The 41,672-nt window shown below is 36.9% G+C and carries 20 protein-coding genes and 2 tRNA genes; 14 read left to right on the forward strand and 8 right to left on the reverse strand.

The genetic code is table 11. The features are described 5' to 3' along the window. Positions 1–264: 264 nt before the first annotated feature. Positions 265–609 (reverse strand): hypothetical protein, encoded by a 345-nt coding sequence (locus PVV59_RS06455; protein ID WP_273755349.1) that lies wholly within the window; start codon positions 607–609, stop codon positions 265–267. 568 nt (positions 610–1,177) lie between these two features. Here PVV59_RS06455 and PVV59_RS06460 point away from each other — a divergent pair. The 4 genes from PVV59_RS06460 to PVV59_RS06475 all read left to right on the forward strand — a co-directional run bounded on the left by PVV59_RS06460 (position 1,178) and on the right by PVV59_RS06475 (position 7,118). Beyond that, positions 1,178–1,354 carry a hypothetical protein gene (locus tag PVV59_RS06460; RefSeq protein WP_273755350.1) on the forward strand — a complete coding sequence of 59 codons (177 nt, stop codon included), beginning with the start codon at positions 1,178–1,180 and terminating at the stop codon, positions 1,352–1,354. Positions 1,355–4,338: 2,984 nt separating this feature from the next. After that, positions 4,339–5,082 (forward strand): creatininase family protein, encoded by a 744-nt coding sequence (locus PVV59_RS06465; RefSeq protein ID WP_273755351.1) that lies wholly within the window; start codon positions 4,339–4,341, stop codon positions 5,080–5,082. Between the two features lie 21 nt (positions 5,083–5,103). Next, on the forward strand, positions 5,104–6,135 hold the full coding sequence (locus tag PVV59_RS06470) for a GTP-binding protein (RefSeq protein ID WP_273755352.1): 1,032 nt from the start codon (positions 5,104–5,106) through the stop codon (positions 6,133–6,135). An 11-nt stretch (positions 6,136–6,146) separates the two neighbouring features. Beyond that, the gene (locus tag PVV59_RS06475; RefSeq protein ID WP_273755353.1) at positions 6,147–7,118 is read left to right on the forward strand and encodes a WD40 repeat domain-containing protein; all 972 of its coding nucleotides are present in this window, start codon (positions 6,147–6,149) and stop codon (positions 7,116–7,118) included. 1,426 nt (positions 7,119–8,544) lie between these two features. Here the strand turns inward: PVV59_RS06475 and PVV59_RS06480 are convergent. From PVV59_RS06480 to PVV59_RS06505, 6 genes are all read right to left on the reverse strand, one after another. Beyond that, positions 8,545–11,868: an autotransporter outer membrane beta-barrel domain-containing protein gene (locus PVV59_RS06480; protein WP_273755354.1), complete on the reverse strand. Its 3,324-nt coding sequence runs from the start codon at positions 11,866–11,868 to the stop codon at positions 8,545–8,547. Positions 11,869–12,617: 749 nt separating this feature from the next. After that, positions 12,618–12,761, reverse strand: coding sequence for a hypothetical protein (locus tag PVV59_RS06485; RefSeq protein ID WP_273755355.1), 144 nt, complete (start codon positions 12,759–12,761; stop codon positions 12,618–12,620). Between the two features lie 712 nt (positions 12,762–13,473). Beyond that, positions 13,474–17,034, reverse strand: a complete 3,561-nt coding sequence (locus tag PVV59_RS06490; RefSeq protein WP_273755356.1) for an autotransporter outer membrane beta-barrel domain-containing protein — start codon at positions 17,032–17,034, stop codon at positions 13,474–13,476. A 919-nt stretch (positions 17,035–17,953) separates the two neighbouring features. Further along, on the reverse strand, positions 17,954–20,734 hold the full coding sequence (locus tag PVV59_RS06495) for an autotransporter outer membrane beta-barrel domain-containing protein (protein ID WP_273755357.1): 2,781 nt from the start codon (positions 20,732–20,734) through the stop codon (positions 17,954–17,956). A gap of 1,158 nt (positions 20,735–21,892) precedes the next feature. Further along, positions 21,893–25,192, reverse strand: a complete 3,300-nt coding sequence (locus PVV59_RS06500; protein WP_273755358.1) for an autotransporter outer membrane beta-barrel domain-containing protein — start codon at positions 25,190–25,192, stop codon at positions 21,893–21,895. Between the two features lie 678 nt (positions 25,193–25,870). Next, complete coding sequence (locus PVV59_RS06505; protein ID WP_273755359.1) at positions 25,871–32,611, reverse strand: autotransporter outer membrane beta-barrel domain-containing protein; 6,741 nt, start codon at positions 32,609–32,611, stop codon at positions 25,871–25,873. Between the two features lie 198 nt (positions 32,612–32,809). Here PVV59_RS06505 and PVV59_RS06510 point away from each other — a divergent pair, with 198 nt between their 5' ends. The 5 genes from PVV59_RS06510 to PVV59_RS06530 all read left to right on the forward strand — a co-directional run bounded on the left by PVV59_RS06510 (position 32,810) and on the right by PVV59_RS06530 (position 36,664). Further along, complete coding sequence (locus PVV59_RS06510; RefSeq protein WP_273755360.1) at positions 32,810–33,760, forward strand: siderophore ABC transporter substrate-binding protein; 951 nt, start codon at positions 32,810–32,812, stop codon at positions 33,758–33,760. A 91-nt stretch (positions 33,761–33,851) separates the two neighbouring features. Further along, on the forward strand, positions 33,852–34,808 hold the full coding sequence (locus tag PVV59_RS06515) for an iron chelate uptake ABC transporter family permease subunit (protein ID WP_273755361.1): 957 nt from the start codon (positions 33,852–33,854) through the stop codon (positions 34,806–34,808). A gap of 67 nt (positions 34,809–34,875) precedes the next feature. Continuing rightward, on the forward strand, positions 34,876–35,751 hold the full coding sequence (locus PVV59_RS06520; protein ID WP_404978358.1) for an iron chelate uptake ABC transporter family permease subunit: 876 nt from the start codon (positions 34,876–34,878) through the stop codon (positions 35,749–35,751). Beyond that, positions 35,748–36,506, forward strand: coding sequence for an ABC transporter ATP-binding protein (locus PVV59_RS06525; protein ID WP_273755363.1), 759 nt, complete (start codon positions 35,748–35,750; stop codon positions 36,504–36,506). The genes PVV59_RS06520 and PVV59_RS06525 overlap by 4 nt, the downstream gene beginning before the upstream one ends. Before the next feature lie 87 nt (positions 36,507–36,593). Next, a tRNA-Gln gene (locus tag PVV59_RS06530) sits at positions 36,594–36,664 on the forward strand. Positions 36,665–36,822: 158 nt separating this feature from the next. Here the strand turns inward: PVV59_RS06530 and PVV59_RS06535 are convergent. After that, positions 36,823–37,428 carry a hypothetical protein gene (locus PVV59_RS06535; protein WP_273755364.1) on the reverse strand — a complete coding sequence of 202 codons (606 nt, stop codon included), beginning with the start codon at positions 37,426–37,428 and terminating at the stop codon, positions 36,823–36,825. 198 nt (positions 37,429–37,626) lie between these two features. Between PVV59_RS06535 and PVV59_RS06540 the strand changes: the two genes are divergently transcribed. From PVV59_RS06540 to PVV59_RS06560, 5 genes are all read left to right on the forward strand, one after another. Then, positions 37,627–38,577, forward strand: coding sequence for a siderophore ABC transporter substrate-binding protein (locus PVV59_RS06540; protein ID WP_273755360.1), 951 nt, complete (start codon positions 37,627–37,629; stop codon positions 38,575–38,577). 91 nt (positions 38,578–38,668) lie between these two features. After that, positions 38,669–39,625 carry an iron chelate uptake ABC transporter family permease subunit gene (locus PVV59_RS06545; protein WP_273755361.1) on the forward strand — a complete coding sequence of 319 codons (957 nt, stop codon included), beginning with the start codon at positions 38,669–38,671 and terminating at the stop codon, positions 39,623–39,625. Positions 39,626–39,692: 67 nt separating this feature from the next. Then, positions 39,693–40,568 (forward strand): iron chelate uptake ABC transporter family permease subunit, encoded by an 876-nt coding sequence (locus PVV59_RS06550; RefSeq protein ID WP_404978358.1) that lies wholly within the window; start codon positions 39,693–39,695, stop codon positions 40,566–40,568. After that, on the forward strand, positions 40,565–41,323 hold the full coding sequence (locus tag PVV59_RS06555; RefSeq protein WP_273755363.1) for an ABC transporter ATP-binding protein: 759 nt from the start codon (positions 40,565–40,567) through the stop codon (positions 41,321–41,323). The genes PVV59_RS06550 and PVV59_RS06555 overlap by 4 nt, the downstream gene beginning before the upstream one ends. A gap of 87 nt (positions 41,324–41,410) precedes the next feature. Beyond that, a tRNA-Gln gene (locus PVV59_RS06560) sits at positions 41,411–41,481 on the forward strand. The last annotated feature ends 191 nt before the right edge of the window (positions 41,482–41,672 follow it).

Genomic DNA, 41,672 nt, shown 5'->3' on the forward strand with positions numbered 1-41,672 from the left:
TATATACATAAAACAAATTTATACGTATAAAGTAAGAATTTAATTAAGATAATACTTTTGATAAAACCATTATAAATTGCAAAAAAAAGCCTTCAAAGATCTTTATACTTATTTTCAAATAAAAAAACATTAACGAAATGATTTTTAATTTTTACTGATATATAAAAAACATTTCGCAGTCCTTTTAAAAAGGAAAAACATCCATTAAAAGGCTTTTAACTTTAATAATGCGGACAAAAATACATTTATTATTAGCAAATATTATTAGAAAAATAATCTAAAAATAGCTAGAAAAGCACCCATGAAATCCCCAACGGATAAAGAAGAAAAAACTGCTTTAATACCTATCCTCCTCCAAAAAGCTGCATCTGAAATTGCAGAAACTTTTTCAACTTTCCCAAAAGACAATCCATCCTGTCCTTCAACATCATGGATAACAGCCCTATCTACCGCTTCAACAACAACAATTTTTTCTAGTGTAGTAACAATTCCCACTTCTTGAAATTGATTTTGTACAAAACTTGCATTCCCCTCCACAGTTTGTACAAAAAAAAGCATAAATAGTGTAAAAATAATTGAACACACACGACTTTCAAATATTTTAAACATAATTTTCTTTGCTCCTCTTTTTATTTACTAAAAAAGTAAAATAATATTTTTATACATAAAAAATAAACTTATATATAAGTTTATTAATATAAGTAATAATAAAATATTTCATTGAAGCGTATATCATATTATATAATATATGTAAATAAATAAAATTTACACATTTTAAGTATAAATTATTATATAATATAAATTATACAAATAGATTTAATTGCAAAAAGTTTTAAAAATTATAATGTTTAAATAATTAATATAAAAATTATATGTTTATATTATTATAACAATATAAATAAATTTCATCATAATTAAAAACATCGATATAAAATAAATATATAATTATGAAGTAAGAATTTAAATAAGACGAATTTTTGACAAAACCATTATAAATTACAAAAAGAAGCTACAAAATCCTTATCTTTATTTTCAAATAAAAAAACATTTCGCAGTCCTTTTAAAAAGGAAAAACATCCATTAAAAGGCTTTTAACTTTAATAATGCGGACAAAAATACATTTATTATTAGCAAATATTATTAGAAAAATAATCTAAAAATAGCTAGAAAAGCACCCATGAAATCCCCAACGGATAAAGAAGAAAAAACTGCTTTAATACCTATCCTCCTCCAAAAAGCTGCATCTGAAATTGCAGAAACTTTTTCAACTTTCCCAAAAGTAAATACATTTTGTCCTTCAACATCATGGATAACAGCCGTATCTCCTGCTTCAATAACAACATTTGTTTTTTAGTGTAGTAACAATTCCCATTTCTTGAAATTGATTTTTTACAAAACTCGCATTCCCTTCTATAATTTGTACAAAAAAAAGAATAAATAATGTAAAAGTAAATGAACATACGCGATTTTTAAATATTCTAAACATAACTTTATTTTCTCCTCTTTTTCTTCACCAAAAAAAGTAAAATAATACTTATATATAAAAACAAATGATACATTATATGTAGTTCATAATATAATACATTATGTATTACATGTAAAGAGATAAAAACAATGTAATTTAAATTTTAAAAATAATAACAACAATACTAAAAAGTTTCTGAATGGTCTATTTAAGAAATTTTATTTAAAAATCAAATGACTGTAAAACATAACGAATACAATTGATAAATACCTCATATTACGAAAAAATTTACCAAAATAAAATGTATCGCTAATATCTATACTATTATTATTACCTAAAACTTTAAAAATATTTATAAATATTAGAGGTAAATTATGCTTCTTATAATAGAATTATTTATCATTGATAATATGAAAACATTCCATTATTTTTATCACTCTAATTTAAAATAATAAAAATTTATCAACTTTCATAGCAAAATAAATATCAAAAAAACAAATTTAAAAGATTATAAAATAAAAACTGTCAATATAATAATACTTGCATATTATTGAGCTAAGAAAAAGATGAAGTGCTTCTCAAAAAATCTTTTATTATATTCCTCATTGATATGGAACAGTTTTTTTCTTGGTAATGCGGAAAAATAAAATCACGAATAGATAAAAAAAGCGATCTAAAATAAATATATCTCCAGAAATAAACTTTAAAAGTCTGTCCTATTTTTGACAAAACAGTTATAAAGTGTAAAAGAGTCATCAAGATCTCTATGGTTAAACAGAAAAAACATTAACAAAATGATCTTTAACTTTTATTAATATATAAAAACATCCCATAGTATCTTCAAAAAAGTTGTTCAGCCCCCCTATCTCATACAGCGTAATGCATTGAAAATTTTAATTTTCAAAATTAACAAAACGCACTTATAAAACAAATCAACTTATCAGATTTATAAAAACATTATAAGCAACACAAAAGTGCTAGAAAACTACTTAAAACCAAATACTAAGATAGTCATAAAAAATGAGAGCACCTCCCAAAATGCTAAAAAACAACTCTCTTGCCTAACTTTCATAAAAATTAGCTGATTTTCTTCTTCAATAGAATAAATCACAGCCATATCTATATTTCGATCTACTATATTTTTCTCTTGATTAGTAAAAAATAATTCCCTTTGAAAGAAATATTTAGCAATATTTATATGACTTTCTGCACATTGTGTAAAAAAAATAAATGCTATAAATATAGAGCAATAAAAATTATTTTTTAATATTTTAAACATTATTTTATATTACCATATTTTTCTTTAAATAAAAATTAAATTAATAATAAAAACTGTAAAAGTAAAACATATTTCTTAAAAAAAACTATTTTATACATATAATAATACATATACTATATTTAATACAAGTGTCATTAACACCTGAATAAAAAAGTTGTGTAAATATTTTAAGGAAAAGTGATAAAGTAACCTGTGAAAAATCGGGGTTTAAAAAGGACTAGCTGCAAGATAAACAAATTAAAAAGATAATCGTCAAAAACCGATATTGATCAACCAATTTATCAACAGCTCATCTTAAAAGCAAAAGACTGATTTATAATCATGATTCATTGTTTTGCATGTTGAATGAAAGACCACCTGACGATTATAAGTTTTCCTTAATTTTAACGCTGTTTATATTGAACCAATCAAATTTATTTGCTTACAAATCACAAACGAAAGTAATGTGTAAGGCGAAAGTGGTAAAAAAGAAAAAATACACTTATAAGGTACTTTAAGCACCAAGTGCTGTTGCAAAAATCGGAAGATAACAAAGTATATGCAGTGCCCCCTTTTTACTTAAAAGGTTTAAAAATGATCATATAAAATTGTTTTGCTATTATAGGGATTTACCGTTATACTCTTCGATATGCAGCGTTACAAAATAGGCTTGAATACTTGCTTTTTCTTTAAAACAAACAGCTTGCAACGCAATGGGATTTTGCTTATCCTGATTTTAATGGTACTTCTTCTTTATCATCTGATCGCTCATCAAGTTATAAACGCATCAAGCTCTCTGTAATTTCGCACCGCTGCGCATCGAAGGGTATAACGGTAAATTCATTAAGCATCACCATCTTGACACTTCATAAAAGAACAAACCGGCACCATCACACACTTTACCAGCCGCCTGATATTGTGAAAAAAGATCTTAGCACTTGAGATAGTTAATCAGAAGCTTACCTGTATAGTTTCACGCCTCACAGCTAATCTACTTGTGATGTACAAAAAAACATGGTTTTATTCACTCAAAATGGAACAGATTTGGAATAAAAAAAGTCTTATAATTTTTTGAGACTCACACATTCAACATGAAAAAATAAATACTCTTTATAAATCAATATAGTGTCATTATGTGATTTCATCTTATGTAAATTCTTCTCATTACATTAATTTTTTCTTCATAAACACTAAAATCTATTAAAACATTATTCAAAGTAAAATAAATTTACAAACATTTCTATTCGTTTTGTAAGACATCTCTATAAACTTGAATTCAGAATGCGAGAATCCTGATTAAAACCAAAAACTATGCCATCCTAGCCTTCACACCAACATAAATGCTTTGGTTATCCTTTCTCCATTGGCAAAAAGAATTAATAAAAAATTCTTACAAAAGTTATTGATCTTTAGAAGGAATAGCGCATATTCCATCAAAACTGTGTTAGCTTCTCTCAATAAAATCTTCACTATTTTTAATAAAGCTCTCATTTTTAGAGTATCCCTATGGAATGTAAAAATACACCTATTTGCGTTTTTCTTATAGATAGATTAAATAGTGACAGAACCTTTTGATCACTTTATCTATATAAACTCCTCTGTTGGGCAATAATTTATGGTATCTAACACGCCTTTTCTCGCTCTTTTACCTTTAGGCGCACACGAATATCACGGAGAGCACCTTCCCTTTGAAACCGACTGGATTATCGCTGAAGCTTTTGCAAAAGCCCTCACGTTAGAAACAAAAGAACAATTTCATATCACCCTTTTACCGGTTGAGAAAATTGGCTATTCTATAGAACACATGGATGTTACAGGAACACAAACCCTGACCTTTTCTGATGCGATTAAGCGCTGGATAAAGATTGGTGAAGACTGCTATCACAAAGGGATCAACCGTCTTCTTCTTCTCAATGCTCACGGAGGCAACTCACCTTTAATAAGCATTGTTATCACCGAATTACGAAGGCGCTTTTCAATGCTTGCTGTAGCGACAAGCTGGAGCCGTTTTGGTTTACCACAAGGTCTGATAGATCCTTCTCAACAGCCTCTTGATATCCATGGTGGTTTTATAGAAACCTCTCTCATGCTTTATTTAGCTCCAGAAAAAGTTCATATGGAAAAGGCAAAAAATTTTCATAATAAACAAGCGGATATGATTGCCAATTATCGCTATTTACGTGCTTATGGTCCTCATGCCTTTGGCTGGACAATGCGTGATCTCAACACGCAAGGTGCAGCAGGAAACGCAAGCAAAGCAACACCTCAAGCCGGTAAAGCTATCTTTTCTCATGTTCTATCTCAGCTTCATGATTTACTTGATGATATCAAGCGGTTTAATATAAATACATGGCAGTAAAGAACAATAAAAGGTCTCTCCATGGAAAAGATACCCCTAACAAAACTTCCTGTTACGGTTCTTACAGGCTATCTTGGTGCAGGAAAAACTACTCTTCTCAACCGCATCCTTAGTGAAAATCATGGCAAACGTTATGCTGTCATTGTCAATGAATTTGGTGAAATTGGGATTGATAATGACTTAATCATTGAATCAGATGAAGAAATTTATGAAATGAATAACGGCTGTGTTTGCTGCACTGTACGTGGCGATCTCATTCGTATTCTAGAAAGTCTGATGCAACGTTCTCATCGATTTGATGCGATTATTATAGAAACAACAGGACTTGCTGATCCCGTTCCTGTTGCACAAACCTTTTTCATGGATGATACAGTCCATGAAAAAACAACGCTTGACAGTGTCATAGCGGTCGTTGATGCAAAGCATTTTCCCATTCAACTGAAAAACAGTCGTGAAGTTGAAGAGCAAATTGCCTTCGCAGACATCGTTCTTTTAAATAAGATTGATCTCGTTACGGCACAAGAACGTGCCCATGCAGAATCGCTTATTCTTGCTATTAATCCTCGCGCTATACTCTATACAACACAGCGTACCAATATTCCTCTTGATAAACTTCTCAATCGTGGTTTCTTTGATCTCCAACGGACTCTAGACCATGAGCCTCATTTTCTTGATCACGAGCATAAAGACCAACCTGAAGATCATGTGTGTGGTCCCAATTGCCATCATGATCATCATCATCACACATCTACCATTCATGATATTACCGTCACTTCTGTAAGTTTAAAAACAGGTACCCTACAACCAGAAAAGTTTTTTCCTTGGATCCAACAGCTTACGCAGCAACAAGGACCTGATATCTTGCGTCTTAAAGGCATTATTGCCTTTCAAGGAGATGATGATCGTTATGTCATTCAAGGCATTCATATGCTTCTTGAGGGACAACATCAACGCCCATGGCGTGAAGATGAAAAACGAGAAAGCCGCCTTGTTTTTATCGGACGCTCTCTTGATGGCGAAAAATTAAAAACTGATTTTGAAAATTGCGCATAAAATGAGTGACAATGCCAAACATTATCCATTATGATCTCAAAAGTTACTGCCTTTCCTGTGGTTTTATAGGCAATAAACCAGCCTTTGTTTCCGTGGAAGGTTTGATTGTTTTTTTAACCCCAACCCCACAAATCTTTGAAGTTCATAAAGGAATAATTTCAAGTCATTTTTCCCATGACAATACTGCAATCATTACAGGGGGAGAAGATGGAAAAGTCTGTCAAACAACAGCTAATGGACACACAGAACTGCTTAGTCTAAAAGAACGCAAATGGATAAATAACGTTGCTTTTGGTCCCCAAAAAGCTTTTGCCTTTTCCTCTGCTCGTCTTGCATTTGTGCATGTTAGAAAAGAGCAACAAGGGCTCCCACATGAGCGCAGTGTAGAGGGTCTGGCTTTTGCCCCAAAAGGTTTACGGCTTGCCGTTGCCCATTACAATGGCGTTACGCTTCATTGGCTCTCAACACAAACATCTCCCACAACATTGGTATGGAAAGGCGCTCATTGTGGTGTGACCTTTTCACCAGACAACCGCTATGTCATTTCCACGATGCAAGAAAACGCCTTACACGGCTGGCGTCTTACCGATCATCAACATTTACGGATGAGTGGCTACCCAAGTAAAGTCAAAAGCTGGTCTTGGAGTGCAAAAGGAAAATGGCTCGCAACATCAGGTGCTTGTGCTGCAATTGTTTGGCCCTTTCATACAAAAGAGGGCCCCATGGGAAAAACACCCTTAGAACTTGGAACACGAGCAAATGCACTTGTTAGCACCGTTTCATGCCATCCAAGCAAAGAAATTGTCGCCATAGGTTTCAATGATGGAATGATTTTAGCGGCACATTTTCGTGATGGAAAAGAAGTCCTTCTAAGAAGGGATGGGAAAAGCGCTATCTCAGCACTCAATTGGGATCAAACAGGACACAATCTCACCTTCGGCAGTGAAAATGGTGAATGTGGTATGATCAATATCACTGATTAAGCCAAGCACCAACAAGTACAACTATCCCTGATTGAAATACCCACGCAATCCTTTAGAAATCTGAACCCCTACCCATCTATAGAACTCACAGAAATTCCAAACACCCTCCCCAAATCCCCAAAGTCTTTATAATCATGAAGCCTTCCATCTTCCTCTCTCCCCCCTTTAAACAAGACAAGACCTTAAACAAGTTTTTGACCTTTTAAACATTGTTTTCTCCATACAAGAATATCATCTATAAGACCGCCCCCATCCCTTATAAAGCCAACTTTCTCTATAATAATTTATGCCATAGGCTGCACGCTACCATAAAGGCACATTTCTTAAAACTTCAGCAAAACATAGCTTCTATTATCACCCAAAAAGCTTTTTTATTCCTACGATTAAAAGAAGAGGACTCAAAACTATTTTTCTCAATAAAAATTTTTTGACCGCTACTCCATACCTCAAAAAATAAAATTCCTTACCAATTCTGATCAACAATGCAGCTTCTTATCTAGACATATCAAATCGGTTTAATAAAGGGGTGTTCACTGTTTTACATGTCGAGTGAAACCCCTTAAAGTCATAAAATTCTTTCATTTCAAATCTATTTATATTAAAGTGACCAAAACCATTTGCTTGCACATTACAAACAGGGGAAATCCCGTATCCATACAAAACATTCAAGAAAAGATTAAACATGCCTCTTATGTAGTCTTTCAAATGCTAAAGTCAGTGCAATATTGAAAGCCTAGAAAATAGAATAATGATGCCCACTTATTATAATCTATATCTTATCAAAGTTGCTCTTGGCATCTATTATTTTCAAAAAAGAAAAAATACCCTTAAAAACACAATTAAGTATCCTTTATTTTATGGTAATTTAATCTCAAATTCTCTCAGTATTTTCTAAAAATAAAAGTATTTATCTAAAATCTCCAAGCAAACATCTTAAAAAATATGCATATTGACGAATATAAACGTGAATACAGTTTATATTTTTTTCTCTCAAATAAAATTCAAAACAATATATAAAGATCACAAAATCTCAACGTTTGATCTAAAAAACGAATAAAGAAACAGACAAAATAATCCTAAAAAAATCTTAAGAAAAACGCTAAAAAACAGTCCTAATCCTACTATATATTAATACAGACAACCATCAATACTGCCTCTTTTGAAAGATTACGCAACAAAGCTTTCAGTATAAAAGATTTTCATCACATTCATAATGAAATCTTTCCTCATATCACAATATTAAAACTTGTAAAAAAATTTCTCATTACACAGAAGAAAGCATCTTGAGTAACTTCAATCATCAATCAAAGAAATCATTTTTATACTTTAAAAAATAACCATATTGGTGAGGGAGTATAAATTATAAGAAATTAAAAAGGCAGAAAATTTTTCTGCCTTTCCTATAAAAATGCACAATGGAACTCTTTTAAAAACGGTGACGCAATCCAGCAGAAAAACTCGCACCAGAAAAGCCAACTTTTTTAAGCCGATGCTGATAAGTGACATCCCCATAAAGCGAAAATTTTGAAGAAAGACGTGCATTAAACCCAAGTCCTGCTTCCAAAGAAGAACCAAAAGAACCTAACTGGAAATCATCTTTAAAAGAAACAAATTTCTTATCTTCAAAATTATGCAAATAAGAAAACTTACTATAAAAAGAAACCTCTCGTCCCTCTTCCACAACACCAAGCGTCTTGCTTAAACGCCCACCAACACGCCCCATCCATTGATGAAATTTTCCCAAATCAACATCAATATGATCAGCATCATATGCCTGATTAAACTGAAGATGCTGATAAATAACCTGAACCTGTGGATCAAAAACAACACCTTTACACCCTATTACAAACGTTTTGCCACTCGTTAAAGATCCACTAAACTGTTTCCCCTTTAACGCCATAACCTTGCCTCGTGCAAGGGTCAAAATATCTCCCTTAAAAAGACCATAGGATAACACACCATCGATATACAAACCTGTATCATGCTGTAGACTTCCATAAGCCCCAACAGACCATTTATCCAATGTGTTTTTTTTACTTTGTTCAACCTCCTGAGGATGTAGAGAAAGTTTTCCATAGTTTCCCAAAGCCCCAAAGAATGTACGGGTATATAAACTTTCCATCTCGTTTAACAAAACACCTGCTTGAAAGGCATTATAATCCAGCTCAGCACTATAGCCATATTCAAAATCAGATAAATTGGAAGTATAATGATGGCTTGCCCCATAAGCATGCAGAAAAAAGGCTGTATTTTTATTCTTTTCAGAAAAATAATAAAAAGCACCCCGCATTGTCTCTAACATCTTATTTTGCGGTGTCATCTCCATCAACCCCACTTGGAATAAAGCATTTGGCAAAAGGAGATACGTTGGCAGTTGAGGAACAACAGCTCTAATTCCTTGTTCAGCCTGCCCATTAAATGGGACAGAAAGATGAGATGAAGGCTCAACAGGAGCAGAAGGTTTAGAAGGCTTTGGTTCAAGGGGTAGAGAAGGAGAATCTGTAGATGAAGGAACGACCGGAACAGATGGCTTAGATGGCATAACCTCATCACTAGAAGTCTCAACGGGAACAGAAGGCATAGGCACAGTAGAAGGATCCTCTGGAGCCGTTGGTACAGAAGGAGGCTGAGGTGAAATGGGTTTAAAAGGAGTAAGTGTAGAATCCGTAGGAGAAAATGTTTCAGATGGGTTAGATCCTTCAGGCAAAGAAGGTGTAGAAGGTATAAGTGGAGGCTCAACAGTAGGTGGTTGTTCAGGCGAAATAGTCTCTGTTGGTCGCTCAGAAGGGGTCTTTTCTTCCTCAGATTGAGGAGGAATAACCGTAGGCGTCGGTTTAGAAGCAGATTCAGAAGAATCTAACTCAGAACCAATATAAACACTTTCGAGACGAAAGTCCCAAAAATCTCCTTTCCCTGCAACCAATCTATTTTGGGGATCCGCATTTCCAGCAGAAGAATTTGGACCATAGCCACGAAGTTTATATTGATAAGGAAAACCATTTACCGTCGTATAACTATTGAGTAACTTAAAAGAATTTTCCTCTGCCATCCCTGCAACTTGAATAAGTGAAACACTTTGACTTCCTTCACTGCCTGCTTCTTTATCTGAAGTTTTTTGAAACTTTTCCATCCCAATGAGGGTGGTTCCCACAACATCCCCATAGATCAAAATGCGATCCGTTTGTTGAGAATTAAATGAACCATCACTATGCATAAATGTGCTCATCTTAATCTGAGAATTACCTTCCGCACTGTATACTTTATTGGACACGTCATTCATACCAGCTGTTTTATTGCTATTGTCTAATGTATGAATATCGTCTCCATTGTTTATTTTGTTTCCAATATACAATGTGTGATAATCTTGAGAGACATATTTCTCAAAAACAACGGTACTATCCAAAAGGCTCAAAGTAGAAAGTGATGAAACCGTAAAGTCTTGTGAGCCTTGATATTTACTCTTAGTAAGATACCATGTTGAACTATTTTTTAACTGCAAATCAATACGAGACCTACCTTCAATGCGTGCTCCTCCTGTAAGAGTCGAAGAATAGGCTTGAACACGAAGAGAAGAATTATTTTCAGCTTTTAACAATAAATCACCAGAAATCTTTGTATTTTCCGATAATTCAAGGATAGCTTCAGCCCCATAACCAGCATCTCCCGTACCATAAACGGCAATCCCCTCTGGAACTAAAAAATTTGTCTTTGATAACTGAACAGAGGCTTTTTCCAGAGCAACACCCTGCGCTCTCAGAGCACTCATATTACCCCATATATCATTAGAATCTGATCCATAGAAATACAGACCATAAGCGCCCTTCCCCTGAATAGAAATATTGGATTTTTCAATCTTAATATTCGTCTTCTTAAATGCATCAGCTAAATTAAATGCTCGCAACAACCTACCTTTATTATTCACATTCCCTGAAGAAATTTTAACCAAAAAACCATGCATATCACTCAGTTCCATAGAACTATTATTCAATTGAACAAAGCCACCTTGAGAGATATCAAAAGCTTCTGGTAATTTATTGACACTTTTCTCACCAACAATAACAGTTTTTTGTTCTCCTTTTCCCTTAATGACAGAACTATCGAAACTATACTCTCCCCCAAAAAGTGATGAAAACGGGCCCTTCCCATTAAAAATAACGCTACTCCCTGATAGTCTAATCTTTGAACCCAAACTGCTAATCAGAGCAATCTCTCCTATACCATTCAATTCTTTCGATGTCGTTTCTCTTGGTGTCGTTTCAATCTTGACACGCACTAAAGCAATATCTGTTCCTTTACCCAATGCAGAAATAGCATGAGAAACTCCTGTAATAGTGCCATCTGTCATGCGAATAACCGCACTTTCAGCATGAAGGGCTGGTATATTCTTAAAATTTGAATCTTTTAGATTAAGACGAGCTCCCTCTTTTGCTAATGCACCATAGCCATATAATTCATCTGCGCTATCACCTGTAACAGTTATCTGAGATGCATCAACAACTGTACCTGCTTTTTCCACATATAGAGCTGAAATAGGAGTAGTGTCAGAAATATATTCTTGAGAATATTTTAAATGATAAGTTTTATTTTCAATCGTATGTTTTTTACCATCATTGCATTTATAAAACTGAGCATTTGGATCACAGCGATTTCCTAAATGAGGAGAATTTGCATGAACACTCACGATTGGCAAAAAAGAAACAATAGCCGTTGTGATAAATAAAAATCTATAATCCCTTAATACATTAACCATAATTCTATTCCCAATTTTTCTTTTTCCCCCCTTCCTGACTTAAAAATAAAAAATACGCGCAATAACACTCACTTAAACAAATGAATAGTGAGAAGTATACAACTTAGATATTCATTTTATACTTAACACAACACTCTGTAGCTTATATAAAATTCAGATTATATTTCATGGACGCTTAAAAATGACAGCGCAACCCGTCTGAAAAAATCATCCCTGAAAAAGCTACTTTTCTAAAATGATGCAGATAAGTGACATCTCCACACAATACAAAGTTTGAAGACAACTGCATATTCAACTCCGCTCCAATTTCTAAAAAAGAACCCAAAGCTCCTCATTAGAATTCATCTCCAAACTGAACACATTGTTTTTTTCTAAAACTATTGGCAAAATGAAACTTTTCATTGAAAGAAACAACTTTTCCCTCTTCAAAAAGCCACAAGCGTCTTGCTTAAACGCCCACACACCAAGCATCAGACACAGATCAAGTTTTCCCCTTTCAATATCAAAACCATCAATATCTAATGTCTTATCAAAGCACACATTTTGATAAACGATCTGAAACTACGGATCAAAAATACGCCCCTTATATCCGCTCATAAATGACTTTCCAGCAATTAATGAAGCCCTCCAAAGCTGTTTACTTCAATGTTGTTGTCTTACCTCTTGCTTGCATGAGAACACCCCTTTTAAATATCCCATAGAGAAAAAGGCTACCGATATAAATAGCTGTGCCATTAGAAACACTAAAGTTAGTCTTTTGAACTGAATTTCTCCAATCCAGCCAATGCCTCTGATTCTATATATTCTTCTTGTGAGGGACGTTCTTTTAAAGTCCTCTCTCGAATTTCACGACCATGAAAAGAAATACTTGAATTCTCAAAAACAACCTCCATGCTCTCCATCACGAGACCATCAATATTTGAAACATTAATCTTACCATCCTTAATAAAAAGAAAATCGCCTTGGCTTTAGTCCCCAAACAGCCTGATTGAAACCATGATCATAGACGCTTATACTTTTATCATTAACCGTGTTCTCACCACTTCCAGTAACGAAAACCTTATCCGAAGCAATCTTCATTTTTTCTCATGCAAATCTTCTTAAAAAATTGTAGCAGTGTTTTTTTAACGCCAAAACCCCACCAATCTCTAACTTCCTTTTTCTCTACCTTAATACTTACCTAACCAAACTTTTTTGCCTTCAAAACACCAGAAAAACTGCTATCAGTATCAGCAGCATCTGAACGAATATCACTCACACCACAACCCACGCTCTTCAAAAGCATCACATCAATAATACTTTAAAAGAAAACGACACGTTCCTGTTCCTTTACATTGTAAACAAAGAATAGAACAGACGCCATAAGAGAACATAAAGATACATGAGGTTTTAATGCTTCCATCACGATTAGTTCTAAACTTCTCTTACTTCATCTTCATTAAAAATCGAAAAAAAAGACCTAGTTCATCGATAGATTATTACCATTATGTTTTTTAACATAATTCTTTTTGGATTATACGTAAAGTTAAAAATCAGAAAAAAACACAATAAGGTCATTTTTTGTGTCTATAGTTTTCACAAAAGATGCATTAAAGAAAAATAAAATTAAAAATGATAGCTTAGTCCACCAGAGAAATGCATTCCAGAAAAGCCAGATTTGGTAAATTTATGCTTATAAATCAGGTCACTATGAAAAGTGATTTTTGTGGATAATTGCGAATAAACACCAAATCCAGCTTCTAAAGAAGAACCAAAAGAATCAAGTTGGAAAGCATCTTTAAAATACACAAATTGTTTATCATCAAAATTACGAACGAAATGAAACGTACCATATAATGAGAGAACCTGTGCATCTTTCATCAATGTCAGTGTTTTGGTTAAATGCCCGCCAATACGCATCCCCCAATGATCTGGTCTTCGCATATCAATATTAAGGTTATCAATATCACGCGTATTATGAAACTGAAGATTTTGATAAACAAATTGAACCTGTGGTTCAAAAATAAAACATCGACAGCTTATCATAAATGTTTTACCAGCGGTTAAGGAAAAACTTAAGGGCTTGCCTCTCAATGCAGCCGTTTTACCTCGCTCACGCGTAAGAACATTGCCATTAAACAAACCATAAGAGAAGAGACCATCTATATAAAGTCCCGTATTATGCTGCATACTCCCATATGCTGTGATTGTCCATTTATCAAATATACTTTCTTGATGTTGTTTCACCTCTCGAGGACGCAAAGAAAGTTTGCCATAATTTCCCATAATGCCAAAAGATGTCGTACTATATACATTTTCGATTTTCTTGAGTAAAACACCTGCCTCTAGTGCATTATAATCAAGGTCGCCTCCATATCCATATTCCAGTGCAGACAAATTGGAAGCATAACGATGATGTCCCCCGTAACCACGCAAAAATAAAGCTGGATTTTCATTAGTTTTCAACAATCGACGAGAAAAAGTTCGCAGTGTTTGCAACTGCTTATTTTGATAACTGATATCCACCAATCCAGCATGAAATAAGGTATTTGGCACAAGAACATAAGTCAAAACCTGTGGAACAATAGTCCTCACATTTGGCCAAAAGTGAGAAGAAAGCTCAAAAATAGGGGGAGTAACAGAAGGCGGGACAGATGAGCCAGACGCAGGTGGAGAAACAACAGAAGGAGTGCGAGCAACAGAGGGCGGGACAGATGAGCCAGATGCAGGGGGAGAAACAACAGAAGAAGTAGGAGCGACAGAGGGCGGGACAGATGAGCCAAACGCAGGTGGAGAAACAACAGAAGAAGTGCGAGCGACAGAGGGCGGGACAGATGAGCCAGACGCAGGGGGAGAAACAACAGAAGGAGTGCGAGTGACAGAGGGCGGGACAGATGAGCCAGATGCAGGGGGAGAAACAACAGAAGAAGTAGGAGCGACAGAGGGCGGGACAGATGAGCCAGATGCAGGGGGAGAAACAACAAAAGGAGTGCGAGCAACAGAGGGCGGGATAGATGAACCAGATGCAGGGGGAGAAACAACAGAAGGAGTGCGAGCGACAGAAGGCGGGATAGATGAACCAGATGCAGGGGGAGAAACAACAAAAGGAGTGCGAGCGACAGAGGGCGGGACAGATGAACCAGATGTTGGCACAACTGGATGAGATGGAGTCATAACTGGAATAACAGGTGCAAGAGAGGAAGGAGGAGAAACAGGAGGAGGACTTGGAATATCCAGCACAAAAACATCAGAAGCATCAGATATAGTTTTAAGATGGGAATCCCTATCAGGAGAATCTATAGAAGAAGAAAGACCTGGCTCCTGAGGCTTTTGCTGAGAATTAGGATCAATAGCCTCCTCTTCACCTCTAGTTATATTAGGATGAGTTTTAGGGAAAGAAGGATCCTCATCAGAAACAGGAGGGTCAATGAAATCAAGAACAGGAAAAACTTCAGTGGGATCAAAAGAGGAAGAATCAACCATTTTACTTTCAAGGCGAAAATCCCAAAATGTTCCAGTGTTTTTAAGCACCCTTTGATTGGAATCTGCCGTCCCTAAAGCAGAGCTTGGACCATAACTTTTAAGATGATACTGATAGGGGGAGTCTTCAAGTGTAACATACCCCCCCTTTAACTGAAAAGAATCTTCAGCGGCTTGTCCATAAACCTGAATAATGGAAATTCCCTGATCATTACCACCCTCTCCTGTCAATGCCCCTGGGCTTCCAGGAACCTTATAAACATCAACTGTTGTTTTTCCTTCAAGATCACCATTGATTAAAAGACGATCAGTTTTCTGATCTTCAAGCCTTCCTCCTTTATCTAAATAGGTATTAAGATAAAGATATGCGTCACCGTACGCTTTATAAACAGTCCCTAATCCTTTTCCGATGAGAAGTGTCTGATAACCATCTGTTGTTTTGGATTTGAGTTCCTCAAAAATAAGAGAACTATCCGTAAGTTCGACCGATGAAATAGAAGAATAATTTCCTAACCTAGAACCAGACACATCAGAGCTTTGTAATTGTCCATATTTTGGTCGCGATAAAATCCACTTTGAACCATTTTTTAACACTATCTCAGCTGTAGAACTTTCATCAACATATGCGCTTCCTTGTAAGGTAGAAGCATCAGCTTCAATCTTGATATTGGAATGTTCAACTGCTTTCAGAAGTGAATCGCCAGAAACTTTTGAATTTTGTAGGAGTTTAACAGAACTTTCAAATTCGTGGCTATAAAGAGCCGTACTTTCTGGGGCCATAAAAGTTGTCTGAGTCAACTGGATTGTCCCTTTTCCAGGTATGATTGTTTTTTTATCATTCAAGACAGCTTGCCAAAAAAAGTGCATACCATGAAATGCTTGTCCTCTTACAAAAACATTGGAATGTTTGATATGAGCAGCATTATGATTATTCCCTTGCAAGACAAGGCCATGAGCATTGTTAACATGAACATTTCCCTTCTGAAAATGAATCATACCTTTTCCTTGAAGCATACTAAAAGCAGAACTTTCATGGTGATTGTCTGTATTTGTTGCCTGTTTTCCCTTTCCTGTTATAGAAACACCCTCTAAATTAAATTCTCCCCCTCCTCCTGTTTGAACGGCAATACCATCCGCAAAGTCAATTTTTCCTCCTTTCATATAGACTTTTGCCCCATTATGACTTAAAAGAGCTATTGCACCAGCAGATGTCTTAATCTCTGTCTTGGTCAAAGAAACAAGCGACTGCTCACTCGAAGCACTGATCCCCATTCTGGTTGCTTTGATCACCCCGTTTTGCATATCAAAAGCGCCATCCTCTTCAATATCGGCTCCTATCGACACATTATTTAACATGGAATTAAATAGAGCAACGCCTCCCCCTTTTGAAGCTTTTACACCTGTTGTCCAAGTGTCTTTTTCAGAGTGTCCATCAGCATTCAAAACACTGTTAATGATTATAGCTTCTCCCTCAATGAGTGTATTTTCTCCTGATGCCTCTAAAGCTGCCTTAGAACTTTCACCCGTGAGTTGATAAGTTTTCCTAGAAATTTCATGTGTTTGACCATCATTACAATGATAAAATGAGGCACTTTCATTACATGAATATTGCTTTTTCTGAGAGGAAACTTCACCGGCATCAGCATTGTGTACAAAGAAAAAAATAACCGTTGTAAAACGACATAAAGAGAGATGATTTTTGAACATAATTTTCTACAAACTTTCTTCCCCTTCTCTAAAAATAAAAAAACACGCGTTCTATTTAATAACGTTAGTTACGCGTGATAGTTAAAATACGTTTTGTGTTTTATATATCCACTATGCATTTTATGTAAAGCCATAATTTAAAAATATCACAATTTTAAATTGTATTATTCACAAAGAGCTCGTAAAAATAGAATGAAATCCCCCGCATCCCAAAGCAGTAATCTCAAGAAAATTTGTAAATTGATAAAAAAGGAGATGACATATTGCCTCATAACTTTATGTTTATCGCGTTCTCTAAGAAAATCACAATCATCATATAAAATAGCCCCAAACAGCATATAGATATGTTGCCAATCACATGCTTGTTTTAAAAACACATCTCTCAACACACCGAAGCTCATTTTGCGATAGCGCCCATGAAGAGTATAATATTAAATTCATTAAACATCCCGTTTTTACACTTATGAATAAGTAAACCGAGACCCCCTACTTTATCAATCCTAAAATGTTATAACAGCCCTTGGCTCCTTAAGACAGCTCAGAAGAGACATTTTAACTTCTCTCTTATCCAGTTTTTATTCACACGGCTCTCCCCACTTGTAATGTGTAAACGAATGATTTTTATCGATTCAACATAGAACAGATTTAAAATAAGAGAATCCCACGATATTTTGTGTTTCTCATTCAATAAAAAAACAATCAATTATTATAGATCAGTATCTTGCATAGAAGAAAACAGCATAAAAAGCAAAAATTGAGCCCCATAAAGCCTTATCTCGTTTCTAAAAAGAAACAAATTTTTTCATGCAAAAAAACATTCTTTTAAAAAGCTTATCTTCAAAGTTGCAAACAAAATAATAATAAAAAAACCACAAGCGATACTTGTGGTTTTTTTTAATTAATCCCAAAGGCAATCATTCTAAAAACGATAGCGTAATCCACCAGAAAAACTAATTCCAGAAAAACCACCTTTGCTCAACTTATGCTGATAAACCAAATCACCATGAAGTGCGATTTTTTGAGACAAGTGAGCATTAAGCCCCAATCCTGCCTCTAGAGAAGAACCAAAAGCGCCCAATTGGAAAGAATCTTTAAAACGCACAGATCTTTCTTTACCAAAATCATGAGCAAAATGAATCTTACCATAGAAAGAAACATCACGATCCTTTTCAGGCGCAGCAAGTGTCTTCATCAAACGTCCACCAACACGCACCACCCACTGATCAAGCTTATCCATATCAATATTAAAATGATCAATATCACGCGCCTCATTAAACTGAAGATATTGATAGATAACTTGCGCTTGTGGATCAAAAACAACACCTTCATATCCTGTGGCAATTTTCTGACCACTTATCAAGGAAACACTTAATGGATTCCCCTTCAATGTTGCTGTCTTACCCCGTACAGTTGTCACAACATCACCCTTAAACAAACCATAAGATACAAGACCATCGACATAAAATCCTGTATCATGCTGCAGACTACTATAAACTGTAGCAGTCCATTTATCAAATGTACTTTTTTGACTTTGTTCAACATCCAAAGGTTGCAGAGAAAGTTTTCCGTACGATCCCATAACCCCAAAGGATACGGCACTCTCAACATTTTCAATTTTTTGTAACAAAATACCCGCCTCTAGGGCATAGTACCCTAGATCGCCTCCATAACCATATTCGAACGCAGACAAATCTGAAGTATAACGATAACTCCCTCCATAACCACGCAAAAATGAAGCAGGTTTTTCACGAATTTCCAACATTTCACGAAGATGAACACGCTGTACCTCCAACTGCTTGTTTTGATTGCTAATATCTATCAAACCAGCATGGAACAAACTATTGGGCAAAATGAGATAAGTTGAAACTTGCGGAACAACCGATCTTACACCACGCCCAGATAGAGAAACAGTTTCAATCTTAGAAAGACTATCTGCTGAAAACGCCGGAACAACACCCGCAGAAGACGCTGGAATAATATCCTCAAAAGAAGCACGTGTAGGAGGAGTTCGTTTAGAAACTCTAGGAGTATCTCTATAATCAGGAGATGTTTGAACATATTCATTTTCTAAACGAAAATTCCAAAACGCCCCTCCGTTTTGAGCAAATCGCTGTTTAACATGTTCTTCCCTTCCAGTTGCCTTCGGGCCATAAGAACGAAGAACATATTTATAAGGCGCGCCATCCAATGCAACATACTGCCCATTCAATTGAAAAGAGTCAGACCACGCGTTGCCATAAACTTGAATAATTGAAACGCTATGCGCTTTTTCATTTTTTTCTTCTAAACCTCCAGCAACCCCTTGTATGTTTACTATAGTTTTTCCCTTAACATCACCATGAATGAGGAGCCGATCCGTTACTTGATTGTCACTTGTATCATGAGGATTTAAACGTGCATTCAAATGAATCCAAGCATCACCTGATGCCTGATAAACAACACCGCTCCCTTTTCCAATATAAAGCGTTTGATAGGTATGAGCAGTGCTGGATTCTGGTTTTTCAAAAACAATGGAACTGTCAACAAGATTAACCGATGAAATAAATGAAACGTCTCTATAATCCGGATCTTGTAAATTTTTATGTCTTGGTCGCAACAAAACCCACTGTGAATTATTTTTCAAGATAAGATCAGCTATAGAACTGTTATCAATCTGAGTTTGACCAACAAGTGCAGAAGCATCAGTGGTAACCTTTATAGAAGAGCCCCCTTCAGCCTTCAGCAACAAATCTCCAAAAAGCTTTGTGTCCTTTAAAGATATCTCAGATTTCCCCAATTTACTGCTATAAAGAGCTATACTCTCTGGCACGACAAAACGCGTCTTTTTCAAATCAACGCGTGCTTTTGCTCCCTGCCCTTCTGAAGCTTCCTGCCCTTCAAAGTGCATACCATGAAATGCATTTCCTTTTACTGTGATATTGGAATCTCCAATATCAATCTGAGCACCTTTATTTCCCAGCAATAAAAGCCCATGGGCATCACTCACATTAACAGAACCTTTTACAAACTGAACATAACCATTTCCAGATATATGAAAAGCAGCGTTATCACCCTGATGATCCGCATTTTGTCCTTGCCCCCCTTTGCTAGGACCACCCTTACCGCTCATAGAGACACCCTCTAAAATAAAAACTCCTTTTTCTCCTGCTTTAACCCCAAAATCACCGAAACTCACTTGAGTATTTGTTAAATGAACTGAACTTTGAAATTTCCCTTCTGCCAAAGCCCCTACATTAATTGCATCAATCGATCCACCAGATATTGCAATGGAGGCACCTTGAGATTCAACCCCCACGAAAACCCCACTCAACGTGGAATCAGCCAGAGAGACGTGCGCCTTTTCTGAGGCCTTTACGCCATATTTCCAAAACTTCTTTTCCGAATTGTTCTTTTCATCCCCAATACCCTTAACAGTTATATTCTTTCCACGAAGAGATGTATTTTCCTTAGACGCTTCTATAGCTCCATGAACACCATGAGCATTTTGATCTGTGAGCGAATAAACTTTATTATTAATTTCATGCGCTTCACCATCATCACACTGATAAAATGCTGCATTTTGATCGCATGAAGACTGCTTTTTCCCAGAGAGAACTTGAGATTCAGCATTGCGCGCAAAACCATCAATATGATGTGTCAAAAAAAGAAGTGCTGTCGTGAAAGTAAATAAGGAGAAACGATTTTTTAAGAGATCAGCCATAATTCCACCATAATTTTTCCCCCCTTACTTATAGAGAATACATAACGTATTAAAAACTTAACCAAAAGAAAATTTAATACGTTTTGATTTGATTTATGGAGTTTATTAGTATTTTTTGTGTTTTATGTAAATATGAAATTAGAAAAGGACTAAAAAATACAATCTAGCTCTGTCATTTTTACAAAAAAATTATAAAATAGAGCTGAAAAACAAAACAAACATCATCTCTAAAGCTGCTCTCTGCAAAAATGGTTTTAATCGGTTTGCATACATTAGATGCTTCCCTTTAAATGTTGCCTAATCATCACCAAAGCAAATATAATCAACATCTTTACGATAAATATTCTATTAAGAGGATAAGCATTCTGTAAGCAGAACCATATGTCCAAATTAGGAAATAAAAAGAGCACACACGTCTGTTTCTAGATAATCTTTATGGAAAGAAAGCCTAATTTAGAATAGGAATGTATAAAAATCAAAATCAACTCCTATCCTTACCGTCTCTTTCAACACAACTTTACAACATTCAAAAGCATCCAAACTCCTAATCTTAAAAAAATGAAGATTCCAGATGACTTCATTCTGTTATTTATCGTATTCCTTTTAAGACAACACATTTCATAAAAAACAATATAACAATATTATGTTTCTTATTCACCAATTTTCTCAAATATATCTCTCATTTCTTCCACCCCCATTTCACAACGGCAGAAAAAATATAAAGCTGATTGAATACAACCTCTTTACCCTTTAAGTGTATCCTTTACCAATTTTAATGGTATCACTTCTTTCCTCTTAATAGAATTTACAAAACGATATTGACGTCTTTTCTTCAATGATTGTTTATCCACTTATCCATCCTCTCCATGCAAACGAAAGCTTTTTTATGAATTCAAGAACATTGAAAATATTTTTATCAATCAGCATATTATAAATAATATGAAAGAAGTTCTGAAATACGCGTTTTGAAACGATAACGTGCAATTTTTTAAGAAAAATAAAAGAAATCCAGCCCTAAAACATATTAAAGAGATGTAAAACTCATACTCTATAAAAGGCTATAACAACAAAATTAATAGAAAATAAAAAGCCACAAGTCATGATTGTGGCTTTTTCAAAGATTAAACATTCAAAGGTTAAACAAAATCAAGAACAACACTAGAAATGATAACGCAGTCCACCCGAAAAACTCGTTCCAGAAAAACCAGCTTTTGTGAGCTTGTGCTGATAAACCAAATCACCATGAAGCGCAAAATTTTGAGATAATTGGGCATTAAAACCTAATCCAGTTTCTAATGAAGAACCAAAAGCACCTAGCTGAAAAGGATCTTTAAAGTGCACAAATTGTTTTCCTTCAAAACCATGAGAAAGATGAATCTTGCCATAGAAAGAAACAACTTGAGACTCATCAGTGGCAACCAGTATCTTTGTTAAACGCCCTCCAACACGCCCTACCCACTGATGAAGCTTTCCTAATTCAATATCAAAGCTGTCTACATCACTCACTTTATTAAATTGAAGATATTGATAAACAACCTGAACTTGTGGATCAAAAACAAAACCGTCTTCTCCTACCATAAATGTTTTACCAGCTGTCAATGAAGCACTTAAAGGATTTCCCTTTAATGTTGCCGTTTTGCCTCGTGCTGTTGTTAGAACATCCCCCTTAAACAAACCATAAGACACAAGGCCATCAACGTAAAAACCTGTATCATGCTGCATACCGCCATATGCTGCAACTGACCATTTATTAAATGTGCTTTTTTGACTCTGTTCAACATTCAAAGGTTGCAAAGAAAATCTCTCGTAAGACCCGATAATTCCAAAAGAAGTGGTCCCATACATATTTTCAATTGCTTTTATTAAAACACCGGCCTCTACAGCATTATAATCAAGCTCACCGCCATAACCATATTCAAGCGCAGAAAGATTTGAAGTATAACGATGATTGCCACCATAACCGCGCACAAAAAAGAGAGGTTTTTCGCGATTTTCTAACAAACCGCCAGAAGCAATTCGCAAAGCTTCTAATCGCTGATTTTGATTGCTAACATTCATCAAACCAAGATGACGTAAGGCATTAGGCAAAAGGAGATAAGTCGGAACCTGCGGAACAACAGCCTTAACGCCCGGCTTAGGACGAGGATGAGGCTCCGGAGCCGGTCCTGGGGGAGGCGTTGGAGCAGGAGGAGGTGTTGGACGAGGATCTGGTTGAGGTTTTACATCAGAATCTATCGATTGGCTTTCAAGACGGAAATCCCAAAACTCTCCATTCCCTTCAACTAATCTTTGATTTGCACTTGCTTTTCCTAAAAGAGACCCTGGGCCATAACTATAAAGCTTATACTGATAAGGTAATTCGCCTAACGCTACATACCCCCCTTCCAATTGAAAAGAATCTTGCTTTGCTTCTCCAGAAACCTGAATGACTGAAATACCTTCCTCATTCCCCCCCTTTCCCGTATATCCTCCTGGACTTCCTGCAACAGCATGCACACGGAGCATTGTTTTTCCCGAAACATCACCATGAATTAAAACACGATCCGTCTTTTGCTGACCAAGATCCCCCCCCTTATCCAGATAGCTATGAAGAAAAATAGAGGCACCGTCCCGTGCTTTATAAACTTCACCCTTTCCCTTTCCAATATGAAGGGTTTGATAATCATTAACAGAAGAAGATTCTTGTCTTTTAAAATGAATAGAGCTTTTGCCCATAAGACTGACGAGAGAAATAGAAGAGTTACTTGCATCCTCCTGTTGATCTCTCTGCAGCTTTTGTGGTAGAATCCACGTAGAATTTCCCAAATAAAGTTCGGCATTAGAATCTTTATCAACGTGAGCACGACCTCCAAGAGTAGATCCATCAGCTAAAACCGTTATAGAAGCCCCTTTCTCAGCTTTTAATAAAAAATTTTCAGAACGAAGCGTGCTTTTCATCAAACTCACTGCACCAGAAATAACATTTTTACCATAAAGAGCCGTATCGTCTAAAACAGAAAATTCTGTTGTATCGAAATTAACAACTTCTAATCGTGGTGGTACTTTTTCATCCTCTAATGAAGTCTCTTCCTTTTTATCCCCACCTTCGCTCCATGGTTTTTCTCCCTGAAAATAGATACCATAAGATCCTTCACCCTTTACGGTAACAGAGGAAGACTTAAAATTAGCCTCAGTTACATAAAAGTTATTCGATAAATCCCCAACAGCGTCTTCGGTATCAGATTCTTCTTCAGATCGTTCTTGTGCAGAATATAAAGGCTTGAGCGAATTTTTTAACAATATACCATGCACACCCTCAGCTTTAATATTCCCCCCTTTAAACTCAACCCCTCCCCCTTCATCCATTAAAAAGACCGCATGGTTTTTGCCTTTTTCCCCCTTTCCAGTAACAGTAACACCATCAAGAAAGACCTTCCCCCCTAACATTGCCGAAACACCGTGACTGTCCATAAAATCAACGGCCCCACCTAACATCCGAACTTCTGAGCGACCATAACTCAAAATACTTGCATTCCCATGAGCCGTCTTAATTTTTGTATCTTCTAAAAGAACAAATGACCTGTCTGCTGCATCAACCGCCTCTTGACTTTCCTCAATCTTTCCTTTGCTTACCTCAATCACTCCATTATTCGCACGAAGGGCTATCACTGTATCTTTGAGAAGTGGCTTTTCCAAAACAATCTTACCGTTCTCTAATACGTGCACCCCCATTAAAAAAGTTTCATCAACAATTTCACTGCTAACCGTTACACTCTCTCCCTCAACCCTAGTCCCAATCCCCTTGACTGTTATAGCTGTAGGATGAGAAGGATAATTAGAAACGTTTTCCTTTGTAATTTTATAAGATTTATGATCAATTTTAGGCTTCTCCCCACAATTATCACATATATAATACAATCCACTATAATAATAAAACCCAGGATTTACACCTCTTTTATCAGAGTCTGCATCTCTAACAGAGTTGTCTATATTTTCCTGTCGTCCGTTCTCTCCGTCCACGCCACTCAACTCACGATAATCACTCCCGCCACGAATACCATCATCGTTATTGCCAATATCAATCTTATTAGGAGGAGAATAATTATCTCCACTCTGTCCCTTAAGAGGAGGCTTATGCATATGACTTCCACTAAGATGACCACTATAGCCTCCCCTCCCACTGATAACATTATCATTAGGAAGAGCACTGATAGGGGGGGAGGGCTCAACACTACTTATATGAGGAGGCATAATAGGACGCCCCTCAACACCACTGATAAGATAGTTTCTGTTTGAAATGGGCGAAACAATTGGGAGGACATAAATATCAGCTCCAATATCGCTAACGCTAATACCATAAGAAGACCGATTAAGACGCTCCTCTGCACTTGCATAAACCACTCCTCCATTTTGGAGTAAAGAAAGGATAGCTGTTGTACAAGCACATAAACATACATGATTTCTAAACACTTTAATCATAGTTCCCTCGAAACTTTCCTTCCCCTCTCATTAAAAATAAAAGCACTCACAAAACATCCACCTGCACCACCTCAACATACAAAAGGTGTACAAAAGACATGTCTCTCATGCTCATTTGAATTGTGTAACAAATTATCCCTATAAACTTGGCAGAAGCTCTAGGCATAAAACCATCTAAAAGAGAATAATTACAAAACACAATTTATAGGTGTATAATGCATTCTGTATTTCGTGTAAAGAAAAAATAAAATCAGTACGTGTAATTAATTAAAGGCACAATTTATCCTTGTACGATTTTAAAAATTACTCCACAACAAAATGAATGAAAAAATGATTTAAATCAGTGAAAAAAGCGCTCAAAAATGAGCTTTAAAAAGCATCAAATATTATATTAGATAATATCAAATACAGAACTTAAAAAGATAACATAACACAGACTGGGCTCCTGAATATTTTAAAAGCCCATACAAGTGTGTTACTCTATCGCATCATCATCAGCAAAAATGTTAAGAAAATTTGCTTTAGCGTAGAAAAACGCGCTCGTGCACACAATAAGCGTTGTCTTTTCTATTCATATTAAAAAGACGAGAATCTTTTAAAAACAATACAAATTGTTATAAAGAAAAAAGGCAACACATTGTGCTGCCTTTTTTTAAAAAGTACATCCTATACCTTATATTAGAACTGATAACGCACGCCTCCGGAGAAACTTGCTCCAGAAAAACCAGCCTTATTAAGCTTATGTTGATAAAGAATATCAGCATGCAGAGAGAACTGTGGCAACAGTTTGGCATTAAATCCTACCCCAGCCTCTAGTGAAGAACCAAACGCCCCTAACTTGAAAGAATCACTGAAATTCACAGACTGTTTTTCTCCAAAACCATGAGCAAGATAAAGCTTACCATAGAAAGCAACAGCATTCACGCCTTTAGAACCTGTAGGATTCTTAGTTAAGCGTCCACCAACACGTGCCACCCATTGATCAAGGTTACCCATTTCAATATTAAAATTGTCAATATCGCGGGCCTTATTAAATTGGAGATGTTGATAGACAACCTGAACCTGCGGATCGAAGACAAAGCCTTTATACCCTGTCGCAATTGTCTGACCACCGATCAAAGAAACATTCAAAGGATTACCTTTCAATGTTGCTGTCTTACCCCGTGCACGAGTGAAAACATCACCTTTGAACAGACCATAAGATAAAAGACCATCGACATAGAAGCCCACATTATGCTGCATGCTGCCATATACCGTAGCAGTCCATTTATCAAATGCACTCTTTTGACTTTGCTCAACATTTAAAGGCTGCAGAGAAAGTTTTCCATAGGTTCCCATAACCCCAAAGGATAAAGCACTATCAGTATTTTCAATAGTTTTCAGCAACACACCAGCCTCTACACCACGATAGTCAAGATCACCGTCATAACCATATTCAAGTGCAGATAAATCTGAAGCATAACGGTAACTTCCACCATAGCCGCGTAAATATAAAGCAGGATTCTCACGAACCTCTACCATTCCTGTAGAAGTCATCCGCAAAGTCTCCAACTGTTTGCTTTGATTGTTAATATCCATCAAACCAGTATGGAATACGCTATTAGGCAAGACGAGATAAGTTGGCACCTGTGGAACAACAGACCTTACAAATTGTTCTGGAAGGGCAACCGATCTAGCAGACTTAACATACTGATTTTCTAAACGGAAGTTCCAAAACGCTCCACCATCCTTAACAAATTTTTGCTGAACATGCTTCTGTTCCGAAGTCGCTTCTGGACCATAACCACGAAGAGTGTATTTGTAAGGTGAATTCCTCAGCGCAACATAATCGCCATCGAGTTGGAAAGAATCCTTTTCTGCGTTTCCGTAAACCTGAATAATAGAAACACTGTGAGCAATCTTAGCATTTCCTTGACCATTTCCTAGATTACCCGCATCACCTCGTACATTTATTTTTGTTTTTCCAGAAACATTACCATGAATAACAAGTTGATCTGTTACTTGCTGACCACTTGAATCATGAGGATTTAAACGTGCATTGAGATGAATTACAGCATCACCCAGCGCTTCATAAACTGTGCCTTTTCCATTTCCAATATGAAGAGTCTGATATTTCCCTCCAGATTCGGAAAATTCAAAATCAATAGCACTATTTACAAGCCTTACAGAAGAAACACACGAATCCACACATTTAGAATCTGAAGTCCCCAAGTTCTTCTGTGTAGCTCTTTTGAGAATCCACTCTGATCCGTTGATCAAATCCAATTTTGCGTAAGAACTTTTATCAACACGGACACCACCTGTAACAATAGAATTATCGATTAAAACGGATATATTAGACTCATTCTCAGCCTTCAATAATAAGTCACCAGCAAGTGTTGTTTTATTTTCTAATGAGACATGACCACTAGAATTATTACCATAGATTGCTATACCCTTTGAAACTTCAAAATCAGTTCTTTGCAAGGAGACTTCTCCACTTACAGGTATTCTCTCCCGCTGCGTTAAAGCATTCCTTTTAACAACATAGATTTCCTCAGCAGCACTTTCTTTTTTAGGATTCTGCCCAAGATTCTGGTTCCCTACTGAGGGGTCTAAAACAGATTCTCTTAGATTTTCATTTTGATTATGTTCATCCACTATCTGCTTTGTGATCCCATCAAAATATATACCATATCTTCCATCACCTTCAATTTTAACGGTGGAAAACCCTATATTCGCACGATTTGTAGATGCAGAATAAGTGCGATTTATAGATGCAGATGGAGAAACATCAGAAGATCTCTTTCTCCTAGAAGAAACGGTCTCAACAACATCACCATTATCCATAATCCACAAACCATTGGCATCAGTAATAACATTACCATTCGTAAATTCAACAGAAGCATTATCATTCAATAGGAAAGCTGCACGCCCAGACGTTTCTACAGAATCCGACTCTGTTTTTTTTGCAGTAATATTAACGTTGTCTAATGTAATACGTCCTCCCGCTTCTGATCTTACTGCCACTCCATCTGTGAGACTAATCGATCCAGACTTCATGGTTACCTGACCTCCATCGCTCGCCAAACCCGCTACAGCGAAAGATCCTGCTATACTAATTTTTGTATTATTTAAATCAACAGACGACTCGGCCCCCACAAAAACACCGGCATAACTCGCATTAATCGTCCCATCCGACATTTGAACCTTCCCACCACGTTGCGCTTCAATCCCAATCATAGAAGACTGAATTTTTGAGTTTTTGTTCAAAACAATCTCTGCCTTTTCTTCTGCAAGCACAGCACTCACAGGTCGCAACTGATTAAGATTAACATTGTTTTCATTCTCAGAGAAAACAGTACCAATAATAGTCGTACCTTCCACATTAATAATTGTATTGGGTTTCATTGCACGTACAGAGTGCTGAGTATCACTTACTCTCAATGTGCGACTTTCTATTTTATATGATTTTCCATCAGCGCACGCATAAGGAGTAGATAAGTCTTGTGTAGTATTTCCATTTGCAGCACTGCAATTAGTAGAAACACTACTATTACCAGCAACAGGTGTAACACTCGTAGTAGAAGATACCACAGGAGTCACAACTCCTCCCTCAGAACTCTCAATTTCTCTAGAAACAGTAGGATACACAGGGGTGCGCGTAGAAGAAGCTGTAGATTGGACACGTGCAACAGGTGGGGGGCCCTGAAATACAAAAGAAATATCACCCGAATCAGATCTTAGATTTGAAACAAATACAGGTCTTACAGTCCTAGAGTTATCAGATAGAAGAGTAACAGGAGAAGGAACTCTGCTGCCAGTTGGCTGTTCCACATCTATTTCAAATTCTTCAGATGCTTCAGATCTCCCCAAAACGTTAGAATTAATGGTAGACGGAGCAAAAGAAGGAGGATCCGTTATCATCCCATCTATGTCATCTTCTTCATCTATATCACCTTCCCCCTCTATGCTATCATGATCATTTGTCTCAGGTCCCTCAAGTCCAGAATTATCCAACGAAGAAGAATTTAATACCTCTTCTTCCCCTGATCCTTGAGTATTCCCCGATAGTTCAGAATTTTCAGATACATCAGTAGTCGTAATTCCCTCAGATTCTTCAGAGACAGAACTTCCAGATTCTGCAAGAGTATTGGATGGAGAATTTGTTTCTGTAGAAGGCGTAGCATCAGCCTTAATTTTCGAACCTCCCAAAATACCTGTTCTAGTTCTCGAGCCATTAAGAAATAACATAGGTATAGTATCTTCTTCATTATAAACAACAGATGGCGTATCAAAAAAATACAAATCCTGCAAAGGAGCCTTTTCATAAGGTAGCTGCTCATGTTCTAAACGGAAAGTCCAAATTGGTGTATTTCCCGCAACAATTTTTTCATCGAAATAAATCTCCTTCGAATCCATAGTTGGTCCATAAAAACGAAGAACATACTTATAAGGCAAACCTCCTAGCGTGACATAACCACCATCTAAAATAAAAGAGTTTTCCCACGCCTTCCCCAAAACTTGCACCATCGGAATACGGTAACCCGTATGATTCCTATCACTATTCAGCTTTGCACTTATATCGTGTACATATATCTTAGTGTTTCCAGAAACATCACCATGAATAAAAATTCTGTCGGAAATTTGAGCATTATTATTATTCTCAGGTAGCAAACCTACGTTGAAGTGAATCCCAGCACGCCCATGAGCACTGTAAACTGTACCATTTCCATTACCGATACGGAGAGTTCTATATTCAATGTTTCTATTTTGATCGTTTCCTTGACCACTTAGACCGCTACTTGGACCTCGTGGCTCACTGCTTGCATTTGTTTGCTTATTATTTACATCTTTTAAAGAAGAAAAAAATCTAATCTTACTATCTATAAGACTTAGAGATGAAATACATGAATCTATACAACGTGGATCTACATTTTTCGGATCTGCAAAAATATTTTTTGTTATACGCCACTCTGAGTCTTTGGATAAAAAAAGCTGAGCATTAGCATAGTTACTGATACGAGCAGCACCTATGAGAAGAGAATCTCGAGAAAAAATTGATAAATTAGCACCATTTTTAGCTTCCAACAAAAGCCCACCAGAAACCTTAGAGTCATTTTGCAATAAAACAGAACCATTCAAACCATTACTAGAAATAGCGATACCTTCTGGAACTCTGAGAGCAGTCTTGTCTAAAAAAACTGCATGTAGGGTATCATACTGATAACGCTTTTGATTATCGATCACAAGGGGATTACGAAAGTATATACCACGAGCTTTTTTCCCTGGCATCGTAACAGATGAAGACTTTATAAAGCTATTTAACTCGAGACCACCCGATAACATCGCAGATATTTTCTCCATGCCGAAAAATTCCTCTAGATGGCTTATAACACGACTTACACCGATAAGATTATCCTCAAAACTTGCAGACATATTCACTAAAATGTTGTTTTTCTCTGACGGAGACTCCTCCCCTATACAAAAAGAAGAGATATCATCTAAAATTTCTTGAACATGACACGGATTGCTAAGAACCCTCAGAAAAGTAGTATCAGGAACATGAATTTTTCCGTCTCTTAACCAAATAATACCATTACTTGATAATAACGTAGCCCCCCTACGAGAAGAATTTTCTCTAGAAGCCTGCTCCTGCTGCCGCACTTTAATTGTAACATTTTCCAATACAACACTCCCCAGTTTTGATGCTACAATTGCCGCTTTACCGTTATTGAAATGAATATCACCACCTCTCATCATTATGAGAGATTCAGTATCGCTCCACAAACCAATACTGCCTATACCATCCACTTGAACAGTCACATTCTGCAAACTAATCTTCCCATGAGAAAAAGCCAAAGCATCCACATAGTTATTGTGGAGTTTTCCCCCCTCCATAATGACAGAGCCGAAGTTAGCAGCTATAATTCCAATATCAAAGCCCTCAACAGCGGATTGTTCTTTGAGATGAACTTTGGCCCCAAGTTGGAACACACCATCAGAAAATACACCATAGCTAACTGTCCCTCTTGATCCAGCCCTAGCACCACTATTCTGACTTTCGCTAGATTCTTGCATAGGCCACCGCTGTTTTTTAAAGGAGATTCCTCTCACCTCAAGAGCTGTAGGCTCAGGACCTCTTACTTCTACAGCATAATTATCATATAACTTAAAGCCACTGTCCTGATTATACTCATAAATATTACTTGTTGTAAGTATGTGCGTTTCACCATCAGTACAGAAAACAGGGTCCATAATCGGAATACCGAGGCTTTCCCAAGAACAGTTTACATATTCTGCTATTGACGCAACATCTGGTGGAGTAACAAGTAAAACAACAGGAGCAACACCTCCTGAAGCTCTTGATCTACCTCTGCGAGATTTGCCGTCGTCAGCTTTGTTTCCAATCTCTACTGCCTCTGGAATCCTACCCCCAGCGGCTAATCCTCCAGGATTAGTCTCTTCAGTCTCTGTTAATCTGACTACATCTCCAGTTTGCTCTGTTCCAACTCCTGAACCGTTGGACAATGCTCCATTTTGTATTTTTTGAGGCTCCCTTTCAATTTCTGCTGTTTGAGATGCGTCTTCAAGACTTAGGCGCGGAGTCCCTCCCTCAGTTCTTGATTCTCCTTCAGACATTTCTCTAGTCTGTGCTTCTTGAGGTGCTTCTCCATCAACTCCCATGCCCCTAGATTCTACGCCTCCAGGTACTCCTCCAGCTCCAGGCACACCTCCCGGTATTCCAGCATTTCTCAATCCCCTAGATTCTTCTCCCGGCCCCGAGCTCTGAGAGTCACCATCAGATCTTAATCCTCCAGCATCTCCTACGCGTCCAGGAGCTCCTTCATCTCCCGCACTGTCAGGAATTTCTTCATCATCTTCCGTGCTTTCAGGTACTCCAGCACCTCCAACTCCTCCAGGCACGCCTCCAACTCCAACACCCCCAGGCACGCCTCCAACTCCAACACCCCCGGGCACTCCAGCACCTCCCATGTTTCCAGAAAGACTTGCAGTTTCCACCCTCTCAGGCTCATCTCCAGTTCTTATTGAAACAGACGATTCTCTAAGTTGCTCTGCTTTAGAATTTCCTCCCACCTGAGATCCTTGCTCTCTTTCTCCAGTCTCCCCTCCTTCTCTTGGAGACTGTGTGGGACCAGAAGCTCCAGAATCTGTGGGGCCAGCAGGATCACTTGCCGTAAGTGGCTGTGCAACTGGAAGTGCTTCTCCTGAAGATCCTGAACGCTGGGGAATTTCTGTATCTCGTGTCGGTTGTGAAGAAGATGAAGAAAAAAAGGATGTTACACTTGACCATCCACTCACAAATCCACTTGGCCACCAACTACTACTCCCCACAGAAGAATCAACACCTTGTAAAAAAAAGAAAGCACTTGTTGTCAGTGCGTACAAACGTGTACGCTTTTTAAAAACATTGATCATATGTTAAACTTTCTAAATAATGTTGCAAAAACACTAGAATTAAGTGAAAATGAGGTAAGTGAACGATTTGTAACATATGTTAGTCAACTTTACAACATAGTGTTATTTATAAGCACTTCATTTTGTGCATAAAAATGCCTAAGTTAAGTTTTTAAGTGCACAAACCCTTGTAATATCAGATAAAAGGATAAAATCACGATGATAAAACATATGAAATGCGTGACCTCTGTCTTATTGGTTGCAATGAGCTTTGCAACAGTTTTATGGACACAGGCGAGTATCGCAAATACGAATACTCAAACAAATATAACGATTAATCATGTTTCAGGCACAACTTCTGTTCCCTCTTCTCCGCAAAAAGTTATTGTGTTTGATCTTGCATCTCTTGATAATATGAATCGCCTTGGCATCAAAGCGGTTATTGGTATTCCTGAAGGAAAAAAACCATCTTATCTGCAACAGTTTAATGATGAAAAATATGAAAAAATAGGCACTCTTTTTGAACCGGATTATGAGAAAATTGCCACTCTTCGTCCTGATTTGATTATTATTTCTTCTCGAACTCAAGCTAAATATAACGACTTATCCAAAATTGCTCCAACCATTGATTTAACAGTAGGAAATGAAAACTCTCTTGAAGATATTAAACAGAATGTGTCTATCCTTGGGAAAATTTTTGGCAAAGAACAGGAAGCAAAAAAGGAAATTGCAAAACTCAATGAAACTTTAGCTGAAGTCCGCAAAAATACCCAAGGAAAAGGCACAGGGCTCGTCCTAATGACCTCTGGAGGAAAGATCAGTGCTTTGGGACCAAAATCACGTTTCGATATTTTCCATTCCGCTTTTGGAATTGCTCCTGCAACCGATAAGCTCACCGTACAAAAACATGGGCAGCTCATTTCCCCAGAGTTTATTCTTGAGACAAATCCTGATTGGTTGTTGGTAATTGATCGGGATGTGGCAATTGGACGTGAAGGACTATCCGCAGCACAACTGCTCAACAATGAGCTTGTACACCGCACAACAGCAAGTAAACAAAACCAAATTATTTATTTGGACTCTTGGAGTTGGTATCGCGCAAGTGGTGGTTTAACAGGACTTCTTGAAACTGCTAAGCAGATCAATGAAGCATTTACAAAGAGCAAATAAAGCTTGCTTGCGATATGAATAAAATTTAAAAACAGAGGTTGTTTATGAAGCAACCTTTGTTTTTGTTAAGTTTTGTGAGAAATAGTTGAACGTGAAGAATTATTGGATAACCATAACGCTTCTAATTTTCTTGTCTATCCTCAGCATTTTTGTTGGTTATTCTGATGTTACACCTTCTGATCTCTTTGCAGCCGATCCCCATGCGTGGCTTATTTTTTGGCAAACGCGTCTTCCTCGTACTATTGCAATCCTTTTAGTAGGCGCATCGCTTGCACTTTCAGGCATGATTATGCAACTGTTAACACGTAATCGCTTTGTCGAGCCATCAACTGCTGGAACCGTTGAGTCTGCTTCCCTTGGCATTCTTTTTATTATGATTTTTCTGCCCGATATTCCTGTTTTAGGAAAAATGATCGTTGCGACATTTTTTGCCATGATGGGTACTTTACTTTTTATGTTTTTATTGCGCCGCATTCCTCTAAAATCAGCTCTCATTATACCCCTTACAGGGATTATGCTAAGCTATATTATAGGCTCTTTAACCAATACCATTGCAGATTATGAAATGCTCCTTCCTTCTCTTCAAGCTTACTTATTTGGTAGTTTTGCCATGATTCTTGAAGGGAAATATGAACTTTTATGGCTCTCCCTTCCCCTTTGTCTTCTAGCCTATTGTACTGCTGATCGCTTTACAGTTGCAAGCTTAGGAGAAGATTTAACCAATAATCTTGGGTTAAATTATCGTGTTGTCATGTTTTTTGGTCTTTTTGTTGTCGCTTCAATCACTGCTGTTGTTGTCTGTACCGTCGGCCGTATTCCTTTTGTTGGATTGATTATCCCGAATATTGTTTCAAGTTTCATGGGAGATAATATGCGCTATACCGCTCCTTGGGTAGCCATCAGCGGTGCAGGATTGGTCTTAATTTGTGATCTTTTAGGACGAATTATTCATCCATCTCTTGAAATTCCCATCAGCACTATAATGGGCGTAATCGGTAGTTTTATTTTTATGATACTGCTTTTACGCTGGAGAAAGCGTCTTGGATAGAAGAAAAAAAACAATATGTGTACTTATAACGCTTATCATCATAGCATGTAGTGTCATAAGTCTTTACATGACGTGGAATATTAATATTTATACGTGGAAATTCCGTCTTACAAAACTTTCCTCTCTGCTTCTTATTGCCTACGCAATAAGCGTTTCTACGGTTTTATTTCAAACAATCGTTAATAACCGGCTTCTTACCCCTTCAATCATGGGATTTGATCAGCTTTATATTTTAATAAAGACTATCCTTATATATTTTGTCGGCTCTCTTTCTTTACCTTTTTTGAATGAAGAAGGACAGCTTATTCTCGAATCACTCATTCTCATTCTTTTTTCCATAAGTATTTTTCGCTGGCTCTTTTCAGGAAGCTTAAAAGGACTTCACTTAACGCTCTTGATGGGTGTTATTTTAGGCAGCTTTTTTTTCAGTTTACGAATGTTTATGCAATTGCAACTCAATCCAGACCAAATGATGAATTTAACGGATATTATGTTTGCAAATTTTAATAAATTTAATACGTCGCTCATAAGCTTTGCCTCAGCAATTATTTTCATTTTGAGTTTAATTGGGTGGCGCTCACGTCATCTTTTTGATATTTTAGCTTTGGGACGTGAAAATGCTCTCAATCTTGGCATTAATTACCACAAAAGTGCAACAGCTATTCTTATTTTTGTTTCCATTCTCATCTCTATTTCCACCGCATTAGTAGGCCCCGTCACCTTTTTTGGATTGTTAGTTGCAAACCTTTCCTATGAACTTTCTCCTCAAGCAAAACACAGTGTTGTTATACCGATTGCAATATTATTAGCGATTATTTGTTTGGTGGGCGGACAATTCATTTTAGAACAAATTTTTCACATAGCAGGACGTTTAAGTTTTATCATTGAATTTTGTGGAGGGATTTTTTTCTTAACGTTACTGATGAAGGGAAAAGTAAAATGATTGAGATCAATCATCTTTCCAAGGCTTATGGAACACAATTGATTATCGATAATTTATGTCTTCATCTTCCTAAAGGGGGGATTATTTCTCTTATTGGGCCTAATGGTTCAGGAAAATCAACTCTTTTGATGTTGATAAGGCGTCTTTTACCACACGACGAAGGCATAATTAATATCGACGGTTTTGATATTGATAAAGTGCCCTATGATATTTTGGCTCAAAAGCTTTCAATTTTACGTCAAGATAATCCTTTATCCTTCCGTTTAACCGTGTACGATTTAGTGAGTTTCGGTCGCTATCCTTATTCAAAAGGCTGGTATACGCATGAAGATAAACAATTTATCGACAGTGCATTACGCTATCTGGGTTTACAAGATTTAAAAGACCGTTTTTTAGATGAGCTTTCTGGGGGGCAGCGTCAGCGAGCTTTTATCGCCATGGTCATCTGTCAAGATACCGATTATCTTCTCTTAGATGAACCATTAAACAATCTGGATATGAAACATGCCGTTTCTATGATGAAGCAGCTACGCCGCACAGCCGATGAACTCAAAAAAACTATTCTTATTGTAATGCATGATATTAATTTTGCCTCCTCTTATTCAGATATGATTGTAGCATTAAAAAATGGGAAAGCGGCCTATTGTGGGACTCCAAAAAAAATCATGCAACCAGAAATTCTTAAAGATATTTACGATGTAGATGTTCAGATCAAAACAATCAATGACATACCTGTTGCCTTTTATTATCGATAAATTCTTCTTATCATCAATAATCGGAAAGTTTCTCTTTTGTCCTTGCTTACACTCTAAAATCTGATAAAAATGGCAATATTGGCTTATTGGGGAATAGTTTAATGGTAGAACAGCGGACTCTGACTCCGTCAATCTTGGTTCGAATCCAGGTTCCCCAGCTGTATGTAGCTTGTCTGTAGCTTGTCGGCGGGTTTTGTATATTTTGACACCAGTGTAGCTTGCTGTAGCTTGCCAGCGGGTTTTGTATATTTTGCCACCAGGTTTTGTACCAATTTATTTTGTTTCACATGATTTTTAAGGGGTTCTCAAAGGGTTTTTAAAGGCCTTTCAAAGGGTGTTTTCTGTCAGGAATTTCTTCATCATCTTCCGTGCTTTCAGGTACTCCAGCACCTCCAACTCCTCCAGGCACGCCTCCAACTCCAACACCCCCAGGCACGCCTCCAACTCCAACACCCCCGGGCACTCCAGCACCTCCCATGTTTCCAGAAAGACTTGCAGTTTCCACCCTCTCAGGCTCATCTCCAGTTCTTATTGAAACAGACGATTCTCTAAGTTGCTCTGCTTTAGAATTTCCTCCCACCTGAGATCCTTGCTCTCTTTCTCCAGTCTCCCCTCCTTCTCTTGGAGACTGTGTGGGACCAGAAGCTCCAGAATCTGTGGGGCCAGCAGGATCACTTGCCGTAAGTGGCTGTGCAACTGGAAGTGCTTCTCCTGAAGATCCTGAACGCTGGGGAATTTCTGTATCTCGTGTCGGTTGTGAAGAAGATGAAGAAAAAAAGGATGTTACACTTGACCATCCACTCACAAATCCACTTGGCCACCAACTACTACTCCCCACAGAAGAATCAACACCTTGTAAAAAAAAGAAAGCACTTGTTGTCAGTGCGTACAAACGTGTACGCTTTTTAAAAACATTGATCATATGTTAAACTTTCTAAATAATGTTGCAAAAACACTAGAATTAAGTGAAAATGAGGTAAGTGAACGATTTGTAACATATGTTAGTCAACTTTACAACATAGTGTTATTTATAAGCACTTCATTTTGTGCATAAAAATGCCTAAGTTAAGTTTTTAAGTGCACAAACCCTTGTAATATCAGATAAAAGGATAAAATCACGATGATAAAACATATGAAATGCGTGACCTCTGTCTTATTGGTTGCAATGAGCTTTGCAACAGTTTTATGGACACAGGCGAGTATCGCAAATACGAATACTCAAACAAATATAACGATTAATCATGTTTCAGGCACAACTTCTGTTCCCTCTTCTCCGCAAAAAGTTATTGTGTTTGATCTTGCATCTCTTGATAATATGAATCGCCTTGGCATCAAAGCGGTTATTGGTATTCCTGAAGGAAAAAAACCATCTTATCTGCAACAGTTTAATGATGAAAAATATGAAAAAATAGGCACTCTTTTTGAACCGGATTATGAGAAAATTGCCACTCTTCGTCCTGATTTGATTATTATTTCTTCTCGAACTCAAGCTAAATATAACGACTTATCCAAAATTGCTCCAACCATTGATTTAACAGTAGGAAATGAAAACTCTCTTGAAGATATTAAACAGAATGTGTCTATCCTTGGGAAAATTTTTGGCAAAGAACAGGAAGCAAAAAAGGAAATTGCAAAACTCAATGAAACTTTAGCTGAAGTCCGCAAAAATACCCAAGGAAAAGGCACAGGGCTCGTCCTAATGACCTCTGGAGGAAAGATCAGTGCTTTGGGACCAAAATCACGTTTCGATATTTTCCATTCCGCTTTTGGAATTGCTCCTGCAACCGATAAGCTCACCGTACAAAAACATGGGCAGCTCATTTCCCCAGAGTTTATTCTTGAGACAAATCCTGATTGGTTGTTGGTAATTGATCGGGATGTGGCAATTGGACGTGAAGGACTATCCGCAGCACAACTGCTCAACAATGAGCTTGTACACCGCACAACAGCAAGTAAACAAAACCAAATTATTTATTTGGACTCTTGGAGTTGGTATCGCGCAAGTGGTGGTTTAACAGGACTTCTTGAAACTGCTAAGCAGATCAATGAAGCATTTACAAAGAGCAAATAAAGCTTGCTTGCGATATGAATAAAATTTAAAAACAGAGGTTGTTTATGAAGCAACCTTTGTTTTTGTTAAGTTTTGTGAGAAATAGTTGAACGTGAAGAATTATTGGATAACCATAACGCTTCTAATTTTCTTGTCTATCCTCAGCATTTTTGTTGGTTATTCTGATGTTACACCTTCTGATCTCTTTGCAGCCGATCCCCATGCGTGGCTTATTTTTTGGCAAACGCGTCTTCCTCGTACTATTGCAATCCTTTTAGTAGGCGCATCGCTTGCACTTTCAGGCATGATTATGCAACTGTTAACACGTAATCGCTTTGTCGAGCCATCAACTGCTGGAACCGTTGAGTCTGCTTCCCTTGGCATTCTTTTTATTATGATTTTTCTGCCCGATATTCCTGTTTTAGGAAAAATGATCGTTGCGACATTTTTTGCCATGATGGGTACTTTACTTTTTATGTTTTTATTGCGCCGCATTCCTCTAAAATCAGCTCTCATTATACCCCTTACAGGGATTATGCTAAGCTATATTATAGGCTCTTTAACCAATACCATTGCAGATTATGAAATGCTCCTTCCTTCTCTTCAAGCTTACTTATTTGGTAGTTTTGCCATGATTCTTGAAGGGAAATATGAACTTTTATGGCTCTCCCTTCCCCTTTGTCTTCTAGCCTATTGTACTGCTGATCGCTTTACAGTTGCAAGCTTAGGAGAAGATTTAACCAATAATCTTGGGTTAAATTATCGTGTTGTCATGTTTTTTGGTCTTTTTGTTGTCGCTTCAATCACTGCTGTTGTTGTCTGTACCGTCGGCCGTATTCCTTTTGTTGGATTGATTATCCCGAATATTGTTTCAAGTTTCATGGGAGATAATATGCGCTATACCGCTCCTTGGGTAGCCATCAGCGGTGCAGGATTGGTCTTAATTTGTGATCTTTTAGGACGAATTATTCATCCATCTCTTGAAATTCCCATCAGCACTATAATGGGCGTAATCGGTAGTTTTATTTTTATGATACTGCTTTTACGCTGGAGAAAGCGTCTTGGATAGAAGAAAAAAAACAATATGTGTACTTATAACGCTTATCATCATAGCATGTAGTGTCATAAGTCTTTACATGACGTGGAATATTAATATTTATACGTGGAAATTCCGTCTTACAAAACTTTCCTCTCTGCTTCTTATTGCCTACGCAATAAGCGTTTCTACGGTTTTATTTCAAACAATCGTTAATAACCGGCTTCTTACCCCTTCAATCATGGGATTTGATCAGCTTTATATTTTAATAAAGACTATCCTTATATATTTTGTCGGCTCTCTTTCTTTACCTTTTTTGAATGAAGAAGGACAGCTTATTCTCGAATCACTCATTCTCATTCTTTTTTCCATAAGTATTTTTCGCTGGCTCTTTTCAGGAAGCTTAAAAGGACTTCACTTAACGCTCTTGATGGGTGTTATTTTAGGCAGCTTTTTTTTCAGTTTACGAATGTTTATGCAATTGCAACTCAATCCAGACCAAATGATGAATTTAACGGATATTATGTTTGCAAATTTTAATAAATTTAATACGTCGCTCATAAGCTTTGCCTCAGCAATTATTTTCATTTTGAGTTTAATTGGGTGGCGCTCACGTCATCTTTTTGATATTTTAGCTTTGGGACGTGAAAATGCTCTCAATCTTGGCATTAATTACCACAAAAGTGCAACAGCTATTCTTATTTTTGTTTCCATTCTCATCTCTATTTCCACCGCATTAGTAGGCCCCGTCACCTTTTTTGGATTGTTAGTTGCAAACCTTTCCTATGAACTTTCTCCTCAAGCAAAACACAGTGTTGTTATACCGATTGCAATATTATTAGCGATTATTTGTTTGGTGGGCGGACAATTCATTTTAGAACAAATTTTTCACATAGCAGGACGTTTAAGTTTTATCATTGAATTTTGTGGAGGGATTTTTTTCTTAACGTTACTGATGAAGGGAAAAGTAAAATGATTGAGATCAATCATCTTTCCAAGGCTTATGGAACACAATTGATTATCGATAATTTATGTCTTCATCTTCCTAAAGGGGGGATTATTTCTCTTATTGGGCCTAATGGTTCAGGAAAATCAACTCTTTTGATGTTGATAAGGCGTCTTTTACCACACGACGAAGGCATAATTAATATCGACGGTTTTGATATTGATAAAGTGCCCTATGATATTTTGGCTCAAAAGCTTTCAATTTTACGTCAAGATAATCCTTTATCCTTCCGTTTAACCGTGTACGATTTAGTGAGTTTCGGTCGCTATCCTTATTCAAAAGGCTGGTATACGCATGAAGATAAACAATTTATCGACAGTGCATTACGCTATCTGGGTTTACAAGATTTAAAAGACCGTTTTTTAGATGAGCTTTCTGGGGGGCAGCGTCAGCGAGCTTTTATCGCCATGGTCATCTGTCAAGATACCGATTATCTTCTCTTAGATGAACCATTAAACAATCTGGATATGAAACATGCCGTTTCTATGATGAAGCAGCTACGCCGCACAGCCGATGAACTCAAAAAAACTATTCTTATTGTAATGCATGATATTAATTTTGCCTCCTCTTATTCAGATATGATTGTAGCATTAAAAAATGGGAAAGCGGCCTATTGTGGGACTCCAAAAAAAATCATGCAACCAGAAATTCTTAAAGATATTTACGATGTAGATGTTCAGATCAAAACAATCAATGACATACCTGTTGCCTTTTATTATCGATAAATTCTTCTTATCATCAATAATCGGAAAGTTTCTCTTTTGTCCTTGCTTACACTCTAAAATCTGATAAAAATGGCAATATTGGCTTATTGGGGAATAGTTTAATGGTAGAACAGCGGACTCTGACTCCGTCAATCTTGGTTCGAATCCAGGTTCCCCAGCTGTATGTAGCTTGTCTGTAGCTTGTCGGCGGGTTTTGTATATTTTGACACCAGTGTAGCTTGCTGTAGCTTGCCAGCGGGTTTTGTATATTTTGCCACCAGGTTTTGTACCAATTTATTTTGTTTCACATGATTTTTAAGGGGTTCTCAAAGGGTTTTTAAAGGCCTTTCAAAGGGTGTTTTAAGATTCG

Origin of the sequence: Bartonella sp. MM73XJBT.G (genome assembly GCF_028618435.1) — a bacterium.
Taxonomy (GTDB): Bacteria; Pseudomonadota; Alphaproteobacteria; order Rhizobiales; family Rhizobiaceae; genus Bartonella.

Bases quoted from the DNA above. Each gene is read 5' to 3' on its own strand.
- PVV59_RS06540 (WP_273755360.1), top strand. From the start codon at position 37,627: ATGATAAAACATATGAAATGCGTGACCTCTGTCTTATTGGTTGCAATG.
- PVV59_RS06555 (WP_273755363.1), top strand. From the start codon at position 40,565: ATGATTGAGATCAATCATCTTTCCAAGGCTTATGGAACACAATTGATT.
- PVV59_RS06480 (WP_273755354.1), bottom strand. From the start codon at position 11,868: ATGGTTAATGTATTAAGGGATTATAGATTTTTATTTATCACAACGGCT.
- PVV59_RS06495 (WP_273755357.1), bottom strand. From the start codon at position 20,734: ATGGCTGATCTCTTAAAAAATCGTTTCTCCTTATTTACTTTCACGACA.
- PVV59_RS06475 (WP_273755353.1), top strand. From the start codon at position 6,147: ATGCCAAACATTATCCATTATGATCTCAAAAGTTACTGCCTTTCCTGT.
- PVV59_RS06460 (WP_273755350.1), top strand. From the start codon at position 1,178: ATGAAATCCCCAACGGATAAAGAAGAAAAAACTGCTTTAATACCTATC.
- PVV59_RS06510 (WP_273755360.1), top strand. From the start codon at position 32,810: ATGATAAAACATATGAAATGCGTGACCTCTGTCTTATTGGTTGCAATG.
- PVV59_RS06490 (WP_273755356.1), bottom strand. From the start codon at position 17,034: ATGTTCAAAAATCATCTCTCTTTATGTCGTTTTACAACGGTTATTTTT.
- PVV59_RS06455 (WP_273755349.1), bottom strand. From the start codon at position 609: ATGTTTAAAATATTTGAAAGTCGTGTGTGTTCAATTATTTTTACACTA.
- PVV59_RS06550 (WP_404978358.1), top strand. From the start codon at position 39,693: ATGACGTGGAATATTAATATTTATACGTGGAAATTCCGTCTTACAAAA.
- PVV59_RS06525 (WP_273755363.1), top strand. From the start codon at position 35,748: ATGATTGAGATCAATCATCTTTCCAAGGCTTATGGAACACAATTGATT.
- PVV59_RS06520 (WP_404978358.1), top strand. From the start codon at position 34,876: ATGACGTGGAATATTAATATTTATACGTGGAAATTCCGTCTTACAAAA.
- PVV59_RS06535 (WP_273755364.1), bottom strand. From the start codon at position 37,428: ATGATCAATGTTTTTAAAAAGCGTACACGTTTGTACGCACTGACAACA.
- PVV59_RS06465 (WP_273755351.1), top strand. From the start codon at position 4,339: ATGGTATCTAACACGCCTTTTCTCGCTCTTTTACCTTTAGGCGCACAC.
- PVV59_RS06505 (WP_273755359.1), bottom strand. From the start codon at position 32,611: ATGATCAATGTTTTTAAAAAGCGTACACGTTTGTACGCACTGACAACA.
- PVV59_RS06500 (WP_273755358.1), bottom strand. From the start codon at position 25,192: ATGATTAAAGTGTTTAGAAATCATGTATGTTTATGTGCTTGTACAACA.
- PVV59_RS06485 (WP_273755355.1), bottom strand. From the start codon at position 12,761: ATGGAGGTTGTTTTTGAGAATTCAAGTATTTCTTTTCATGGTCGTGAA.
- PVV59_RS06470 (WP_273755352.1), top strand. From the start codon at position 5,104: ATGGAAAAGATACCCCTAACAAAACTTCCTGTTACGGTTCTTACAGGC.